This is a genomic window from Aeromonas sp. sif0611 (genome assembly GCF_019218845.1).
Taxonomy (GTDB): domain Bacteria; phylum Pseudomonadota; class Gammaproteobacteria; order Enterobacterales; family Aeromonadaceae; genus Aeromonas; species Aeromonas media.
The window spans coordinates 284,294-340,211 of record NZ_JAHUWU010000005.1; the positions used below are offsets into that span (position 1 = coordinate 284,294).

A 55,918-nucleotide genomic window follows, 5' to 3' on the forward strand; every position below is an offset into this window, starting at 1 on the left:
GCCAGCCGAAGCGCGGTGGCGGCTTCCTGGGCGGTCAGTTCGGCAACTCTACTCTCAGCAGCCTTGATGTCAGCAGTACGCAGAATAACCGACTCCAGCAAGTCCTGTCGTTGATCGGCCATGTGCCTCGCCCCGTACAAAGCAGCAGCCTTCGACGCGGTCAGCAACTGTGCTTCGGTGTAGAGAGGTGCGCCCCGCCCCAATAACCCTGCACGATGCACCACCTCTTGCTGGGCAATGATCTGATTGATTTGTCCCATGGTCGGCCTCTGCGGCTTCTCTGCCCTGATGATCGTGGCGTGGGCAGACAAGGCGCGTTGCTCGGCGTACCACTCAGCCCTCGACAGTCGCCGCCGACGCGGGCCTATCCGAGCAAGACCAAAATCCGCAGACACAGAGTGAATCTCGTCCTGCCAAGTGCGCATGGCTTGATTGAATGCGGCACGTTGCAGGCCCTTTCTCTCCCCTCGTGCAGCTGATGCCCGTGCTGCTGCCACGCCAGGATGCACGGCACCAAACGATTCTCCTGGCAGCGGCACCAAGTAAAAATGGATGTGCCTATGTGGCTCATCGACGTGCTCGACTACGGATTTCAGTCTGTCGCCGTGCTGGGCTTTCAGATACCTGATCACGGCATTGCGGTATTCCGGCCAGAGCTCATTGGGCAGGTTCTCTGGGACACTGACCACACCCGCACCCAGACACAATCCATCGATCCTCACCTTCCGCCCCTTCGGATCAACCGCCTGCTCTGCCCACGCGGTGGCCATTTGTACCGCCTCCGATGGCGTGACCCCATACCGTTGGATCGGTGGCTCAGGCTTTTTCACATGCGGATGGGCACCAGGTTTCCGCTCAGCCTCATCTGCTATCTGTTGGGCTGATAACACCCGACCCGTCTTCGCCATACCGCCTTGTCGTGCATACCCGTCAATGTGTGCGAACTGATATCCCGCCATACCTGTTTCCCCCTGCCTGAACTCATACCACGCTACTGCAAATCTGAAATTTGGTGGTGGAAAATATACGCTAAGTGACCGACTTGGCTTATGCGTTCGAGTCCTTCGTTCTCTTCAGCATAAGCGTCGGCCCTGCGGGGTGAGAGAACGGCTGGTAACAGCAAAATGAGAGAAAATCGGTGACCCCTAATTGCCATGACTCGTCATCAACTCGTCATGACATCAACACAAGAAAAACCCGCTAAGTCATATGTTGTGCGGGTTTCAGAGGGCTTTCACTTGCTCGTCATCAAAAAACTTGTCTATGCAAAAATCTTGATGACGAGTAGATGAAAAGGTGGGAATTCATCATGATTTCTTCATAATTTCGTCATTTGAGCTATCCAGAATGATTAGCCTGATCATGCCATCAGATTCGGAAATTAGTCCCTCTTTCTCTAAGGTTTTTATGTCGCGGCCAAAATTACTGATGACAGGTTTCCTGCCATTTATCAGCATGCCTTTAAATACCTCCCGCACCTCGTCTCTGGTCGTCGAGCCATGCTTGCCAGCAGTCTTTTTGATTACCTGAAACAGAGCTTTAGGGTTCGGGCCCAGCCCGTCAGCTTCTGGGTCTTTCGGTTCACGACCTAGATCCACTAACACCAGACTCGTTATCTCATCGCCGTCATCATCCCAACAGACAATGCGGCCTCTCAGGTCATAAGCTCGCTTCGCTGGTTCTTGGCTGTCCTTCATCTTGGTGCAGGCCAAGATGAGTGCCTGAGCGTCGTTGGCTTCACGTTTAATAAGGAACTCGGCATCCATGGCGGCCCTGAATGCCGAACTACCCCGCGCACCATTTTCCTCATTTTTGCCGGTGTGGTGGATGAGCAGGATAGTGGCTTGGGTCATCGATTTGATCGTATCGCAGCCAGCAATGAATGCCCCCATGTCAGCGGCCCGGTTTTCGTCACCACCACCAAAGCAGCGGGCGACGGTATCGATAACAATCAACCTTACGGGCTCTCCGGTCAGGGCCCTCACACGGTCTACAGCAAACTTGAGGTCGAGGATCTGAGTCGGATCGGCCATGAATACCGGCATGTCGATACGGTAGAGATTCGAGACATCGGCTCCACCGTTGTACTGGTCTGCCCATGCCCGGATACGACGCGGTACACCGACACCACCTTCTCCCACGATGTAGAGCACCGCACCTTGGATGACTCGGCGGCCATCCCACGGCTTGCCGGTGGCAATATGGCAAGAGAGAGACACCGCAGCGAAAGACTTGAAGCTGCCGGAGGGCCCGAAAATGGAGCAGGTACTTTCGGCGGGCAACAACCCTTTCACCAGATATGAGCCGTGTTTATCAAACCCGGAATAACCCGAGATGATCGTGAATCGGCTGGGGCGATTATCTGCCTCCACCTTTGCTTTTTCTTTGAGGTAGCGAACCAAATCCTCCCATGGTTCGGCGTTCTGGCCTTCATGGCCACGGTAGATCTCGGCTTTGGGGGCCTGTTTCATCAGCTCCTGGACAAGACGCTCAATCTTTTCAAAGGGCAGTGTACCTTGAACATGAATAATGATCTTTCTAGTCGCGTCCTTGTCAGCCATCGGGTAGAGCTTGCCACCCTCATCCAGCTGGGAGGCTGATACATAGAGTGTTTTTTCAGGTTCAACCTCAAAATCAAGGACGTTATTTTCCATAATGGCGTGATTGTGGGCGCGTTGATAAATGCTACGTTTTTCGCCATCACGGCTAGCTCCAAGCCCTGTATGGATCACGATGGTTTTTTGATCTGGCAGGTCGGAAAACTTCACTAGTTCCGCGATATTATCCGACAAGCGGCAACGCTGGGCCGTCTGGCAAAATGGAGGCAGATCTTGGTCTTTGATAGTATGCATAGGCTTGGCTCCGATAGGGTCAGCGAGAAGTGAGATAGGGCCTAGTGGATGGGCCTTCTTTCATGGTTATTGGTCAGTGACTGGTTTACCGGTATGCAACATTTTTCGCGCGGCAAGAAACGCATCCAGATCGGCACGTTCATAGAGGGTACGGTTGCCTATTTTGTAATAGGGCAGTTCATAGCGGCCATTGCTGGCCCAGACCCCGAGGGTCTTTTCAGACAGACCAAGGTAGGCTGCCGCTTCTCGGCGAGTTAAACGGTTCGGTTTGGCTTGATTGGTTACGGTTATCATACAGGCATCCCCTATTTGGTTTGGATGCTATCGATATTCTACGAAGTGATAGAGGAATGGGAGGAAGAAAAAACGAGTAAATTTTCTTCCTTTCGTAGTCAGAAATTTATCTGCATCACCTCCTGAACTGACTGATCACTCATACCCAAATTGGTCAGTGTTTTCATCCAAGCGGTATAGCACTGCACGCTCCCGAAGGCACGCGCATTTCGTTTGTAGGTTTTACGAAAAGAGTCCGGCTGAATATCCAGATGAGGGTATATATGTGTGATGAGCTGCTCATCACTGATTACATTGGAGTAGATTCTATTGAAAATCATGCTATCCAGTAATAGAACATATTTATTATTAATAATTTTTTTTAAGTTTTTGCAACTAGCTTTTGATGGGGCTGGTTTGGATTTGACATTAGTTTCCTGACGCCAGCATTGAAGCAAAATACGTAGGTCATCCATAATTTCATCATCGGTGTAATCGGCTAAATTGATATTTAATGCAATCACTTGGCCTGCCGCTTCTTTGTATTTTTCGGAGAAGTTTTCAGTAATAGGATGAAAAATATAGTGGGCGCTAAAGTCGTCAGAACTTTGATAATTATTTTTGACAGAGATAGCAGACATGTAGTTTATCCATTCTACAGATAATGGTTGGATACTACTGCCAGATGAAAGCTTCTTAGGCACTTTGTTTGGTAGAAATTCAGTACATTCATCAGGGAGAATGCTCCACGCTAGCCAGTCACGCTGCGAGGCCTCATCTTCTGAAAACATACTGCCAACATCGTGCATTACTTTATTGGCGTTTGGTTCATGAATGATAATTGTGTCAGAGCTAAACATCTTAACCCATTGCTCAAAATAGTAATCAAGAGCTGGGTTTGGTTTGTCAATCATGTCGAGAATAATAGCTCTTAAGTTCAGTTGCTCAATCAATTTTAGAGTGGTCAGAGTAGTGATGTTTTCATATTTACCTAGTTTGGTAAAATATATAAACATATCTAGGTAGGCATTAGCATCAATCATAGCCTGAAATTCTTCAGATTGTGTCCATTCAATTTTAGACATTTGAACCACTTATTTAAGTTTTGGATGGATGTAAACTCAGCAATAACCGCCGCTGCTCTTCTTCTGGCAAGGTGGCAAAAATGGTCAACAGATTGCTGTTGGCATTATTGGCACTGTCCAAGCGGCCTGCATATTTTAGAATCTCCTGCTCAATCCGGGTGGCTGGTTTGCGCAGCTCGTCCGCCGTGAAATGGATATAACCCTGGGTCACATCAGCACTGCGTTGGGTTCGGTGATTCATCAGGCGCTTAATAGTGTATTGCCCGACCTCCGCCAGTTCGGCCACGGTGCCGAAGGTGCGGCGGGCATCGTGGCATGTGAACTCCAGCGGAGGCAGGTTGTTCGGGTTCGGGTTAGGCACAGTAGCCGCACAGATCCGGGCAATGACCCGGCGCGGCTCCTGAATGGGGCGATCGGGGTTACGGCCAGGGAACACAAACCGGCTCTGTTTGCGGTTTTCGGACTGGCGGCGACGGAAAATGGTGAGCAGGGTATCGGTGATCGGCAGCTCTAACAGGTCGCCGTTCTTGGTCTTATCGATCCAGAAGTAGCCCCCGGCCAAGTTGACCCGCTCCCAGGTCAGTTCGAATAGCTCGGTGCGGCGTAGCCCAGTAAACAGTGCGATGTCGATGGCATCGCAGACGGCTGCGGCAGTATCGTCCCGACAGTCGAGTGCTTGCTGTCTGATCCGTTCTACAGCATCCAACCAGCGTTTCAGCTCGTGGTTACGGATCCGGTCGTTCTTCCTAGGAGCGTCGTGCCAGAGTCGCTTGCTGCTTAGTACCTCGGTCGGTGGCTCGGGTAGCATTACCCTGTCTTCGGCATCCCGGTAGTGGTCACGAGCAAACTTCCATACCGCCCGCAGCGTGCGCGCCCAGCGGTCGGCCTGAGCGTTGCTCCCCTTGCCAGTACCACCCTTGCGAGACTCAAGGGGAGCACCGTGCCAGCCTTCTGGCAGACCTTCGGTAATGGCTTTGTGCCTTACCTCGACCCTTTCCCGGTTGAGTTTGATCAGCGAAGTCGCCATCCAGTCACCGCTGTAGTTGGTGAGATCGGCGCGGTAGTGTTTGGCTGTGTCGGATTTGATCTTATCCCTCCGGCTGGCTAGGTAGGCATCCACGGCTTCGCCTAAGGTGATGTTCAGCTTGGTCTGTTCGCGTCGGATCACGTTGGGGTTCTGGCCGGTCATGGTCACCTCGCCCAAGGTTTCCAGCGCCTTGGCCCTAGCCATATCGATCGTCATGGAGGGATAGCGCCCCAGAGTGGCTCGGATAAAGCGCCCTTCTTTCTTCTTGGCCACACAGAACGACTTGATCCCGCTGGCCCCGACCCGGAGTCTTAATCCTTGCACCACGGCATCATAGTAATCGACTTGTTTTCCAGCAGGGGCAAGAGGAAGCGCCTCGATCGCAGCCTTGGTGAATTTGAATGTTTTCATCGTGCTCCCAATACTGAACAGCCGCATTTTGCCAACCAAGCGATCCGGGGGTCTGAAAATCGAGTGGTCGAAGCTAGGATTCCTATAGGATACGGCAGAGGGAGAATTGGGGGGAATAGCAGGGGTCGTCATAAAACAAGATGTAAATATAAGTCATTGATTTAAATTAAGTAATATATGGTAATGGCATATGGTGAAATGTAATGTCTACACGCTCATAATCGATTGGTCGCCCGTTCAAGTCGGGCAGGGGCCACCACATTCAGACAAAGCCGCTCTTCGTGAGCGGCTTTGTCGTTTCTGGCGCTCACCAGCGCTGGTCCAGATCCTAGCCATAGGGCGCCATGTGCGCCGATAGGGGAGGCGCGTCTCGGGGGATGAAGACGCAGTATGCCTGCCCGTCGGCAAGTGGGGGCCCGCCATACGAAAAAGCCTCCCGCCGATATGGCAGGAGGCCTGTTTCAGTGTCCGAGAGTGTGAAAGCCTGGGGCTAGTGTTCAGGCTTACTGGGCGCTCAGGCTGTAGGTCAGAGTCTGGTCGTTGAAGCGCACCACATAGGCACCGATTACTGTCGTGGTGATGTCTGTCCCGGCCAGCTCGGCCACGCCGTCCTTGTTGGTGTCGCCGTAGTTCTGGGTCCAGTCACCCTTGACGTCGAACTTGAAGCGCTGGCCGCCGCTGGCATCACCGGTCCCGGTGAAATTGACGTTGGCCTGCCAGAGGTGATCCCCCACCAGCGTCATGGGGGTGGTGCCCCAGCCATTGGTGGTACCACGGATATTCAGGCTGACGATGTTCTTGGCATAGCCGATGCTGACCGGGTTCAGGCTGTATTGCAGGGTCTGGTCATTGAAGCGCACGCGATACTGGCCGCTGACTGTGGTCAGTATGTCGGCTCCCCCCTGTTCGGCCACGCCATCCTTGTTGGTGTCACCGTAGTTCTGGGTCCAGTCTCCCTTGACGTCGAACTTGAAGCGCTGGTTGGCCTGGCCGTCGAAGGTGAGTATTGCCTCCCACTGGTTGTCGGCAACCAGCGTCATGGCAAGGGAGCCCCAGGCATTGGGGGTGCCGCGCAGGTGCAGGGTGGGCAGCACGCTGTTGTAGGCACCGTTGCTGTCGGTGACTGTCACCGTGGCGTTGGCACTGGCGGTCAGCCCTTCGGCATCGGTGACCGTCAGGGTGACAACATGGGTGCCCGGGGTATCGAACTGGACGGTTTCAGTAGGGGCGCTGCCGCCGGTGGACCAGCTGTAGCTCACCACACCCTCATCGTCGTTGGAGGCGGAGCCATCGAACACCACGCTATCCCCCGTCTTGACGCTGAGAGTCTTGGGGGAGAGGACGGCGACCGGTGCCTGGTTGCTGCTCAAGGGGGTCACCGTATAGCGCAGGTCGCCTTCGCTCAGGGTGATGCGGTAGGTGCCCGCCCCGCTGACCAGGATATCCTTGCTGCTGCCCTTGTCGGCGATGCCATCCCCTTCGTTGTCGCCGTAGTTCTCGGCCCAGTTGCCGAAGACGTCGAACTTGAAGCGTTGGGCACCGGTTGTGTCACCGTTGCCGGTCAGGGTGAGGGTGGTGGACCAGACACGGTTGGCATCGACTGTCATGGGGGTGTTGCCCCAGGCGTTGGGGGTGCCGCGCAGGTTCATGCTGCTGAACTTGTTGCCCGGCAGTGCAGAACCACCGCAGGGGCTGGCCTTGGTGCAACCGGCAATGATGGCGGCCGCCTTCATGCCGGGCACGTTCAGGCTGGCCTTGCCGCTGCCATCGACGGTGACATAGCCGCCGCTGCAGTAGTCATTGCCGCCGAGGAGGTTGCAGTACTCGCCCGCTGGCAGGCCGGTCTGCACCGAGGCTATCAGGCTGCCGCTCTCGTTGTTGATGGCGACAAAGCCCTTGTCTCCCCGACCGAAGGCTATCTGGTTGTTGCCGTTATCCCACCAGTTGCTGACTGGCTGGCCTTCGGTCCTGTTGTGGAACAGGGCCATGTTCATGATGGTCGGGCGACGTTGTTCGCAGTTCCATTGGCCATCGGTGCAGGGCGTACTGCCCGGTGCCCCCTTGTCGGTTTCATAGGTGCCCATGTTTTCGAAGCGGTAGCCCGACATCACCTGCTTCCAGCCATAGGGCCAGGCCATCATGAAGGTGTTGGCCAGATCGTAGCGGGCGCCGCTCATGAAGGTGAGCATGCCGCCGCCACCGTGGCCACGTTCGCGGTCGTGGTTGACCACGAAGACGAAGGCCTTGTTGGAGGGGAGCAGACCCCAGCTCTCGCCGAGCGTCTTGAGGTTCTTGAGCTGGCTGTTGAAGTTGGCGGCCAGATCCGTGCCGTATTTGAAGTCGGTGACGGTGTCGATATAGGTGTAGCGGCCCGGTTGGATGTCGGGGGACTCCCCGCCTGCGCCGATCACCTCCAGGTAGGCCTTGGGGCTGCCTGCCTTGTCGAGGATGGCCTTCACCTCGCTCGGGGCCATGTGTTTGGCCGCATCGATACGAAAGCCCGCCACGCCCCAGCCAAGCAGGGTCTTCATGTAGGTGGCGATCTGATCCTGCACGTAGGGCGAGCCGGTGTTGAGATCCGGCATGCCGTAGAGGGCGCCGTTCCAGACGTTGTTGCTGTCGCCGTAGTTGGTGATGTCGCCGCTGTGGTGGAAGTCGTTGTAGCCGAACTGGGGATACTGATATTGCCCCGAGTTGTAGCTGCCGCCGCCGGTGGCGGTTCCGGTGCCCGAGGCCAGCTGGTTGAAGACGGCATCGGCGTAGACCTTGACCCCGACGGCGTTGCAGCGGGCGATCATGCTCCTGAGTTCCGCCTCACTGCCGCCGAAGCTGTTGAAGTTCTTGAAGCTGACGGGCTGATAGACGGTCCACCAGACCTGACTGCCCTGCTTGTGTTCGGCGGGGGGGGTGATCTGGACACCGCCGAACCCCTTGGGACCGAGCACGGTCTCGCACTCGGTGGCGATGTCGTTGAATTTCCATTGGAACAGATGGACCATGACCCCTTCGGCGGCGGCTGTGTGGCTGAAAGAGCCCAGCACCGCGGCGAGCATGGCGGTTCGAAACACTGTGTTGTGCATGACGATTTTCCCTTCGATCTTGTAATTGACGTGTCACTGTCTTTATTTCGAACGGACCACAAACAACCTCGTTCGGCTCTGTAGCATTCATGAAATCGAGGCGATTGAAAATCGAACAGCGGAGATTAGTTAAGAATTGTGAATGAAAATGCTTTCATGGCAGCGGAGGGCAAGAGGGGAAGCGTCGTGGCCGATGAGGGGCTAAAGCAACTGTGGCCACCGGAAAGGGGCGGTCTGCAGACGGATGAGCGGGTAAGGAAAGACGGGCACAATGATGCCCGTCTGGTTCAGAAATGGGGCTCCTGCTGGTGCTGCGATACCTGGCGCCGACGGCGGGGCAGCATGCGGGTCACCAGGTTGCTGCGCTGGCGCCAGGAGGTGTAGATGATGGCGCACAGGTGCAGGGCTATCATGGCCTGCAGGGCCCAGGTGCACCACTCGTGCCAGTCATCCGCCCCCAGCTCGAAGCCGGTCTCTGTGTTCTGGAACCAGCCGCTACCGGCGGTGGCCAGCACGAGCAGCCAGAGTACCCAGACCGCCAGCTTGCCGCTGCCGTGATGGCCGGGCGCCGCAGGGGCGCGCTCGCGTAGCGCCACCGCCTGCTGGCGGAAATCGTCCCGGCTCGGGATGAGGGCGCGCAGGCGGGCATGGCCTCGAGCCAGGGTAAGCCCCCACAGCAGGCGCAACCCGATCAGGGCCATGGCGCCATAGCCCAGCCATTCATGCCACTCTTCACCCGCCTCGTTGAGCCAGAGGTTGCCGATGCAGACTGCCGCCACCCCCCAATGGGTGAGGCGGACCAGACCATCCCAGTGGAAGGGGTCAGCCTTTCTGCTTGGCATATTGGTGGTACTCCTTCTTCAGGTCATTGACCTTGGCCAGGTGTGCCTGGGCTTTGTCCTGATCACCGGCCTGCAGGGCCGCCAGGCTGGCATCCAGCTCGCTCTGCACCTTGTTCATGCCCTCGAGGAACTTCTCCTTCTTGGCGGTCGGCATGTTTCTTTCCTTGGCCACATCGAGCTGAGCCTTCATCTCCTTGATGTGCTTCTCCATGGTGGCCGCATCATCTGCCTTGACGGCCTGCTTGTAGTTGAAGCCGATCTTCTTCATCGGCTGCTCCAGATCGCCAGCCATGGCGGGCAGGGTCATCAGACCAAACATCAGGGGCAGCAGCAGGGGACGCACAGTTTTCAACATGGGATTTCCTTATGAGACGACGAGATTGCAGGTTCTTATGGCACTCATTTGAGTGCGGTATCATACAGCATGATGCCATGAAAGCGGGGCAATTGTATGGGGAAAGTGCGACCAATTGTGACGAAATGTGTGCATTGTGCTGTGCATATATAGTCAGAAGGGGATGAGCCAGGGGCGGATACAGGGCGGCAACCCGGGGCCGTGGGCTCGAGGCGGCGAGAGGTGCGAAGGGGATGGATGCTGCCTGCCACTACCAAGCCGGGCTTGGGGGGAAGTCTTGGGCCGGCAGGGCGGTTCCCGGTGGCCCGGGCAGCAAAAAGGGCCCGCAGGCCCTTGTGTTCGGAGTGGAGAGGCGGCCTTTACTTGGCCTGCTCGCGCTCGATGGCGCGCCAGCCGATGTCCTTGCGGTAGAAGACACCGTCCCACTGAATGCGACCCGCCAGCTGGTAGGCGCGTTGCTGCGCCTCGGCGACGGTGTGGCCCAGCGCGGTGGCGCACAGCACGCGGCCACCGGCGGTGACTATGGTGTCTCCTGCCAGCTGGGAGCCGGCATGGAATACTTTCTCGCCGCTCGCCTCTTCCACCGGCAGGCCGCTGATGGGCTTGCCCTGCTGGTAGTCACCGGGGTAACCACCCGCCGCCAGCACCACGCCGATGGCGACGCGGGGATCATAGATGGCTTCGACCTGATCCAGCTTACCGGCACAGGCGGCCAGGCACAGCTCCACCAGATCGGAGCGCATGCGCAGCATGATGGGCTGGGTCTCGGGGTCGCCGAAGCGGCAGTTGAACTCGATCACCTTGGGGTTGCCCTGGGTATCGATCATCAGGCCGGCGTAGAGGAAGCCGGTGTAGACGTTGCCCTCGGCCGCCATGCCGCGCACTGTCGGCATGATCACCTGCTCCATCACTTTTTGATGCACCGCATCTGTCACTACGGGCGCCGGGGAGTAGGCCCCCATGCCGCCGGTGTTGAGGCCGGTGTCGCCGTCGCCGACCCGCTTGTGATCCTGGCTGGTGGCCATGGGCAGCACGTGCTCGCCGTCCACCATGACGATGAAGCTCGCCTCTTCCCCGTCCAGGAACTCCTCGATCACCACACGGGCACCGGCGTCACCGAAGGCATTGCCGGAGAGCATGTCGCGCACTGCCGCTTCCGCCTCTTCGAGCTCCATGGCGACGATGACGCCCTTGCCTGCCGCCAGACCGTCAGCCTTGATGACGATGGGGGCACCCTTCTCGCGCAGGTAGGCCAAAGCGGGCTCCACCTCGGTGAAGTTCTGGTACTCGGCGGTGGGGATGGCGTGGCGCGCCAGGAAGTCCTTCGCGAAGGCCTTGGAGCCCTCCAGTTGGGCGGCGGCGGCGGTTGGGCCGAAGATGGCGAGCCCTTCGGCACGGAACGCATCCACCACCCCTTTCACCAGGGGCGCTTCCGGCCCGACGATGGTGAGACCGATCTGCTGGGCCTTGGCGAAGGCCAGCAGGGCCTGGATGTCGGTCGCCTTGATGGCGACGTTCTCTATGCTGCCCTCGTGGGCGGTGCCGGCATTGCCGGGGGCGACGAACACCCGGGTCACCATGGGGGATTGCTTGGCCTTCCAGGCCAGGGCGTGCTCACGGCCGCCGTTGCCAATGATCAGTACTTTCATCGTATCGCTCGCTTCTATTTGTGATAACCGCCTGGGGCTGCGGTTGAAAATAGTCAGTTGAAAAGAGACAACAAAAGGGCCGCCAGTGGCGGCCCTGACTCATCAGTGACGGAAATGGCGCATGTTGGTGAACACCATGCACATGCCGTGCTCGTTGGCGGCCTCGATCACCTCGTTGTCACGCATGGAGCCACCTGGCTGGATGACGCAGGAGATGCCTGCGGCAGCGGCGGCATCGATACCGTCGCGGAACGGGAAGAAGGCGTCGGAGGCCATGACGGAGCCCGCGACGGTCAGCCCTTCATCCTCGGCCTTGATGCCAGCGATCTTGGCGGAGTAGACCCGGCTCATCTGGCCGGCACCCACGCCTATGGTCTGGCCGTCTTTGGCGTAGACGATGGCGTTGGACTTGACGAACTTGGCGACCTTCCAGCAGAACAGCAGGTCCTTGAGTTCGGCCTCGGTCGGCTGACGCTGGCTGACCACGGTCAGATCCCCCAGGGTGACCATGCCGTGATCCCGCTCCTGCACCAGCAGGCCGCCGTTGACGCGCTTGAGGTCAAAGCCCTGGGCCGGGGCAGTCCACTGGCCGCATTCCAGCAGACGCAGGTTCTGCTTGGCTGCCACCGCCTCGCGGGCCGCCTGGCTGATGCTGGGGGCGATGATCACCTCGACGAACTGGCGGGCGACGATGGCCGCCGCGGTGGCACCATCCAGCTCGCGGTTGAAGGCGATGATGCCGCCAAAGGCGGAGGTGGGGTCGGTCTGGTAGGCGCGATCGTAGGCACCCAGCAGGTCGTCACCTATGGCGACGCCACAGGGGTTGGCGTGCTTGACGATGACGCAGGCCGGCTCGGCGAACTCCTTCACGCACTCCAGCGCCGCGTCTGTGTCGGCGATGTTGTTGTAGGAGAGTGCCTTGCCCTGCAGCTGGATGGCGCTTGCCACCGAGCCGGGTGCTGCCTGCTCTTCGGCGTAGAAGGCGGCAGCCTGGTGGCTGTTCTCGCCGTAGCGCATGTCCTGCTTCTTGATGAACTGGGCGTTGAAGGTGCGCGGGAAGCGGGACTCCTCGTCACCCTCCTTGTTGTCACCGTAGGAGGGGACCAGGGTGCCGAAGTAGTTGGCGATCATGCCGTCGTAGGCGGCGGTGTGCTCGAAGGCCGCGATGGCCAGATCGAAGCGGGTAGCCAGGGTCAGGCTGTTACCGTTGCCATCCATCTCGGCGATCACCCGGCCGTAATCGGCCGCCTTGACGACGATGGTGACGTCCTTGTGGTTCTTGGCGGCGGAACGAACCATGGTCGGGCCGCCGATGTCGATGTTCTCGACGGCGTCTTCCAGGGTGCAACCTGGCTTGGCCACGGTGGCGGCGAAGGGATAGAGGTTGACGACGACCATGTCGATGGGGGAGATAGCGTGCTGGGCCATGATGGCGTCATCCCGGTCGCGGCGGCCGAGGATGCCACCGTGTACCTTGGGATGCAGGGTCTTGACCCGGCCATCCATCATCTCGGGGAAGCCGGTGTAGTCGGAGACCTCGGTCACCGGCAGGCCCGCGTCGGCCAGCAGCTTGGCGGTACCACCGGTGGAGAGCAGGGCCACGCCACGCTCGTTGAGTGCCTTGGCAAATTCCAGGATGCCAGTCTTGTCAGACACACTCAGCAGCGCACGGCGAATGGGTCGAGCTTGTTCCATCACACTATCGTCCTCAGCATAACGGGGACCGTTCCATGGGAGGCGAGGCTCAACACAGAGAGTCCCCAAATAAATGGAAGTGGGGGATTTCGCAAACCACTCTCGCCCGGCGAGCCGGCAAAAGCGTTTTAGGAAATGCCCGCTTGACGCGACGCTCTCTTGTGGGCGCGTATTCTACACAAAAAATGTGAGCTGTGGTGGATTTTTTAAAGAGACAAAGCCTTGCGTGGTGCGGTGTTAAACGTTTTCTGGTGGATTTTTGCGAAACGTTTGTCTTTTCAGTGTTTTGAGGGTAAAGGGTCGGGATGGCCCGGGTTGTCTACTGCTTTCCTGCCTTTGGCTGGCAATCGCCGGGCAAAGGGGCGATAGTGGAAGCCGGTTTATATTGAGTACCATGTCTGGCGGGAGAGGAAGGATGTATCGGATCGGGGAACTGGCCAAGGCGTGCGGGGTGAAGGCGGACACCCTGCGCTTTTACGAGAAGAACGGACTCATCTCGCCGGGGATCCGCAACGAGTCGGGCTATCGCCTCTACGGCGAGCAGGACAGGCGGCGGCTGGAGTTCATCATCCGCGCCAAGTCAGTGGGCTTCTCCCTGGCGGATATCGGTGAACTGCTCTCGCTCGACACCAACAAGGCGCGGGTGACCTGTCAGGAGGTGAAGGCGGTGGCCGATGCCAAGCTTGAACAGGTGGAGCAGAAGATAGTGGAGCTGACCCGTTTTCGCGAGAACCTGAAGTCGCTCTCCGACATCTGCTGCGGCGGCCCGCGCTCGGCGGAGCACTGCGCCATCCTGGAAACCCTGGAATCCGGCGCCCCTTCCCGTCACGAGCATCACGACCATGAGCACTGAACATCATCGCCCCCGGATCTCTGCCTTCCTTGCCCTCTCCCTCGACGGCTTTATCGCGGGGGAGGGGAACGATCTTGCCTGGCTGGATCCCTATAACGGCGACTCCCAGGAGGAGACCGGCTACAGCGCCCTGATGGCCAGCACCGATCTGCTGCTGATGGGGCGTAACAGCTATGACATAGTGCGTACCTTCCCTGAGTGGCCCTACGGCGACAAACCCGTGGTGGTGTTGACCCACAGGCCAGCCGAGCCTCGGCCTCACGTCTCCTTTCGGCAGGGGGCGCTGGCGCAGGTGCTCGGGGAGTTGTGGCAGGAGGGGGCGCGCCACATCTATCTGGATGGTGGTGAGGTCGTGAGGCAGGGCTTGCAGGCCGGGCTGGTGGACGAGCTGACCCTGTTCTGGGTGCCAGTCACCCTGGGACGCGGCGTTTCCCTGTTTGCCGGCACCCTGCCCAGGCGGCTCACACCGGTGTCCAGCGTCGTGCTGCCGAGCGGCCTGGTACGGGTGGTCTATCACCCGGCCTGAGCCCTTGCAGGCGGGCGGCAAGAGGCGCACAATCGGTGCGTTTTTTCGCCGTCCTGAGCTGCCGCCCCGGCCTCTCGTTCGGCAAAGTGCCATTCATCACCATCACTGCAAAGGAGCCAGCATGGCCAAGAAGAAGGTGGCCTTCGCCACCACTGAACCCGTCCACGATCATCAGCGCGGGGTCATCCAGGACAACCACCTCAAGGCATTGGTGACCTCATCCCTGTTTCAGGCCAGGGTCGAGCCAAGCAAGAAGGGCAAGGGCAGCTACCAGCGCAAGGCCAAGCACGGCAAGCGGTGGGAGCCCGGTCAACAGCAGATGATGCGCGTCTGCTGCTGAGCGGGTTTCTGCCGCGAGGCATGACTGAAACAGAGAGGGTGCCATGGGCACCCTCTCTGTTTTGGCGGTGAAGCCAGATGTTGATGCCCCGTCGGCTTATTCGTCCATAAAGAGCTCGAGTAGCACATTCAGGTAGCGATGGCCGAGGGACGTCAACTGCCAGCTGTCGCCGAGATCCTCGATAAGCTCCTTGGTCTGGGCAATCGCCAGCATAGTCTCCACCCGCTCCAGCGGCAGCCCGGTATAGGCCTCGAACTCCGCCTTGGGGGCCGGTTCAAACAATCTGAACCGGTTCATAAAGTACTCCAGCGGCAGATCGTCCTCGGTCACCGTCCACTGGCTGTCCAGATAGGGGCGGGCAGGGTCCAGATACCCCTTGGGGTGCTTCACCTTGGCGGTGCGCAGGATTTGCTGGTTCGCGAGATCCGTCACCTTGCCGTGGGCGCCGCAGCCTATGCCCAGATAGTCGCCAAAGCGCCAGTAGTTGAGGTTGTGGCGGCACTGATAGCCCGCCTTGGCGTAGGCCGAGATCTCGTACTGCTGATAACCCCGGGCGGTGAGCATGGCGTGACCCTGTTCGTAGATGTCCCACAGGGTGTCGTCCTCCGGCAGCTTGGGGGGCTTGGAGGCGAACGCCGTGTTCGGCTCTATGGTGAGCTGATACCAGGAGAGGTGCGGCGGCGCGCAGTCGATGGCCTGCTGCAGATCATAGAGGGCGTCCTCCAGGCTCTGATCCGGCAGGCCGTGCATCAGATCCAGGTTGAAGGTGGGCAACTCGATGGCGTGGGCCAACTCGGCGGCCTTGCGTGCCTCTTCCGGGCCGTGGATGCGGCCGAGGCGGGCCAATTTTTCCTGCTGGAAGCTCTGCACCCCGATGGAGATGCGGTTGATGCCTGCCCGCTGGAAGCCGGCGAACTTGTCCGCCTCCACCGTGCCCGGGTTGGCCTCCATGGTGATCTCGCAATCCGGGGTCAGGGCGATGCGTGCGCGCACCCCGTCCAGCAGCGCCTGCATGGCTTCCACGGAGAGCAGACTCGGCGTACCACCGCCGATGAAGATGGAGGAGAGGGGACGCCCCTGGGCCCAGTGCAGATCCTGATCCAGATCCTCCAGCAGGGCGGCCACGTACTCGAGGTGGGGCAGCTCCCCCTTCTGGGCGTGAGAGTTGAAGTCGCAGTAGGGGCACTTCTGGACGCACCAGGGCACGTGGATATAGAGGGAGAGGGGCGGCAGTTGCAGCATGGTGTTTCCAGTATTCAAAAAATCAAAATGGGGGCAGGTCGGGCTGGCCCCCATTGTAGATGAAATGCGTGCCGGCGTATCCCGGCGCCCGGTCGGGTCTCAGTGCGCCGCGGCCAGCGCCGCCTTGAGCTTGACCAGAGCCTGGCCGCGATGGCTGAGCTGGTTCTTGAGCTCTGCCGGCATCTGGGCCGAGGTGCAGTCGTGATCCGGCACGAAGAACACGGGATCATAGCCAAAGCCATGCTGGCCGCGGGGTTCGTCGATGATCATCCCCTCCCAGCTCGCCTGGCAGATGATGGGGGTGGGATCGTCGGCGTGGCGCATGTAGACCAGCACGCACCAGAAGCGGGCGCTCTTGAGGTAGTCGGGGGCGCCTTGCAGCTCGGCCAGCAGCTTGTCGATGTTCTCCTTGTCGCTGGCACCGGCACCGGCAAAACGGGCGGAGTAGACACCGGGGCGACCGTGCAGTAGATCTACTTCGAGGCCGGAGTCATCGGCCACGGCGGGCAGGCCTGTGACGCGGGCGGCATGGCGGGCCTTGATGATGGCATTCTCGACGAAGGTGGTGCCGGTCTCGTCGGCATCGGAGACTGCAAACTCGCTCTGCGGGATCACCTGGATCTTCATATCGGCCAGCATGGCGGCCAATTCCTTCACCTTTTTCTGGTTCCCTGTTGCCAGGACAAGCTTGTTCATCACACACCTCCGCAAAAATAATCTGCGCATTCTATGCGGGGCAGGGGTTTAGGAAAAGCGCCAATTGCCCGGGATCCGGTGCCGACGGACGATCCGGGTTCCACCCCCTGAGAGGTAGAATGGATACATGTTTCCAGGGGGGAATAACCAAAGTGATTAAATACCATTTCAATTCATTACTGTGAGTCAGTAGACTCGCGCCCCAATCGATTTTCCCCCTAGGCCTTGAGGTGACTGATGCCATTGATTCTTCTGCTTGTACTCCTGGTGCTGTTCAGCCCGCTGGCCATCGACATCTATCTGCCTGCCATCCCGCAGATGGCCGAGCAGCTGGGAGCCGAGGTGACCCTGATGCAGGGCACCATCACCTGGTTCCTGTTCAGCATGGGGTTGGGCCAACTGCTGGTGGGGCCGCTCGCCGACCGCTATGGCCGCAAACCCATCGCGTTGGGGGGCGTGCTGCTCTACGGGCTGAGCGCCCTGGCAGCCGGCTTTGCCGCCAGCCTGGGTGAGCTGATGTTGGCGCGGGTGCTGCAGGGCTTCGGTGCCTGTGCCACCTCGGTCGCCGCCTTCTCGGTGGTGCGTGACAGCTATGGCCCTAAGAAGAGCGGCCAGATGATCTCCTACCTGAACGGCGCCATCTGCTTCATTCCCGCCCTGGCGCCCCTGCTCGGTGGCTGGCTCACCGCCAAGGCGGGCTGGTCGGCGAACTTCTGGTTTATGGCCGGTTATGCGGTCATCGTCGGCAGCTGGCTGCTGTGGCGGATGCCGGAGACCCGTCCAGAAGAGACCAGCAGCAGCGGCCCGCTCATCAGCTGGTCGCGCTACAGCCCTGTGCTGCGCTCCCCGAGCTTCCTGTTCAACGCGGCGCTCTGCATGCTGGCGATGGCGGTGATCCTGGCCTATGTCACGGCGGCGCCGGTGCAGCTGATGGTGAAGCTGGGTCTGGACATGAACGGGTTCAGCTACTGGTTCACCGCCAACGCGGCGCTCAACATCCTGGCCTGCTTCCTGGCGCCGCGCTTCATCGCCAGGGTGGGACCGAGACGTACCCTGCGCATCGGCCTGCTGGTATTGCTGCTGTCGGCCATCCTGCTGACGCTGACCATGCACCTGGCGCATCCGTTGGCGATGATGGGGCCCGTGTTCCTCTCCAGCATCGGCTTCGCCATGATACTGGGGGCCTCGGCCGGTATGGCGCTGGCCCCCTTCGGTCACTGCGCCGGTACCGCCGCCGCCCTGCTCGGCCTGTTCCAGATGAGCGGCTCCGGCGCCTTGGTGGGGATCACCGGATGGTTGATGCCGGATCCCCTGAGCCAGCTGGCGCTGCACATGTGGCTGCTGTTGCCCCCCTTGCTGATGCTGATGACACGGCAGGGACGCCGCTTGTGTTTGCAATAAATCCTGTGCTCTGATGAGCGCAAGCGGGGGCTTCTGGCCCCCTTGCTTTTTTGGGCGCGCAGTTGCCAGGTGCCTATCATATTGGACAGTTCAGCGGAGAATCCCATGAGTCAGACAATCAACGCCGCCCTGGTGGGCTATGGCTTTGCAGGCCAGACCTTCCACGCCCCCTTCCTGACCAGCACTCCCGGGCTTGCCTTGCGCTGGGTGGTGAGTCGGGATGCCGCCAAGGTACAGGCCGAGCTGCCCGGCTGCCGCGTCGGCTCGCTGGACGAGGTGCTGGCCGACAGCACGGTCGATCTGGTGGTGATAGCGACACCCAACGATACCCATGCCCCCATCGCTCGTCAGGCGCTGCTGGCCGGTAAACACGTGGTGATCGACAAGCCGTTCGCGCTGGATCTGGTCGAAGCCGAGGCGCTCGTCGAGTTGGCCGAGAAGCAGCAGCGGCTGCTCAGCATCTTCCACAACCGGCGCTGGGACGGCGACTTCCTCACGGTACGCCGCCTGCTGGCAGAAGGGGCACTGGGCAAGATCGCCCAGTTTGAATCTCATTTTGATCGCTATCGCCCCGAGGTGCGTCAACGCTGGCGCGAGGCGGGCGGCCCGGGTTCCGGGCTCTGGTTCGATCTCGGTCCCCACATCCTCGATCAGTCGCTGCAGCTGTTCGGTCAACCGGACTGGATCCAGGCTGATTTGGCTGCCCAGCGCCCCGGCGCCCTGAGCGATGACTACTTCCACGTGGTGCTGGGTTACGGCGAAATGAGGGTCGTGCTGCACGGCAGTTGCCTGGTCTCTGCCATCATGCCGCGCTTCGTCATCCACGGCAGCGAAGGATCCTTCATCAAGTTCGGCATGGATGTGCAGGAGGAGCAGCTCAAGCTCGGTCTGCGCCCGCCTGCGGCGAACTGGGGCCAGGATCCCGAACCCGGCCAGCTCAGCCGCATGGTGGAGGGGCAGTCCCGGGTGCAGGCGGTGAGCGGGGAGGCCGGGGATTATGGCGCCTACTACCGCGGTGTCTGCGCCGCCATCAGGGGGGAAGCCGGCAATCCGGTGCCTGCGGTGGAGGCCCTGGCGGTGATGGCGCTGCTGGATCTGGCCAGAGAGAGCGATAGCCAGGGGCGGCGGCTGAGCTGTCAGAAGCTGTCTGACTGAGGACTCTTTCCCGTCACGGGTGACGACAGCCAAAATGGCAACGATTGACTGACATCCGTCCTCTTGTTGGTGTTTAATTGTGCTGTCTTGCGTCAATAAAGGCGTATTGTATTAATATTTGTCGTTGCAGTAGTTCTTTTTATCTAGCCAACGAGAAAATATCATTGTGATACGCGTTTTCATTGGCCGCATATGGGGATATATTTCGCGCGCCTCCTGACTCCCGGTGGCTGGTTTTTTTTACCGGGGGCGAAGACGCACAGTGATGGTCATTGACACCATCTCTCCATCTTTTTTTGAGGGTATGCACATGAACAAAGTACTGGTAGCCGGTATCCTGGGTCTGATGTTGACCGCCTGTGGTCAGAAAGAAGAAGCCGCCGCTCCGGCCGCTACTCCGGCCGCCGACGTTGCTGCAACTGTTAGCGAAGCTGCCTCTACCGTAGAGAAGGCCGCTTCCGAAGCGTCTGCTACCGTCGAGAAGGCTGCTGCTGACGTGGCCACCAAGGCAGAAGCTGCAGTGAGCGATGCCAAGGCCAACTAAGCCTGCACCTCATAAAAAAAACGGGCCCGGCGGCAACGCCGGGCCCGTTTTTTTTATGGCCACTGAAGGCGCAGATGCCCCGGTCAGGGCAGTGGCTCCACCAGCAGGATATGGGAGTCATATCCCGTCACTCGGACTTTGCTGCCCGCCGGCAGCGGCTGGTTGCAGCGCACCGTCCAGACGGTGTCATCCAGATGCACCAGGCTGGTCCCCTGGTTCACCTCATCCAGCAGGGTCAGCTCCCGGCCCAGATAGCTCTGCATCCGCTCGTTGATGGGGGCGGCCGCATCGCGGCTCGAGCGGTCGCGCTTGTGCTGCCAGCGCCACCAGGCCCAGGTGGTCACCAGGGACTGAGCCGCGAACAGCAACAACTGGGCCTGCCAGCCGAAGGGCCAGATCAGCAGCAAGATCCCCACCTCCAGCGCGGCGATGCCGGTCCAGAGCAGAAACCCCACCGACCCCAGCACCTCGATGGCCAGCAGCACGAAGCCGAGCCCCAGCCAGTGCCAGTGGGTCAGCCCCTCGAACAGGGCTGTCATGACTTGCCGACCTTGCCATCTTTGTTGAACAGCTCGGCCATACCCGCCACCGAGCCAATCAGGCTACCTGCCTCCAGCGGCATCATGATGATCTTGCTGTTGGGGCCTTCCCCGATGCGGGCCAGGGCCTCGGTGTATTTCTGGGCCACGAAGTAGTTGATGGCCTGCATATCTCCTTCCGCTATGGCTTTTGAGACCATATGGGTCGCCTTGGCTTCCGCCTCGGCGGCCCGCTCCCGCGCCTCGGCGGCGAGGAAGGCGGCCTGGCGTTCCCCCTCGGCTTTCAGGATCTGGGACTGCTTCTCCCCTTCGGCTTTCAGGATCTTGGACTGGCGCACCCCTTCGGCCTCCAGCACTTCGGCCCGTTTCTGCCGCTCGGCCTTCATCTGGGCGTTCATGGCTTCCACCAGGGCGAGCGGCGGGCGCACATCCTTGATCTCGATCCGGGTCACCTTGATGCCCCAGGGGGCGGTGGCGGCATCCATGGTGCGCAGCAGCTTCTCGTTGATGGTATCGCGCTGGGAGAGCATCTCGTCCAGCTCCATGGCGCCGAGCACGGTCCGCATGTTGGTCATGGTGAGATTGCGGATGGCACTGGTGAGATCGTTGACCTCATAGGCCCCTTTGCGGGCATCCACCACCTGCACGAAGCTGATGGCGTCTATGGTGACGTTGGCGTTGTCCCGGGAGATCACCTCCTGGGCCGGGATGTCGAGCACCTGCTCCATCATGATGATCTTGTGGCCGACCCTGTCCACGTAGGGGATCAGCAGGTTGAGACCCGGGGAGAGGGTACGGGTGTAGCGGCCGAAGCGCTCCACGGTCCAGTTGAAACCCTGGGGCACTATCTTGATGCCCGCACTCAGGGTGGCCAGTACCAGGAACACGAAGATCCCCAGCACAATCAATGACTCATTCATGATAAAGCTCCTTATGAAACACTTTCACTAGCCTAGAGTCTGGTGCGAACCACCACAAGGACATTCGCTCCCCTTTGCCACGACATGGTTTTGCTAATTACTAAAACGCATTAAAGAGCATTTTTTATTATTTTGAGGGATAAGGACTCCTGCCTATAGTCGCCCCAGATGTCGTCGTATGCCGAGGAGTGGGCCTGATGGATTATTTACCTATGTTTGCCAAGTTGGAAGGCCGTCCGGTATTGCTGGTGGGCGGGGGCGAGGTCGCCCTGCGCAAGGCGCGCCTTTTGCTGGCAGCAGGTGCCCGGCTGACCCTGGTCTCTCCCGAGCTCGAGCCCGAATTCCATGAGTTTGCCGGTCGCTTCACCCATGTGGCGGAGCGCTTCGATCCGGCCCATCTGGCTGGCCAGATCCTGGTGGTGGCGGCGACCGACGATCTCGAGGTCAATGCCCTCGTTTATCAGAGCGCCAACCAGCTCGGTCTGTTCGTCAATGTGGTGGACGATCCCGAGCGCTCCAGCTTTATCTTCCCCTCCATCATCGACCGTTCGCCCCTGATGGTGGCCGTTTCCAGCGGTGGCAAGGCGCCCGTGCTGGTGCGCCTGTTGCGCGAACGGCTCGAAAGCCTGCTGCCCCGCCATCTCGGCGGCCTGGCCGAGCTCTCGGGCCGGGTGAGGGTCAAGGCCAAGCGGGTGCTCGCCTCTCTCTCCGATCGCCGCCGCTTCTGGGAGCGCGCCTTTGCCTCCAACACCCTTGCCGGTCTGATCGAGAAAGCCGATTGGCAGGGGGCCGAGGACTGGCTCAATGAGGGGCTGGACAAGGCCCAAACCGAAGTGGGGGAAGTGGTGCTGGTAGGGGCTGGCCCAGGGGATCCTGGCCTGCTGACCCTCAAGGCGCTGCAACAGATCCAGCAAGCCGAAGTGGTGCTCTATGACCAGCTGGTCTCCCCGGAGATCCTGGACCTGGTACGCCGCGATGCCACCCTGGTGTCGGTCGGCAAGAAGGCCGGTGCCCACAGCGTGCCCCAGGAGGAGACCAATCGTCTGCTGGTGGAGCATGCCCGCGCAGGCAACCGGGTGGTGCGCCTCAAGGGAGGGGATCCCTTCATGTTCGGCCGCGGTGGCGAGGAGCTGGAAGTGCTGGCAGAGGAGGGGATCCCCTTCTCCGTGGTGCCCGGCATCACGGCTGCCGCCGGTGCCACCGCCTATGCGGGCATTCCGCTCACTCACCGTGACCATGCCCAGAGCGCCGTCTTCATCACCGGCCACTGCCAGAAGGAGGGCAAGGAGCCCGATTGGCAGCAGCTCGCGGCCACCAACCAGACCCTGGTCATCTACATGGGGCTGATGCGCTCTGAGCACATCCAGCAGCAGCTGGTGAGCCATGGCAGAAGCAGTGCCACCCCCATCGCCATCATCGAGCGGGGCACCACGGCGCGGCAGCGGGTACTGACCGGCACCCTGGACGAGCTGGCCGAACTGGCCCAGCAGGCGGTGAGCCCGTCCCTTATCGTCATCGGCGAGGTGGTGGCCTTGCGCAAGCAACTCGCCTGGTTTGGCGAGCAGGGTGGCGAACAGGCCGAGACAGAGGCGAGCCGCCACGAACTCAAGCTGGTGAGCCTGGCCTGAGGGCTGTGACCCGAACCGATTTGACGGTGTGGCCAAGGCGGCACCGAACTGAACCAGAACCGCGCCCCGAGCAGGCGCGATAGCAATGAACCGAGGACCCAGACATGGACCGTGAAAGACTTACCCACTTGCAACAGCTGGAAGCCGAGAGCATCCACATCATCCGCGAGGTGGCCGCCGAGTTCGAGAACCCGGTGATGATGTACTCCATCGGCAAGGACTCCTCCGTCATGCTGCACCTGGCCCGCAAGGCCTTCTATCCGGGCAAGATCCCCTTCCCGCTGCTGCACGTGGACACCAACTGGAAGTTCAAGGAGATGATCAAGTTCCGGGACGAGACCGCCAAGAAGTACGGGCTGGATCTCATCGTCCACAAGAACCCGGACGGCCTGGCCATGGACATCAACCCCTTCGTGCACGGCAGTGGCAAGCACACCGACATCATGAAGACGGAGGGGCTCAAGCAGGCGCTCAACAAATACGGCTTCGATGCCGCTTTTGGCGGCGCCCGCCGTGACGAGGAGAAGTCCCGTGCCAAGGAGCGGGTCTACTCCTTCCGTGACAAGTCTCACCGCTGGGATCCGAAGAACCAGCGCCCGGAACTGTGGCGCGTCTACAACAGCCAGGTCAACAAGGGGGAGAGCATCCGGGTGTTCCCGCTCTCCAACTGGACCGAGCTGGACATCTGGCAATACATCTATCTCGAGAATATCGACATAGTGCCGCTCTACTTTGCGGCCCATCGCCCCGTCGTTGAGCGCAATGGCATCAAGATCATGGTGGATGACGAGCGCATGCCCATAGGCCCGGAAGACGAGGTGAAGCAGGAGCTGGTGCGCTTCCGCACCCTGGGTTGCTACCCGCTGACCGGTGCCATCGACTCCAATGCCACCACCCTGCCGGAGATCATCGAAGAGATGCTGATCACCACCTCGAGCGAGCGGCAAGGGCGGCTCATCGACCACGATCAGGCCGGCTCCATGGAGCAGAAGAAGCGTCAGGGATATTTCTAAGGAATCGCAACATGAACAACCACATTCAGACCGCCATCAGCGAACAGGGCATTGAAGCCTACCTGCACGCCCAGCAGCACAAGAGCCTGCTGCGCTTTCTCACCTGCGGCAGCGTGGACGACGGCAAGAGCACCCTCATCGGCCGCCTGCTGCACGACTCCCAGCAGATCTATGAAGATCAGTTGAAAGCGCTGGAGTCCGACAGCCAGAAGCTCGGCACCACCGGCGAGAAACTGGACCTGGCACTGCTGGTGGACGGCCTGCAGGCGGAGCGCGAGCAGGGCATCACCATAGACGTGGCCTACCGCTATTTCTCCACCGCGAAACGCAAGTTCATCATCTCGGATACCCCGGGCCACGAGCAGTACACCCGCAACATGGCCACCGGCGCCTCCACCTGCGATCTCGCCATCATATTGATCGATGCCCGCAAGGGGGTGCTGGATCAGACCCGTCGCCACAGCTTTATCGCCAGCCTGCTCGGCATCAAGCAGTTCGTGGTGGCGGTCAACAAGATGGACCTGGTGGAGTTCAGCCAGGAGGTGTTCGATCGCATCAGTGCCGAATACCGCGAGTTCGCCAGGAAGCTCAGCGTCGACACCATCCACATAGTGCCGGTCTCGGCGCTGGACGGTGACAACGTGGTGAACCCGAGCGACAAGCTGGCCTGGTACGAAGGCGAGACCCTGCTCTCATTGCTGGAGAGCGCCGAGGTGGAGCGCGAGCTGGAGCGTCACCCGGTGCGCCTGCCGGTGCAGTACGTGAACCGCCCCAACCTCGATTTTCGCGGCTTCGCGGGCACGCTCGCCTCCGGCATCCTGCGGGTCGGCGACAAGCTTGCGGTGCTGCCGTCCGGCAAGGAGAGCACCGTGACCCGCATCGTCACCTTCGACGGGGATCTGGAATATGCCCTGCCGGGTCAGGCCATCACGGTCACCTTCGCGGACGAGATCGACATCAGCCGGGGCGACCTGCTGGTGGATGCGGCGAAAAAGCCCCAGGTGACCCAGAACGTGCAGGCTCACATCGTCTGGATGGGGGAGGAGTCCCTGCAACCGGGCCGGGTCTATGACGTCAAGCTGGCCACCAAGAAGAGCCGTGGCCAGGTGGAGGCGATCCGCCACCGCATCGAGATCAACAAGCTGGACGAGCTGCCCGCCTCCGAGCTCAAGCTCAACGAGATCGGCCTGTGCGAATTCAGCCTGACCGACCCGGTGGCGTTCGACCCCTACAAAGAGATCCGCGATACCGGCAGCTTCATCCTGATCGATCGGCTGACCAACGTCACCGTCGGTGCGGGCATGATAGTGGAAGGGCTGGCTGCCAAGGCAGTGAAAGGGCAATACAGCGAGTTCGAAGTGGAGCTCAACGCCCTGGTGCGCAAGCACTTCCCCCACTGGCAGGCGCTGACCATCAGCAACGATTCCGGCAAGGAGTAAGCCCATGACCTGGCAACAATCCCTGGTGCTGGGTCTGCTGGCTGCCCTCGTCGCCCTGCTGATCCAGGGCAAACTCAGGCCGGCGCTGCTCTTCTCGGGCGCCGTGCTCATCACCTATCTGAGCGGCCTGGCGGACATCAACGCCGTGGTGGCGGGTTACACCAACAGCGCCCTGCTGACCCTGGTGTTGCTGCTGCTGGTGTCGCTCGCGGTGGAGAAGACCCGGGTCATGAGCTGGTTCGCCAACCTGGTGGGCACCGGCTCCTTCAACAAGGTGCTGGTGAAGGTGTGGTTCTCCACCGCCTTCCTGTCGGCCTTCGTCAACAACACCGCCGTGGTGGCCTCTATGCTGGGGGCGGTCAAACGCAACCCCAACCATGCGCCCTCCCGGCTGCTGCTGCCCATGTGCTTCGCGGCAACCTTTGGCGGCGTGCTGACCCTGATCGGCACCTCCACCAATCTCATCGTCAACAGCTTCCTCATCAAGATGGGGGCGCCGCCGCTCGGTATGTTCGACTTCTTTATGGTGGGAGCGGGGACATTGCTGACCGGCCTTGTTGCCGTGCTGCTGTTTGCCCGCCACCTGCCGGAGCAGGACACCGAGATGAGCCGGGAATCCGGCTACTTTCTCGAGGCCAAGGTGGGCCCCGGTTCCCCCATGGCCGGGCGCAGCGTGAAGGAGAACGGCCTGCGCAGTCTGAAAAGCCTCTATCTCGCCGAGATCATCCGGGGCGATCAGGTGATCTGCCCGGTGCAGCCGGAGCACGAGCTGCACGAAGGGGACATGCTGCTGTTTTGCGGCGACGTGGAGAGTGTCGGCGTGTTGCAGGAGCTCAAGGGGCTGGATCTCTACGGTCAGCACCGCCTCAACGGCCAGCACCTGGTGGAGGTGATCGTCAGCCACAGCTCGCGCCTGGTGGGTCAGACCATCAAGGATGCGGAGTTTCGCACCCACTTCGATGCGGTGGTGCTGGCGGTGCGCCGGGGTGAAACCCAGCTCACCGGCGGCCTAGGCCAGATTGAACTGCACGCAGGGGATACTCTGCTGCTGGCCCCCGGCCCCAAGTTTGCGGGCAACAAGTCCCTCTCTCGGGAGTTCGTGGTGGTGAGCGGGCTGGAGGCCTCCACCCGCCTCGATGGCAAGCGCAGCGCCGCCGTGGTGCTGGGTTTTCTCGGGGTGCTGGCGCTCTCGGTGTTCGATCTGGTGCCGCTGTTCAAGGGGCTGCTGGTGATGCTGGTGGTGCTGCTATTCTCCCGCATCCTGACCCTGGACGAGATCCGCCGCCGCTTTCCGCTCGACATCTGGCTGGTGGTGGGCGGGGCGCTGGCCATCGCCGATCAGCTGGAGAAGAGCGGGCTGGCCAGGTTGATTGCCGACTGGCTGATGGGGGAGTTCAACGGTTCCAGCCCCATCATCGCCTTCATCGGCATCTACCTGTTCACTCTGGTGCTGACCGAGCTGATGAGCAACAACGCCGCCGCGGCCCTGGCCTTCCCCATGGGTTACCAGCTGGCGCTCAGCATGGATGTCTCCACCATGCCGTTCATCCTGGCGGTGCTGTTCGGGGCCAGCTCCAGCTTTATACTGCCCTACGGCTACCAGACCAACCTGATGGTCTATGCGGCGGGCAACTACAAGATGCCGGACTACCTCAAGCTGGCGGTGCCTGTCTCCCTGGCCTACAGCATCGGGGTGATCGTCATGGTGCCCCTGCTGTTTCCGTTTTAAGGCACAACCCTCTTCGTTTTGGGGCCCTGATGCCTCGCAAGGAGTTTGAATGAGCAATATCGTGTGGCATGCCCATGCCGTGGACAAACAGAGCCGGGCCGAGCAGAAGGGGCAAAAGCCGCTGGTGATCTGGTTCACCGGGCTCTCCGGGGCAGGTAAATCCACCCTGGCGGGGGCCCTGGAGCAGGCGCTGGCCGCGCAAGGCAAGCACACCTATCTGCTGGATGGGGACAACGTGCGCCACGGCCTGTGCGGGGATCTGGGCTTTGATGACGCCGCCCGCCAAGAGAATATCCGCCGGGTTGGCGAGGTGGCAAAACTCATGGTGGATGCGGGACTTATCGTGCTCACCGCCTTTATCTCGCCGTTTCGTGCCGAGCGGGAGCTGGTGCGCAATCTTGTGGGTGAAGGGGAGTTTGTCGAAGTCTTTGTCGATGCGCCGCTTGCCGTCTGCGAAGAGCGCGACCCGAAAGGGCTCTACAAGAAGGCGCGGGCGGGCGAGATCCGCAACTTTACCGGTATCGACTCCGCCTACGAGGCGCCCGAACAGCCGGAGATCCACCTGCTTAATGCCGGCAAGCCGGTGGAAGCGCTGGTGGATGAGCTGCTGACTGCCCTGCGGCAAAGAGGGGCTATCGATTAAGGTCGATTGTCCATAATGAATGTTGGTAATAAGGGAGGGCTTTACCCTCCCTTATTATGTCCTTTTTCCCGCGACGGTATTTTTACGATTATAGCTATTTATACTCCGAGTATTTTTTGGTGAATAGGAGGTAAGTAATAATTACAGTGAATAGCATCTTACGTTGAAAGTAACTGAACATTAGAGTACCGCTGTTTAGTCACGTGGTTCGGTATTCAGCTAGTTATCATTGCTCTTGCATAATCTCGACATAATTTGGTAGTTTTCTTTCGAGATATTGTTGTAGTTGAGAACCACTAGTATCTTTTAGCGCTGTAAACTCGCAGGCGATAGCACTTCGACGTATAGCCTCATTAATATCTGCATCTGTATCAGATGTGCTTAATGAAAGCTCACATTTGCGATAAGGCTCCGGGGCATAGTCTGGCAAGTAACTCATGAATCCCGGTTTTGATGTGCTGTATTGAGGGAGAATAGTTCGTAGTTCGGATTCGTATTGCCCTGACCTAACTTGGCCCAGAGACCAAAATGTAGCGTTATTGCTACTACCTAAGCTAGCTAAGGTGGCTATATCGTTTCCGATACTCTGCTTGTGCGACGTGATTGTCGCGGTATGAGTGCCTGGGCCATGATATACAAGAGCTGCATCAATGAGTTTTTTTACAAGAGTTTGCTGAGTGCCGGATAGTAGGACTGAAACAAATTGGTTACCGACGAGTACTATTCTTAAATTCCATTCTGATTGAAGGAGCTTTCGTTGGCGCTCATCACAAAAATTTAAGGAACATGTCCAATTATCAGAATAAGTAACTATATCAAGGTAGGGGGTAGGATTAACATTTCGGGAATGGGTCCCTAAATTCAAAGCGTCGATAATTCCTCCCACGTCATCCTTATCAATGAGCACGAAGAATGTTAGTAGGCATTTTTTTGGAGGTCTTCCGATACGAGAGGGAGTGGCACGTTGAATTGCTTGGTCAACAGCTTCAAATGCTGCCTTGTAACCGCCCAGAGTAGTGGGAGATGAAGAGGCGGTTAAAGTTCGGTAAGTATTTTTCTTTTCGTCTATGCCTGCTCTGTCTAGGCAATACCAATACGAGAAAGGATTTAATCGATTGGTATTTACTCGAATCACAGTCTCTTTGTCACGAGGGGAAGGCATTGGCATTGACGTAGTTTCGACCAACCCTTGATGTTGCGAATTTACTGCTGATTCGAAATCATGTGCGAACTGAGTATCATTGGTGAACATTAGGAGCATTGCACCTTTAAGTTCCCCCCGGCAGAGAGCAACAAATCTTTGTGCTGCGGATCTTATTAGGCTGGGCGTTCTTCCTATTTGAAGAAATTGGATGTCGTTAAGACCAAGCAGTCCTTGAATGAAATAATCTCTCTCACAGTTATCTGCTACGACGAGTGCGGTTCGCCCGGTGTTGCTACCACAGAACTGTTTAGCCTTTGATATCCATTCTGAATCGTCTTCAATATGAAGTAGCGCTGTGGCTCTTGTATTATCAGAAACAAGTTCGAGGTTCCGCCCGAAGCCTGATACTGTTCTGTGCCACATATTTGACTCGTCATAAATAAGTGGTACACCTGATTGCAATAAAGCTGCTGTCGATTGAAGGTCCTGACTCAGTTTATTGGCGAGCAAAGTTTTGCCAGTGCTTTGTGCTCCGTGGACAATCAGGGTCTTACTAACTCGCCGCAAATGAGCTTCTTCAAAATTACTTTTTATTTTTTCAGTTAGTGCATCCCAGTGAGAAAGAAATACTTTGTACGAGCGAAACTTCTGCTCTGATAGATATTCGGCACGCTCAGGGTAGATAATCCGGGTGTATTCCATAAAAAGTGAACCTCTCTGTATAGTTGTGATGTTGAAAATTTGAGTTCAGTGGTGCCTAGTTTTCTCGTGTGTTGGGCTAAAAATCGTAGGTTGGTGCTGAACGAAGTAAAGCCCAACGTTTACCGCGAAACGTATCTGCATATTTTTACCCCTCGACACAATCCATCTTTATCCCGCTCTGGTTGAGGTGATCATGCTCATCTGTTGGGTTTCGCTACGCTCTGCGCCAATCTACAAAAACCACGCTACCGCCCCTGATTCCAGCCTCCAGTTTGCTGCTCTTTCCCTGTGGTGTGGCTCTGGTCTGGCTCATGGCTGACTCCGACAAGAGGGGTCTGATGGTCATGTTACCGAACGGAGCTGATGAGGGAAGGGGGAGAGGGTAATTTCTCAAGCAGGATCAATAAATTGAGCTGCGATGGGGTTGTGGTTTGGCGTGACTACAGGGTTCAATCTTGTTGAACCGGCGTATCTGCTGGTCGATGCAGTGTACGGCATGCTGGCTACCCTGGCTCGATATCGACCAGGGTCGTGATGCTGAGCATGTTGGGGTCGATCTCTTCCACGACGTGAAATTGTTCCCGTACCGCCTGAGCTGTTTGGCTGCTGCCGGCGGTAATCGAGTTTAAAAAACTCATAGTGAAAATCTTACGCGCAGTGCATTGCTCTCGGACATTGTTATATACGTGCAACCTGCTTTGCCAAGGCTGCCAATACATCAACGTTTAACGGTTCTTTATACATTTTCTCAAATAGATTGAAAGTGGGCTGGTCATGCTGCTGTAAATAATGGAAGCTTTTCTTTGAGCCTAGATACCACAAGTCGCGCATGTCAAAATATATCTCCAGAAGGTCATGTTGAAGCCAGGTACGACGATAATGACTATCTATGTCTTCATCATGCGCACGCTCCAGCATTTTCCTCACCCACTGTTGAAGGTGTGCCTTATCCATCTCCGACGTTGCCGGTTTGCCATCTGCTAGTTTCTGCTTAACGCGAGCCAGGTAACTGCTCCCTAAACCTTGTGTATCATAAATGACTTTTCCGTCACCGAAGCGAAGGGCTTCTTTTGGAATTGAACTTAGATAATCGGTTGGGTAAACCCATACATCAAGATAGATGCCATGAAATAACCTCGCATCTCTTTGTTCGCTCGTGTGATCACAGAAACAGGCTATGTCGATATCACTGGTTTCGGTTGCCTCATTGCGGGCATAAGAACCATAAAGAATGATTGTATGAGGTGCATATTTTCCTTTGAGATCTTCCATGGCCAAATCTAGAATCTTTTCCATTTCTACTCCGGGCATATAACACCTGTCAATTTGTCTCTGACAACACAGCAATCCTTGCCACATCTCTACTCGGAAAGTCAGGGTCAACATACACATACATGCGGCTTATCAGTGAGCCTGTAAATTCGAATACACTACAAAAACGGCCCATAGAGATATTATTGTCAGGCCAAGAGGTGCCATCACTCATTACTCCCCCTTCTTGCCCCTCGACAATCACGGTGTTGCCAGCAGTCGTTATCTTAAAGCCATCTATGTCGTGCCAGATGCTGGTGAGCGAGCTACCAATTCTATTGCCAAACTCAACCAATGCATCCTTTCCTTTAGCTTGACCAAATTTGGGGAAGAAAAAATCAACATTATCCGAGAAAAGATCAAGATAACTGGGATCACCTGCATCTACTTTCTTGAAATACTCAATCGCTATCTCAACTAAACTTTCCTGTTCCATTACCATTCCTATATCTCTATTAGTTGTTCGCATAACCATGATTGGAAGGAGGGGGGTTACTTTATGACTGCACTCCATCCTGATAGTCGTTATAAAAAGCTTTACATCAATGCATTGTCAGCAGGTCTAAATCAGTGGGGATTGAACTTCTTCGGGTCGCCTAGCTTGGACTGTAACCATAAATTCATATCGCCGATGACTTCTTTGCGAAGGCTTGTCCCGTCACTGTTTTTCAACCCATGATCCAGTGCTTCGTAACGCCGATATTCGATATTGTTCTTCCCGAGCTCTTTAAGGCGTTGCATCAACTCATCTGTTTTTTGCGGTGATACCGAAGTATCCATTCCACTCTGAATGATCAGCAAAGGAGATTTTATGTTTTGCAGGGTATCAAGTTGATCGAGGGAGAGCATCTGCTGCCACCAATGATAGCCGTGTCCGCTCACATCAAGTTCAAATGGTTTGCTGTTAAGAACATGTACGGCAAACCCTTTAAAACCATCGATCTCTTTTCTCGCCTCTTCTGGGTTGTTATGCTTTGCCGCGATGCTGTGTGAGACGTCATCGATAAACCAGCGGCCACCGCCATTAAAGGCGATAGTGGCATCGATATAGTCAACCTCTACGGTCACCAGGTTGGCGATAACGGCCCCTTCACTGCCGCCCAAGAGAATTAATGTCTTGTATTGCCCATTTTTTCGAACAGTATCGAGCACAGCCTTGATATCCGCGACCCGCTGTGCAGGGCTGTCCTTTTCAAGATACTGAGCAGGACAATCCTTGCGTGCCGGATCAGTGCTGTATGTTAACCCTTTATCAATGCCATACTTTTCGACTAGTAATATATCTGATTCTGGCCAAACATTTTTATAGTCGGTGAGTATTGAATCTATTTTCAAGACACTATTGCAATCAGATCCTTGAAGAATCAATAACAGCGTATCTGCGTCATAGGAATGTTGAACCAAATAATACGAGATATGAGAGCTATCGTCTCTACTCGCTGTACGAGTCATGATATCTTTCGCGCTCACTGAGCATGTCAAAAGGAGCAAAAGCAAAGATATTACCCGGATTCGCATTTTCTTGACCTAATAGTGATGAGGAAATGGTGAGTGTCCCAATAGCTACCGAAGTATTCATTTTCCAGGAATGATATAAATAGCCACCAGTGACCGCATCAAATATATAACGCATCGCCTCGATTTTACCCTGAAAGCCTAACGTTTCAGTTATGCTGGAAGACCTTGTGCACGTTTTCATGAAAAAATAATCAATTTAATTTTTTCGGGAAGAAATTAGTTCCCGATAGGAATTGATTTTTCATTTACATAAAGTGATTTAACATCGTTTTTGATAACATACCTGACGGTTGAACCAGAAGGAGCCTTCGCGAAAGATTTGCCATTGATAAAAACCATCTCGTCTTTTAATACGAGTTCATCCTCACCAATGAAGGCATGCCCGCTCTCACCTGATAGCGTGATTTCCCTCTCCGAAGATGATGACGTGGATGAGCTGGAAGAGGCATGTTCTCCAGTTGATGTGGTGACAGACATGTCGTCACATGCGATTATAAAAAGTAAAGAAAGCATAAGGGTGAAAATATGTTTCATAATCTATTCCTAACGCCAGGCTTTGGGGCGGCTGAAGCGCAGTGTAAATCGCCCCAGCCTGGCTGCTGTTGACAATATCATCTTGCTATAAGCGATTAACCACCAAATTCACGGCTAATAATTTGTGTAGGGACAACATTCTCTGGTAAGTCACTCGACATTTTTTGAGCAAGTTCACCAGCCAAACCAAATGCGTTGTCAACGGGATCTACCTTCATTCCGCTTTCGACAGCCAACTCCAAAAGCTTCTTGCCAATCTCATTGCAAGCATCCACCCAGTTTTTGGGCAGCTCCCCCATGGTGAGCTTGGGTTGACAGACCAGTTGAAATGTATTCTTGCCTTCTTGTATTTGAAATGCCACCTCAACAAATTCACTTTTATATGGGTTGGCTAACGCACTTGAACTAAGTAAAAAAATGGCTCCAATATATGATTTTTTCATGACACGTCCTTGTAATTTGTAACCCCCACCAGGGGGCTGATAACATACGGCTGCTAAACTAAGCGGCAACAAAAATAACCATGTCGGTCAATGGGGTTGGAAACGCCGCGCGATGACAGTCTCTCTTGAGGCGTTTGTTAGCTGAATTGCCCAAGATGTAATTCGAGCTGATTACGCAACCCCTGATTTTCCTGCTGAATCCAGTATTCAACAATTTTGTTTCCGCTAACTCGATATACCGCACTGCCTACTGTCGAGAGCGTTAAACCCGTGGGTTCATAACCCAGGATATTCCCTAGATGCCGACCTTCTTGACGCCAACGCACATATACTTTTTCACCTTGGACTAAAAACTCGTCAATGAAAAGCTCATATTCGCCATAAGCCTCGAGAAACTCCTCTACATGTAGACGATAATTTTCCGGGGTTCGCTCTATTGCTTCCGAAACGCCAGACACAATTTGATGAGATACGACAACCGGGGCTAGATATTGAACGGCCAACTCTGGTTTTTTCCCTGACCGAACGTGATCGATAAAACCTCTTACCACTTCTTCCACTGACATAAACGCTTCCCTCCATATGACACTGCTCCGCCCTGATAACCGCCATAAACAAGCCAATGTTAAATCAGCCTATTGCCAGCCAGGCTTGGGGGAGGCATTTGTTTGACTTCTTCTTTATCGCGACACTATTGCAGCTGGATAAAAAACAGCCATGGGGCCAGTCATGGAAAGCATCGGCAAGGCTACCGCCCCTGAATTTCAGCCTCCAGCTTGCTGCGCTTTCCCTGCGATATGGCTCTGGTCTGGCTCATGGCTGACTCCGACAAGAGGCGATCCTGATGGCTATGTTACCGAACGGAGCCGGTGAGGGAAGGGGGATCGGGTGATTTCTCGGGCAAGATCAATAAATTGAGTGGCCATGGGGTTGTGGTCTGGAGTGGATGGTGGATGAGAAGGATCTCCAGGCGCTGCTCTTTTTCACGCTCAACGCTCACGGCGTATGGGGGCGGGAGTGAACCAGGATTCAGCTCTGCTGAGCGCCATGCTGCGTCGCCGATATGGTCGCACGGCAAGGCAAGCTGGTGGCTGCGCGGGCGGATTCGCGACGGACTATCTTGCCCGGGCGCTGACTCAAGTGGGGGCAGCCCGGTCAGACTCGTATTCCCACCAGAGATAATTGGGCCCGCTGCCGGTGACGACAGGGGCCCATGTTTTTTTGTATTAGCGCACGGTCTTTATATGGGGATTGATTACCTCCGTGAAGGCTTAGCGGGCCAGCAGGGGCTGGCCGCTGATCAGGGCCGAGCTGGTTGGCTGGGCGGCGGGATGCTGCTGGAACTGGCGCACCAGCCGCTCCAGTTCGCCAAGTTGGCGCACCAGCTGAATGATGCCCTGCACGGCGTGGCGGCTGCCCTGGCTGGAGTCGTCGGCCAGGGTCTTGATGCTGAGCACGCTGCGGTCGATGTCGGCGGTGACCTGGGACTGCTCCTGCACCGCCTGGGCTATCTGGCTGCTGCCGGAGGCCACCTGCAGCAGGCGATCGCTTATCTGTTGCAGCACGTCCCCGGTGGCGGCGGCCTTGAGCCGGCAGATGGCGGAGCGCTGCTCTCCCTTCTCCATCGCCTGTTCCGCATCCCCGGCGCTGCCCTGCAGCAGGGTGATCATCTTCTGGATCTCGCCGGTGGAGGATTGAGTCTTGATGGCCAGGGTGCGGATCTCGTCCGCCACCACCGAGAAGCCGCGACCCGCCTCGCCGGCCCGGGCGGCCTCGATGGCGGCGTTGAGGGCCAGCAGGTTGGTCTGGTTGGCGATGTTGTTGATGACGTCCAGGATGCCGTCGATGGCCCGGCACTGGGTGGCGAGCGTGGTGATCACCCCCTTGGAGGCGATCAGCTCGCTGTGCATCCCCCCCACCTCGACCAGTGTCTCCTGCACGCTGCGGTTGCCCTCCCTGAACAGATCGGCGGTCTCGTCCAGCCGATCGGAGGCGGCGGTCGAGCTGTGGGAGACCTCGCGGATGGACTCCGCCATCTGGGTGATGGCGGTCGCCACCTGGTTGGTCTGGGCCTGCTGTTGCTGCAGGTTGTCGGTGATGGTCTCGGCGTTGTGCAGATCCGTCTGGGCGGATGTCAGGATCTGCTGGCAGGTCTGCTGGGTGCGGGCCAGCACCGCATTGAACTCGGCCTGATTCATCTGCATGGCGAGCTCGATGGCGGCGAGGCGATCGACCCGGCCGGTGTAGAGCAACTGCATCAAGGGGTTGTCGAAGCGGTCGCGGGCCAGGGTATCCAGCCGCGCGAGGCGGCGAGAGAGGGTCTGGTTGATGGCGAGCGCCAGCATCAGGGAGAGGGCGCCGAGGAGAAGGGGCCAGTCAGTGCCGTGCTGATAGCCCAGAGCCACCAGGGCCGCCAGGCAAGGCAGCAGGCAGAGAGTGAGCGCAAGCGTGTGGGAGAAGGGGGGAAGGCGCAGGGCCCGCGGGGTCTTGCCGCTGCGTATCCCCTCATAGACTCGCTCCGCCCGCTGCTTGACTGCGTCATCTGGCGCCGTGCGCACCGACTGGTACTCCACCACCTTGCCGCTCGCATCCTGGATGGGGGTCACGAAGGCGCTGACCCAGTAGTGATCCCCGTTCTTGCAGCGGTTCTTGACCGGGCCCATCCAGCTCTTGCCTTCCCGCAGATGGCGCCACATGTCGGCGAAGGCCTGGGGCGGCATGTCGGGGTGGCGGACCAGGTTGTGGGGCGCGCCCTGCAGCTCCTCCAGGGTGAAGCCGGCGATCTGGCAGAACTCGTCGTTGGCATAGGTGATGCGGCTCTCCAGATCCGTGGTGGAGATGAGGTTCTGGTGCGCTGGATAGAGGCGTTCACGCTGGGTAACGGGTTGATTGACTCTCATGGCGGCGTCCGACTGTGGCGGGATGATGAGTCCCGACAATTTGGGACTAGTAGTCCCATTGCAAGCCGTGCACCAGAGTGCCAGAACACGCTTAAATTGCGTGCAAAATGCATCTTGTCTGCCCAAAACCCGGGAATCGACGAAAACGAGCCGGGCCTGCGTCTCCGCCTGCTGAATCGTTTCGCTTTTTGGGAGCCGTTTTGGCAACGGCGGGACGGGTTTCGCAATTTGGCAAGGCGGGGCCGGGGGCGCCCGCCGGGTTCAGCTGGGGAGATCAGGCTCGCCGGCCGGGGCCAGCATCAGGGTCTCTATCTGCAGGTTGGTCGAGAGTAGTGTCTTCAGGTCCTGCAGGTACTCCTCCAGGGGCGGCTCTTCCAGCAGCAGGGCAAGCTCGTTGCCGATGGGGGTGAGGCGGTAATAGAGCAGGGTGAGGTTGCTCTGGCGCTGGCGCAGGCGCCAGCGCTGATTGCCGAAGGCCAGCTCGACCCCGTCCGCAGGCAGGGGACCGGATTCCAATTCGCCGCGGTGCAGCAGGCCGAGATCGCACAGCAGCAGCAGGGCGCTGTAGGGGACCCGGTATTTACCCAGCCCCATGCGGGTGACCCTGGCGCGGCTGAGCAGGCCAGCCCCCTTGTGCATGCCCAGCAGCAGGCGCTGCTCGTCGCTGCCCTCGTAGTGGCAGGAGAGGGCGCAGATGCGCTGGAACAGCTGGGCTTCGCGCTGGGTCATCTCCTTGAGGGTGTTGAGGGCCCGGATGGAGAAGCGGCCCGGGGTCGCGACCTCCAGGGCGAAGATCCGCCCCCACAGCTGCTGCATGGGCACCATGCTGATGTCTTCGGCCAGTTGCAGGAAGCGGGTCAGCCAGTCGCTGTCCATCTCGCCGCCAGCCGCCGTCTCTTCACAGTGGCGGGCGGCCATCACCATGATGGCCTCCAGATTGCGCTGGCGGGCAGCCTGATCCGCCAGATGGCGGAAGGTGGCGCGCTGTTCGAAGGTGCTGTCGCTGTTGCGGGTCAGCATGCCGTCTATGCCACGGCTGCGGGCCAGGCGCAGGGTCTGCTCCTGGCTGCTCAGGATGGCACTCTCTTTCTTGGGGGGCAGGTCGGCCATGCTGGCTCCGTGATCGCAGGGTCTGGTGTTGAATGTTACTCCAACCGGGCCCATGAACAATCCCTCAGGCGGGCACGGCGTCATGGGGTTCAGGAGATGGGTTCAGGATAAAAAAATGGCCTCCCGCAGGAGGCCATCGGCATGGCTTACTCTTCGTAGACGCTGACCTCGACCGCCTCCATGGAGTAGGAGGCGGTGGCCATCTCGTGACTGGAGCTGACGGTGTGCATCTTGCCCTTGACCCAGATGGCGTCCCAGAGATCGTCCACCGGTGCTCCCTTGGGGTAGCTCACGTAGATCACCTGGTTGGTGGGGGGCGGCGGCACGTGGATGCAGGCGCCGAAGTAGGGCACCAGCAGGAAGGCTGTGATGGTCTTGGCATCCCCCTCCAGCGGCACCACGAAGCCGGGGATCCGCACCTCCTGATTGTCCAGCTTCTTGTTGACGCCCCCCACCGGCTGTGGCACCGAGGAAAGGTCGCCGTCGTGGCTCACCTGGGGCGGGGGCAGCAGCTTCTCACCTTCGGGAATGAGCACATCCCAGTCGATGGTCTTGTAATCGGCGGCCATGGCAGGCAGCACCAGCAGGCTGGCCAGCAGCGCCACTATCTTCCACTTCATCATCTGTCCTTCTCTCAATTTTTTATGCGGGCATGTCGCTAGATGCGAATGCTCATGCCATCACTCAGGCTGTAACGATAAGCGCGGGCGGCGGGGAGCAGGCCGATCACCATGCCTGCCAGCCACACCAGCCCCAGCAACTGCCACTCATAGGCGTTCGGCAGCCCCAGGCTTAATTGCAGGCCATAGTGGCTGAGCAGCCAGGGGGTGGCAAGCCCTTGGCCGAGATAGAGCACGGCTACCCCGAGGGCGATGCCGAGGGTGGTCAGCGCCATCGCCTCCAGCGCCAGCAGCAGGAACAGGTGGGCCGGGCCCGCGCCGAGGGATCTCAATATGGCGAGCTCGCGGCGCCGCTCGTTGAGCCCCGCCAGCAAGGTCGTCAGCATGCCGATGAGGCCCGCCACCACCACGAAGCCCGCGATGACCGACAGCGCCGTCTCCGCCACGCTCATCAGGCTCCACAGTTCCTGCAAGGCGGCCCCGGGCAGGATGGCCATCAGCGGCTCCCTGGGGTAGGTGTTGATGCCCCGCTGCAGCTGGAACGCCAGAATGCGGTTGCTCAGGCCCACCATAAAGGCGGTGATGGTTTTCGGGGTGAGATCCAGTGCCAGCGCCTGCTCCGGGGTGACGTTCTTGCTGTGACGGCCGGTGTCCCAGCCAAGGTGGATAGCCTCTATCCCCGCCAGCGGCACATGGATGGTGCGATCGATGGGCGTGCCGGTCGGTGCCAGTATCCCCACCACCTTGAACGGCAGGTTGTCGTGCTGGCTGAACGAGGTGTTGCCGGCGCCGTGGGCGATGACGATGGGCTGGTCCAGTTTGTAGCCCAGCTTCTGTGCCACCTGGGCGCCGAGCACCGCCTCGAACGGCGTCTCGAACGGGCGTCCCTCGCGCAGTTGCAGGGACTGCTGCTGGCCGTACTTCAGATGGGTGAAGTAGTCGCCGTTGGTGCCGAGCACCCTGAACCCCTTGTGGGAGTCACCGAGTGACAAGGGGATGGTCCAGGCGACGCCAGGCTTTGTCTTGATGGCCTGGTAGGAGTCCCAACCCACGTTGTTGGTGGGGTTGCCGATGCGAAACACCGAGTAGAGCAGCAGGTTCACCTGACCGGAGCGGGCGCCGACGATGAGATCGGTACCCGAAACGGTATTGGAGAAGCTCTCGCGTGCCTGGCTGCGCACCCGCTCCACCCCGAGCAGCAGGGTGACGCTGATGGCGACGGCCAGCAGGGTAAGTCCGGCGGTGAGGCGACGGGCCCAGAGGCTTTGCAGGGCGAGTTTCAGCATATGCACCTCCAGCCCAGGGGGAAGAGGAGGTCATGGCATCCCGGCATGGTCGGGCAGAGGCTCTTATCTGCGGTGTTCATCATGCGGCCCTCCGGTTGAGCTGTTGCAGGTTCTCTACCCGTGGGAAGAGGGGCTCCAGATAGGGGTCGTGGCTGACGAAGATCAGGGTCGAGCCCTGCTTGTCGCACTCCTCGAAGAGCAGCTTGATGAAGGCGGCTCTGTTGTCGGTATCCAGGGCCGAGGTGGGTTCGTCGGCGATCACCAGCGGCGGCGAGCCGATCAGCGCCCGGGCGGCGGCGACCCGCTGTTGCTGGCCGATGCTGAGGGCGTGAACGGGGCGATGCAGTGCCTCGTCCGGCAGTTGCAGCTCAGCCAGCAGGCGGCGCGCCTCCTGTTCCGGGCTTCCTTTCAGGCGGGCCCGCTTGGCGGGCGAGAAGGTGAGGGCAGCGGTGACGTTGTCCTGCACCGATAGAAACGGTAGCAGATTGAACTGCTGGAAGATGTACCCCAGATTGGCCGCCCGGAACTGGTCACGGGCGCGGCCGGAAAGCCGGGCCAATGGTTGGCCCAGCACCTCCAGGGTGCCGTGGTTGGCGGTCTGGATCCCGGCAAGCAAGCCGAGCAGGGTGGATTTGCCACAGCCCGACGGGCCCTTGATAAACACCCGTTCCCCCTCGCGGATGCGCAGGGCGGGCAGATCGAGTACAGCGTCGCCACCTGGCCAGGCAAAGGCCAGATCGCAGATCTCAACCACGGCGTTTTTCATGGCGTTACCAGCTCAGCTTGTTGGCGGACGGGGTCAGCTCGGCCGCAGTCTGGCCGGTGGGCAGGATCCCCTGCACGCTCAGCTTCTCCAGGCTCGGATAGACGGCAAACAGGGTGGCTTCAAGACCATTGAGTTTGGCCGGGGTGGCGCAGGTGTAGGTATACATGGCCCCCAGGTCCGCATGGCCCGCCTCATCGTGGTGCTCATCATGCTCGCTGGCAGCCTTGTCATGGTCATGGTCATGGTCATGGTCGTGATCCTCTTTGGCGGCTTGCAACTCCTGCTGGGTCAGCTTGCAGCCGGCGGCCGGGTCGAGGCGAAACAGGGTGTCGGGTTGCTGGAGGCGGGCCACGGCCCTGGCGTGTTGTGCCTTATCTTCATCGCTCCTGGCGGTGTGTTCGAAGCCCACCAGGTCGGCTGCGGGGGCCTGCAGCTCGATCATCAGCTGGTTGCCATCCACCACCAGATTGAGGTGGCCATGGCCGTGCTCGTGGGCACCATGGCTGTGGTTCTCGTGTTCGTCGTGATTTGCCTGGGCGCCGAAGGCGGCTGCGGCCAGCAACAGGATGACTGCTTTCATCGTTAATCCTTTTGAAAAATTGATAAGAAACTGATTCAACGGAAGGAACAATGAAGGTATGGCGGGGCTCTGATGCGGCTATGGCCTGACGTCGTGGTGGTGACGGTTGGCAAGGTGGTGCCGATAAACAGGTCGATGACAGAGGGCTGGGTCGGGACAAGGGGGGTCGGGGTGAGTGCCAGCTTGCCATCCAGATGCAGGGCGCAGAGGGTGCAGGCATGGTTATGTTCGGGCAGGTCGGCTTCAAGCGGATGCTGTGCCAGCGCCGGTTGCATCCACAACCAGCCCAGCAGCAACATCCAGATTGTCAACGTGGTACGACCCATAGACCCTTATGGAAAGGGCGCCATCAGCGCCCTTCTCTCTGATTCAGAGATGGGACTGAATGAGCCCCATCACCTTGGTTATCTCGGTGGCAGCGAGCTGGCCATCTTTGGCAAACAGCACCTTGCCCTCTTTATCCAGCACTATGATGGCCGAACTTTCCGGCGCCAGATCCCAGGCGTTGCGGGCCATGCCCTTGGCATCCAGCACCATGGCGGACCAGGGGAACTCTTTCTTGCTGTCTTCGGCGCTGCTCTTCACAAAGCCGGAGGTGCCCCAGATGGCGTCATTACTGTTGATGATGGTGACCGTCTGGTACTTGTCATGGGGCAGTTTGGCCGCCTTGATCGCCTCGATCATGGGGGCGTTCAGCTCCTTGGCACTGGAGCGACCTGCGATATGCTGTATCAGAAAGACTTTGCCGGTCAGTACCTTGCTTTGCCAGGGCTGATAGCTGACCTCTTTATCCTTCAGCACCAGCTCACCCTTGTCGCCGATGTTGACCAGAGGCACCTGGGCCGATTCCTTGATGTTGTGGGCCAGAACCAGAGTTGGCAGCAGCGCCAGGGTAAGTACGAGATGTTTCATCCGTATGACACTCCTTTGTGATGTTATAACGATTTTGGGATCGAGGGAATGGGACCCTGAACATCCTAAACTGATCGGATCTGTTTAAAAAGTGTTAAATAAACGCGAGGATTTATCTGGTCGCAGAATCAATCTGCCTTGAACCTGCGAATGACGGCGGCAAGGATGTCATGAGGCCGATAAAAATCAACTGATTGCCCTTGTGCTGAGGCAGTGGACTCAATAGAGCGGTTCGCTGATCAGGGGGATCTGGGCCATGGTCATCTGCTGAGCCAGCAGGGGGGAGCCGGTCAGCAGCACGTGGCGCTGGTTGCCGATCACCAGGGTATCCCCTTCCAGCCCGCTGTCGGCCGTGATGGCGAGCCAGGCTGGCGAGACGCTGCCGATGCTGATGTCCGGATAGATGATGCTGAGGTTGTATTGCGGTGCCAACTCGGCCAGGAGGCTCGCCATCAGCAGCGCCTTCTCGTCACTGTCAGCCTTGTTTTCTTGCAGGGCCTGCAGGGGAGGAGCGAAGTGATCCATCTGCTCGGACGGGGTGGGGATTCCGCTCAACCACTCCTGCAGCAGATTGACGCTGGTGGCCAGATCCTTGGCCGAAAATTGCCTGGCCAGGGGTTTGAGATCCCCCTTGAACTGGTAGAACAGCTGGGAGTAGTTGGGCCTCACGCAGGGCAGCTTGCGATTGGCCGGGTGTACGCAGGGCAAGACTCGCATCTCGTAGAAGGCATCCTCCTGGTATTGCTGGTAGGCTTGCCAGAACTGGATGGACTCGAGGCTGCTGTCGTGCAGGGTAAAGGCCTGCTCCAGGTCACGAAACTTGGTGGCTGTCTCGGGGCTGTAGTGGTTGATCTGGTTGATGCTGTTGTAGAGCCGGGGGCTGATGTAGGAGTAGAGGGTCTCCAGCGGGTAGTTGAGTGCGGTGTCGAGCTGCGTCATCTCGTGGCGGCTGGCAGAGAGGACCCGCTCGTCCGTGGTCAGTTGCAGGTGCTTGCGCTGGCCGTCGGCGGATTGCCACTGCCAGCTCATGTTGACCTCATTGGCCACTGCCGCAGAGCCGAAGAGTAGACTCCACAGCAGGCATTGTGCCAGTTTCATGGTGTGCATCCTGCCTGGGTGATACTAAACAACTAGGTGAGCCGACGGGATTTGGATTGGTTTAGTGATGACGATATTGGTAATTATCTGATTCAGCGGTAAATTTAGTCAGGGAAATAAGTCATGTCGGAAATAACCATGAAGCCTGTTTCATTGTTTTTGCTGATGCTGCTCTCGTTGCCGACACTGGCGGGTCAGGTGATCGTCAATCAGGGCATGTCCACGGCGGATACCTTTGCCCTGCGGGATCAACTGGCGCGAGAACATGAATGGCAGGAGTGGCTGCGGTTCCAGCAGGCCATCAAGTGGCTGGAGGTACTGCCGGTCAACTGCGATCTGGTGGGGAGCGCCGGGCAGGAATATCGCTGTGGGGACAACTATTACCGCCCCTATCGACAGAACGGGCGCGACCTCTATATCCAGGGGGATCCGCCAGGGCTGTCCCCGCAACGGCCAATAAAAAAGGCGCCATAAGGCGCCTTTTTTTGCGAGAGAGACGCTTACTTGGCAGCGTAACGCTCGGCAGAAGTCAGGATTTCGGCTTCGGCAGCGGCCTTGTCGCCCCACCCTTCCACCTTGACCCACTTGCCAGCTTCCAGCTCTTTGTAACGCTCGAAGAAGTGCTGGATCTGGGCTTTCAGCAGCTCGGGCAGATCGTTCACATCCTGGATGTGATCGTACTGCTTGGTCAGCTTGGAGTGGGGAACGGCCACGATCTTGGCATCTTCGCCAGATTCGTCGGTCATCTTCAGCACGCCAACCGGACGGCAGCGAATGACGGAGCCGGCCAGCAGCGGGTAGGGAGTCGGCACCAGCACGTCGACGGGGTCACCGTCCAGGGACAGGGTGGCGTTCACGTAACCGTAGTTGCACGGGTAGAACATCGGGGTGGACATGAAGCGATCAACGAAGATGGCACCGCTGTCCTTGTCGACTTCGTATTTGATCGGGTCGGCATTCTGCGGGATTTCGATGATGACGTAGATGTCGTCAGGCAGGCTCTTGCCAGCCGGTACCAGGTTCAGGCTCATGACGTTTCCTTTGCGTGTTGGAGTCAAGTTTGCAGGCCGACATTATAGCGATGTCCCGTCAAATGACCATATTTCGCGGGCAGGGGAGTGTGCTGGCGGATGCCGTGCCACCTGGTGCCGTCCGATTTCTGTCGCCTTGCCGGACTCGACAGCGCTCTTGCCATGGTCGCGGCTTGTGCCACCGGGTCAACAGACCCTAGAATGCGCACTTCCCTTTACTGCGAAAGGAAGCGGTATGCATATTCACATTCTCGGGATCTGCGGCACCTTTATGGGTGGTCTGGCGGTGTTGGCAAAACAGCTGGGTTATCGAGTCACCGGCTCCGATGCCAACGTCTATCCCCCCATGAGCACCCAGCTCGAGCAGCAAGACATCGAGTTGACCGAGGGCTATGATCCGTCCCAGCTCGATCCGGCGCCGGATCTGGTGGTGATCGGCAATGCCATGAGCCGTGGCAACCCTTGTGTGGAGTATGTCCTGGATCGCAACCTGCCCTATATCTCTGGCCCCCAGTGGCTGCTGGAACACGTGTTGCAGGATCGCTGGGTACTGGCCGTCGCGGGCACCCATGGCAAGACCACCACCGCCAGCATGCTGGCCTGGGTACTGGAATATGCCAAACTCGAGCCCGGTTTCCTCATCGGTGGTGTGCCCGGCAACTTCCCGGTTTCTGCTCGCCTCGGCTCCGCCCCCTTCTTCGTCATCGAGGCGGACGAGTATGATTGCGCCTTCTTCGACAAGCGCTCCAAGTTCGTCCACTACCACCCACGCACCCTGGTGATGAACAATCTGGAGTTCGACCACGCGGACATCTTCCCGGATCTCGCCGCCATCCAGCGCCAGTTCCATCACCTGATGCGTACCGTGCCGAGCAACGGCCGGGTGCTGTTCCCCCAGGCCGATGACAACCTCACCGCCGTGCGCAAGATGGGCTGCTGGAGCGAGGTGGAGCTGGTGGGTCAGGACGACGCCAAGTGGAAGGCGGTCAAGCTGACCGACGACGGCTCCGCCTTCGAGGTGTGGCTGGATGGCGAAAAACAGGGCGAGGTGCACTGGGAGTGCATCGGCGAGCACAACGTCAACAACGGTCTGATGGCCATCGCTGCCGCCCGCCATGCCGGTGTCATGGTGGAGCACGGCATCGCGGCGCTCTGCCAGTTCAAATCCCCCAAGCGACGGATGGAGCTCAAGGGCGAGGTGGCAGGCATCAGCGTCTATGACGACTTTGCCCACCACCCCACCGCCATCGAGACCACCCTCGGCGGCCTGCGCGCCAGGGTTGATGCCGCAGGAGGGCAGGCCCGCATCCTGGCGGTGCTGGAGCCCCGCTCCAACACCATGAAGCTGGGGGTGCACAAGGAGGAGCTGGCTGGCTGCTTCGACGGCGCCGACGAGGTGTTCTTCTTCCAGCCTGCGAACATCGGCTGGGATCTCGGCGAGGTGACCGCCCACATGAGCCGTCCGGCGCAGGTGTTTGACGATCTGGAGCTCCTGATCGGCGCACTGGTGGCCGAGAGCCGCGCGGGGGATCATATTCTGATCATGAGCAACGGCGGCTTCGGCGGCATTCACGACAAGCTGATCGCCCGCCTCAAGCAAGGCACATCATGAACAAGCAGATCACCCTGGCGCTGACCGGCGCCTCCGGTGCCCCCTACGCCCTGCGCCTGCTGCAGTGTCTGGTGCAGGCGGACTACAGAGTCTACCTGCTCGCCTCCTCGGCCGCCCGGGTGGTGCTCAAGACCGAGCAGCAGCAGGAGTGGCCTGGTTCGCCGAAAGAGCTCTCCGCCCATCTCTGTCGCCAGTACGGCGCCATGGAGGGGCAGATCGTCGCCTGCGGCAAGGAGGAGTGGTTCTCGCCGGTGGCCTCCGGCTCGGCGGCGCCCAAGCAGATGGTGGTCTGCCCCTGCTCAATGGGCACCGTCTCGGCCATTGCCAACGGCACCTCCGACAACCTGCTGGAACGGGCGGCGGATGTGGTGATCAAGGAGCGTGGCCAATTGATCCTGGTGCCCCGCGAGAGCCCCTTCTCAGCGATCCATCTGGAGAACATGCTGAAACTGGCGCGGCTCGGGGTGACCATCATGCCCGCCGCGCCGGGGTTCTACCATGAGCCGAAGAGCATCGAGGATCTGGTGGACTTCATGGTGGCGCGGATCCTGGATCATCTGGGCGTCGAACACGAGCTGACCCGCCGCTGGGGCTATGCCAAGCACTGAGTCAGCGAGGTGGAAGACAGACAAAAAAACGGCGCCGACCTGAACAGTCGGCGCCGTTTTTATTGGCAAGAGGATCAGGCCACCTGAAGGGGGGCCGTCACGTACTTGAACAGGAAATCGGTCACTTCTTCCCGGCTTGGGCGCTGTGGCTGATTGATCATCTGCATCATGACGTAGCCAAATCCGGTCAGGGAGCGGGCCAGATCCTGCGCCGACAGCACGCTCTGGATCTCGCCGCTGTCCATAGCCGCTTGCAGGTGGGGGGCGATGCGCTCCAACGCCTTGTCCAGCAGGCGGGTGTAACGGGGCCAGACCTCTTCCCGTACCGATGAGCTCCATTCCAGCCAGATACTGGCGTGGTCCGGTTTGTCGTAGGCGGCGTCAACGAACAGCTTCACATGGCGGTGGATGCTGTCCCTGACCGAGCCCTGCCCGTTATAAGCCTGCTCGAGGATCTGCTGTACAAAGCCTTCAATTTCGGTCAGCACTTCATCGACCAGATCTTCACGGGTGTTGAAATAATTGAAGACGGTGGCAACCGAGACTTTGGCCTGCTCGGCAATTTCGGCATGTCCCGCGCGGCCAATGCCACGACGGGAAAATACCTCGATGGCACATTCCATCAATTGATCACGACGAGCCTCCGGCGACAGCCGGGTCCGACGTCTTATTTCTGCGCGTGGTTCCATAGTTTTTTCATCTAATAGTTATTGATTATGGTGTTTATAGTATTGTCACCGATAATGCCCGAAGGCTTGCTAACTCTATCAATTAAAATAAGCCGATAAAAGCATCACGTATGCCTGACGCCTTCCGGTTGGAGTGGTAGAATCATCGGTTTTGATGTTAATGAACGGCCAATAACCCTTTGGCCATTATTGGAGTATGTGATGAAACACAACGTCGAGGTGATGATCTCCGAGGCCGAGGTTGCCGCCCGGATCGCCAAACTGGGTGAAGAGATCACCGCCCGTTACCAAGGCTCCGATGAAGTCGTGATGATTGGCCTCTTGCGCGGTTCCTGCGTCTTCCTGGCCGATCTATGCCGTCAGTGCCAGCTGCCCATCACCCTGGATTTTATGACTGCCTCCAGCTATGGCTCCGGCATGCACAGCACCCGTGACGTGCGCATCCTCAAGGATCTGGATGACGACATCAAAGGCAAGGATGTGGTGATCGTCGAGGACATCATCGACACCGGCTACACCCTCAACAAGGTGCGCGAGATCCTCTCCCTGCGCGAACCTAAGTCCCTGGCCATCTGCACCCTGCTGGACAAGCCGTCCCGCCGTGAGGTCCAGGTGCCGGTAGACTGGATTGGCTTCGCCATCCCGGACGAGTTCGTGGTGGGCTGTGGCATCGACTACGCCCAGAAGTACCGTAATCTGCCCTTCATCGGCAAGGTAGTTCCGCAAGAGTAAGCAAGGCTCGGACGTGGCAGGGCAGCTTGGCCGCCCGTCATCGACTGTCTTCAGGCGGCGCTAAAGCCGCCTTTTCTGTCTCGAGATGGGCTCATCCATCACAGGGGTTGCAATGAACGCATTGGAAATCAGCGGTCTGAAGAAGACCTATCAGGGGGGCGTCGAAGCCCTCAAGGGCATAGATCTCACCGTCAAGCAGGGAGATTTCTTCGCCCTGCTCGGCCCGAACGGGGCGGGCAAGTCCACCACCATCGGCGTGATCAGCTCGCTGGTGAACAAGAGTGCCGGCAAGGTCAAGGTGTTCGGTCATGACATCGATACCGATCTGGAGCTGGCCAAGGCCCAGCTCGGCCTGGTGCCCCAGGAGTTCAACTTCAGCATGTTCGAGAAGGTGAGCCAGATAGTGACTCACCAGGCCGGTTTCTACGGCGTGCCAAGGGCCGAGGCCAAGGTGCGCGCCGAGAAATACCTGCGTCAGCTCGATCTGTGGGACAAGCGCGACATGGCGGCTCGCACCCTCTCCGGCGGCATGAAGCGCCGGTTGATGATAGCCCGCGCCCTGATGCACGAGCCCAGGCTGCTGATCCTGGATGAGCCGACCGCCGGGGTGGACATCGAGATCCGTCGCTCCATGTGGAGTTTCCTCAAGGATCTGAACGAGCAGGGCGTCACCATCATACTCACCACCCACTACCTGGAAGAGGCGGAGATGCTGTGCCGCAACATCGGCATCATCGACAAGGGGCGCCTCATCGAGAACACCAGCATGAAGAGCCTGCTCGGCAAGCTGGGGCGGGAGACCTTCCTGCTGGATCTGGTGCCAGGCTCTGCCGTGCCGAGCCTGCCCGAATTCAACGGCCGCATGCAGGATGAGCACACCCTGGAGGTGGAGCTGGACAAGAGCCAGTCCCTCAACAGCCTGTTCGAGCAGCTCTCCGCCCAGGGGGTGAAGGTGCTGAGCATGCGCAACAAGGCAAACCGGCTGGAAGAGCTGTTCGTCAACCTGGTAGAGGAGGGTCGCAAAGCATGAATCCCATGACCTATTACATCGCCTTCAAGAGCATACTGGCCAAGGAAGTGAGCCGCTTTACCCGCATCTGGATCCAGACCCTGGTGCCGCCGGCCATCACCATGAGCCTCTACTTCGTCATCTTCGGCAACCTCATAGGGTCACGCATCGGTGAGATGGGGGGCTTCAGCTACATGGAGTTCATCGTGCCCGGTCTCATCATGATGTCGGTCATCACCAACTCCTACTCCAACGTCGCCTCCTCCTTCTACAGCGCCAAGTTCCAACGCAACGTGGAGGAGCTGCTGGTGGCGCCGGTACCGAACTACATCATCATCGCCGGTTATGTAGGCGGCGGCGTGGCCCGGGGCCTCTGTGTCGGCCTCATCGTCACCCTGGTCTCCCTGTTCTTCGTGCCGCTGCAGATCCACCACCTGTTCAGCGTCTGCTTCACCGTGCTGCTGACCTCGATCCTGTTCTCCCTGGGGGGGCTGATCAACGCCGTGTTCGCGAAGTCGTTCGATGACATCAGCATCATTCCAACCTTCATCCTGACGCCGCTCACCTATCTGGGGGGGGTCTTCTACTCCATCAGCCTGCTGCCGCCGTTCTGGCAGGGGGTCTCCCAGGTGAACCCCATCATCTACATGGTGAATGCGTTCCGCTACGGCTTCCTCGGCATCTCCGACGTGCCGCTCGGCACCGCCTATCTCATCATCATCGGCTTCATCGTCGCCCTCTACGGGCTGGCCTGGTGGCTCATCTCCCGCGGCACCGGGCTGCGCCACTGAGGTTTCACCCATGGAAAAGGCGCCGAAAGGCGCCTTTTTTTGTTCCAGGTTTGCCTCAGAGGGCAGGGGCGTCATAGTCCGCCGGCTCGTCGCTGTAGACGCAGACGTTCCACTTGGCCGCCAGGCCGTCCTCGGCGAGGCAGTAACGCTCGAAGAAGGCCTTGATCTCCGCGCGCTGGCAGTGCGCCTCGAAGCTGGCCATGTCTTGCCAGATCTCGTTGAAGACGATGGGGAAGCTCTCCCCCTCGGCAAACGGGCTGGCAATGTGGCGGGTGACTCTGTACTGCAGACAGCCATCTTCGCGCAGAGTGTTGGGCTCCAGCCCCTGCAACACCTGGAACAGGGCCTGCTCCTTGCCCGGCTTGGGCTGGAACTGGGCGATGCAATAAACCTTCTTGGACATCTTTGTCTCCTTGCCGTGTCTCAACCCTGCAGGGTGACGACACTATTGTCGATAAGGCGGGCCTTGCCCAGATACGCGGCCATCAGGATCACCAGCCGCTTGCTGGCGGCACTGGCCGATTCGAGGGTGTCGGCGTCGACGATGTCGATGGCGTCCGTTCTGAATCCGGCGTTGTCGAGACGCTGGCTGGCCTGGGCCACCAGGGAGGGGAGGTGGTGGTTCCCCGCCTCTATCTGCTCGGCTATCCAGTTCATGGTGCGCGCGAGCTCGGGAGCCAGGGCGCGCTCGGCGGCGGTCAGGTAGCCGTTGCGCGAGGAGAGGGCCAGCCCGTCTTCGGCCCGCACCGTGGGCACGCCGACGATCTCGACCGGCATGGCCATGTCGGCCACCATCTTGCGAATGAGCGCCAGCTGCTGGTAATCCTTCTGGCCGAAGCAGGCCACGTCGGGCTGCACCAGGTTGAACAGCTTGGTGACGACAGTGCTGACACCGCGGAAGTGCCCCGGGCGCAGCGCCCCTTCCAGCAGGCCGGAGAGACCCGGCACCTCGACGAAGGTCTGGCTGGCCAGCCCGTGGGGATACATCAGCTCCGGGGTCGGGGTGAACACCAGATCCACGCCGGCGGCCTCGAGGGCGGCGCAGTCCTGCTCCAGGGTGCGAGGATAGTTGGCGAGATCCTCGGCCTTGTCGAACTGCAAGGGGTTGACGAAGATGCTGACGACCACCTTCTCGCCGTGGCTGCGGGCCTCATCGACCAGGGTGAGATGGCCCTGGTGCAGATTGCCCATGGTGGGCACGAATGCGATGGCGCGCCCTTCGCGGCGCCATTGGCCGATCTGTTCACGCAGAGCGGCAGGATTGTTCACAACCAACATCAACAGTTCACCTTCGGATAGGTCAAGGAAACAGGGATTGAAAGGACCCGAGTGGATGGCACGGGATAGTTCACGAGCAACATCACCAACAGTTCACCTTCGGATAGGTCAAGGAAACAGGGATTGAAAGGACCCGCGTGGATGGCACGGGATAGTTCACGAGCAACATCATCAGCGGTTCACCTTCGAATGGGTCAAAGAAACAGGGATTGCATGGGCCAGAGAGGAATGCGAAACGGGGGCCGAGCCCCCGTTGCCGTTCATGAGGCCAGTAATCAGTTGAAGCAGTGCTCGGGACCGGGGAAGGTGCCCTCGCTTACCTGCTGCACATAGAGGCGAATGGCGGTGCGCATGTCACCGGTCTCGGCCAGGAAGTTCTTGGTGAACCTGGGCACATAGCCGGAGGTGATGCCAAAGGCGTCGTGCATCACCAGGATCTGGCCATCGGTGGCCGGGCCCGCACCTATGCCGATGACCGGGATGCGCAGCGCCTTGCTGATGCGCTCGGCCAGGGCGACCGGCACGCATTCGAGCACCAGCAGCTGGATGCCAGCGGCCTGCAGCTCGAGGGCCTGGCGGTAGATCTCCTGGGCGTGGAACTCGTCGCGCCCCTGCACCTTGAAGCCGCCAAACACGTGGACGGATTGCGGGGTGAGGCCCAGGTGACCACAGACTGGCACGCCGTTGCGGGTCAGGTGGCGAATGCTCTCGCAGAGCCAGTCGCCCCCTTCCATCTTCACCATGCGGGCGCCAGCGGCCATCAGCCGGGCGGCGTTCTGGTAGGTCTGCTCGGGAGTGGCATAGCTCATGAACGGCATGTCGGTCACCACCAGCGCCTTGCTGGCGCCGCGCACCACGCAGCGGGTGTGATAGACCATCTCATCCATGCTGACGGCCAGGGTGTCGTCCCCTCCTTGCAGCACCATGCCGAGGGAATCACCGATGAGCAGCACATGGGCACCTTCGTCGTCGAACAGCTTGGCGAAGGTGGCGTCATAGGCGGTGATGGCGGTGATTTTTTGTCCGTCCTGCTTCATCTTCTGCAGGTCGGTGATGGTGATCTTGCTCATTACGTTGCTCCTACTCGTCTACTCACCCGTGGCATCGGCAAGGATCTCGAGACCATTGCGCGGGCAGCGGGCAACCAGTTCGGTGAGCGGGGTGCCGCAGGGCAGCACCAGGGCGGGGGCGATTTCGGCAAGTGGCAGCAGGACGAACTCCCGCTCCTTCATGCCGTAGTGGGGAACGATCAGGCGTTCATGCTGGATGACTTGCTCGCCGTACAGCAGCAGATCCAGATCCAGGGTTCTTGGACCCCAACGCTCGTCCTTGCGCACACGTCCCTGTTCCCGCTCGATTTTCTGCAGTTGGTCCAGCAAAGCCAGGGGGCTGAGCCGGGTATGAAGCCGCACCACGGCATTGACGTAGTCGGGCTGATCCGCAGGGCCCATGGGGCGGCTGCCGTAAAGCTGCGAGACCTGTTGCAATGCGGATTCCGGCAGCCTGTCCAGGGCGGCGACGGCCTGTCTGGCCTGGGCAACGGGATTGCCCAGGTTGGATCCGATGGCAACGAAGACCTCGATCATCGGGTGGCCTTTATTCTGCCGCTTTCGGCTTGCGACGACGGGGGCGACGGCGGTTGCGGCTGTTGCTGCCACGTTTCTCACCGTCTCCGCGCGGCTCGGCCGCCGGGGCAAGTTCACCGCTCGCCGGGCGGCGGGTTGCTTCCCGTTGCAGTTGCGGACGCACATCCGGGTTGGAGGCCACATAGCGCTCCCACCAGCTGGCCAGCTCGCCGAGGCCACGCTCGACCCGGTTGCGCAGCAGCAGGAAGTCAAAGGCAGCGCGGAACTTCGGATGCTCCATGGCGCGCTCGGGGTGACGGCCCTGGCGGCGGGTCAGGCGCTGTTGCAGGGCCCAGATGTCGCGCACGTCCGTGGTGAAGCGGCGCGGCACGGCGATGATCCGCACCTGGGCATCCAGCACCTCGTTGATGGCCAGCATGAAGGCGTCATGCCAGGGCAGGCCGCTCTCGTTTTCCAGCACTCGGGCACGGGCCTCGACGGCGCCCCACAGCAGGGTGGCATAGAGGAAGGCCGGGGTGACGCGTTTGTCTTCACGGACCCGGGTATCTGTGTCCATCAGCGCCAGCTCGATGAACTGCTCGTAGGGCGAGTTGCCGTTGGGCGTAAACAGGGCGGCGACCTGGGGGAACAGGGGCTGGAACAGCCCGTATTCCCGCAGCAGCTTGTAGGTGGCGAGACCGTCGCCGGCCAGGAACAGCTTGAGGGTCTCCTCGAACAGACGGGCGGCCGGAATGTCCTGCAGCAGCGGTGCCAGTTCCCGGATGGGGGCGGCGGTGCGCGGGCTGATGGTCATCTCCAGCTTGGCGGCGAAGCGCACGGCGCGCAGCATGCGCACCGGATCTTCCCGGTAGCGGGTCTCGGGGTCACCGATCAGCTCCAGCTTGCGCTCGGCGAGATCCTCGATGCCACCCTCGAAGTCATGCAGGGTGAAATCCTTGGCGCTGTAATAGAGGGCGTTGACGGTAAAGTCGCGACGCTCGGCATCTTCTTCGATGGTGCCGTAGACGTTGTCGCGCAGCAGCATGCCTTCATCCGACTGGGCCGACACGTGCTTGCTGGTATTGACCTGATGGTGGTGACCACGGAAGGTAGCCACTTCGATCACGTCACGACCAAAGACGATGTGGGCCAGGCGGAAACGACGGCCGATCAGGCGGCAGTTGCTGAACAAGGCCTTGATCTGCTCCGGCGTCGCATCGGTGGCGATGTCGAAATCCTTTGGCGTCTTCCCGAGCAGAATATCCCGGACGCCGCCACCCACCAGGTAGGCTTCGTAGCCACCCTTGTTCAGGCGGTAGAGCACCTTGAGCGCATTCTCGCTGATCTCTTTGCGCGAGATGGGGTGCTGGTCACGGCTCAAGGTTCGGCGTTGACCTGCGACACGGGCTGGAATGGGAGACTCTATCGACTGCTCGCCGTCTTCCTTGCCGAGCACCTTGCGGCAAAAGTTTGCGATCTGGGAAAAAATGGTACACCTCTTCATGACTTCAAATTGACGGGAGGCCAAAAAATAGCGGCCTATCATAGCTCAGGCCCGACCAAATGAGAAACGCTGCGGTCTGCTTCCCCGATTCGGGCCCGGTGACATAAATGACGCGGCGGCCTGCGTTTGCTCTGCGTGCCGGTTTACCTGGCCCCCAGCACTATCTTCTGCTGGCGGGGAACCCGGGCCAACTGCCAGTGGGCAATGCCCCAGGCGATGATCTCGTCGACGGTATTCTCTCTCAGGCAAGGCGGCGGGCACTGGCCGAGGAAAGTGAGGGCCTGCCACAGGGCGGGCCTGACATCATCCTGTGCCAGCGCCGGTGCGTGGTTCTGTTTCGACAGCTTGTTGCCATCCGCCAGCACCGCCAGCGGCAGGTGCACCCAGGCGGGGACGTCCGCACCCAGGGTCTGGTAGAGGGCAATCTGGCGCACCGTGGGCTCCAGCAGATCGGCGCCGCGCACTATCTCCGTGATGCCGCTGTCCATGTCATCCACCACCACCGCCAGGTTGTAGGCGTAGAGCCCGTCCCGGCGACGCACGATGAAGTCCTCCTCGGCGAGCGCCGCAGGCACCGCAATATGGCCCTGCAGCTGATCCTCGAAGTGGTAGACCGGATGGTGCTGGCGCAGGCGGGCGGCGCAGCCCTCTGCGGTCAGCCCCAGTGTGCGGCAATGGCCGTTGTAGAAGCCGCCCGCCGCCATGATCTCGCGCCGGGTGCAGCGGCACCAGTAGAGATCTCCGGCCCGGTAGAGCCCCTCGATGATCTCGTCGTAGCGCCCATGGCGCCGGCTCTGGTACATCACCTCTCCATCCCAGCCGAGGCCATGGGCCTCCAGAGTCTGGAGGATGAGCTCGCTGGCCCCGGCCATCTCCCGCGGTGGATCTATGTCTTCGATGCGCACCAGCCAGCGCCCCTGCTGCGATCTCGCCTGCAAGAAGCTGCCAAGGGCGGCGACCAAGGAGCCGAAGTGGAGCGGACCGGACGGGGAGGGGGCGAAGCGACCCACATGGGGGCGGAGAGGGGAGGAGGGAGTCATGGCCATGGGAATTCGGGTAGACGATGCATTGAGGCTGCATTCTGGGATGGTCGTGGGAAAAGCTCAATAAAAAAGGGAGCCTGCGAGCTCCCTTTTTTTGTCCATGTCGATGGGCGGCATCAGCCAGCCATCTGTTTTTCCTTGATTTCAGCCAGCGTCTTGCAGTCGACACAGAGGTCGGCAGTCGGACGGGCTTCCAGACGACGAATGCCGATTTCGATACCGCAATGTTCGCAGTAACCAAAGTCGTCTTCTTCGAGCAGCAGCAAGGTCTTCTCGATCTTCTTGATCAGCTTGCGTTCACGGTCGCGGGTGCGCAGTTCGAGTGCGAACTCTTCTTCCTGCGCGGCGCGATCGACCGGATCCGGGAAGTTTGCAGCCTCATCCTTCATGTGGTCGACGGTGCGGTCAACTTCCTGCATCAGTTGGTTGCGCCAGGCTCCCAGGATCTTGCGAAAATGTACCTTTTGTTGGTCATTCATGTACTCCTCACCGGCTTTCACCTGATAAGGCTCTACACCCGCAATGGCCAGGGGGCCCAGAGATTTCCTGTTTTCGCCTGTTGGCATGCCCTGTCTCCTAATTCAGCACGCTACCCGTGCCATCCATAAATTGAGGGCGGTATCTATAGCAGAAGGGTCAACGGGAGGCAAACAAGCCTTGTCAATATTGTTACCCACTTCAGCATTTATTCTCAGCCCTCGGGTAGCAGGTGACCAGATTCAAATGGAATAAAATCTTGAGCCACCATGCCCTGCACCCCAACATGGGGGCGATAGCATAAAATTTCAACCCCTGCCGTAATTGCTTGCTCAACAAGCTGACTATAGTGCGGATCGATATGGGCTGCAGGGCGCACTCTCGCGATGCCGGAGTGCAACACCATGAACAGCAGCACGGCTCTGTGTCCGGCCGCCTTCATGGTCATCAATTCACGCAAGTGCTTCGCGCCACGGGTGGTGACCGCATCGGGAAAGTAGCCCATGCCCGCTTGTTCCCGCTCGTCGAGCAGGGTGACGGATTTCACCTCGATGTAACAACTTGGCCTGTGATCATCCTCCAGCAGCAGGTCGATGCGGCTGTTCTCCTCCCCGTATTTCACCTCGGTGCGCAGCCTGGCATAACCCGCCAGCGGGGCCAGCGCCTCTTGCTCGATGAGCTCCCGGGCGACCTGGTTGGCGCGGGCCGTGTTGACGCA

Annotated in this window: 57 protein-coding genes (2 of these 57 cut by a window edge); 17 read left to right on the forward strand and 40 right to left on the reverse strand. The window is 59.1% G+C overall.

Annotated features, from left to right (window positions below; all coding sequences use genetic code 11):
* The 10 genes from KW824_RS14360 to purH form a co-directional block, all read right to left on the reverse strand.
* Positions 1-770: the 5' portion of a plasmid recombination protein gene (locus tag KW824_RS14360; protein WP_256351383.1), read on the reverse strand. It extends 364 nt beyond the left edge of the window; the window shows 770 of its 1,134 coding nt (coding positions 1-770); the start codon lies at positions 768-770; its stop codon lies beyond the left edge, outside the window.
* 537 nt (positions 771-1,307) lie between these two features.
* A complete protein-coding gene (locus KW824_RS14365; RefSeq protein ID WP_218410128.1) occupies positions 1,308-2,852 on the reverse strand; it encodes a helicase RepA family protein in 1,545 nt (514 codons plus the stop codon).
* A gap of 66 nt (positions 2,853-2,918) precedes the next feature.
* Entirely contained in the window at positions 2,919-3,146 is a 228-nt protein-coding gene (locus KW824_RS14370; protein ID WP_218410129.1) for a helix-turn-helix domain-containing protein, read from the reverse strand.
* Positions 3,147-3,244: 98 nt separating this feature from the next.
* Entirely contained in the window at positions 3,245-4,210 is a 966-nt protein-coding gene (locus tag KW824_RS14375; protein ID WP_218410130.1) for a DUF6387 family protein, read from the reverse strand.
* A gap of 13 nt (positions 4,211-4,223) precedes the next feature.
* Positions 4,224-5,648 (reverse strand): site-specific integrase, encoded by a 1,425-nt coding sequence (locus KW824_RS14380; protein ID WP_218410131.1) that lies wholly within the window; start codon positions 5,646-5,648, stop codon positions 4,224-4,226.
* 503 nt (positions 5,649-6,151) lie between these two features.
* The gene (locus KW824_RS14385; RefSeq protein WP_218410132.1) at positions 6,152-8,728 is read right to left on the reverse strand and encodes an alpha amylase C-terminal domain-containing protein; all 2,577 of its coding nucleotides are present in this window, start codon (positions 8,726-8,728) and stop codon (positions 6,152-6,154) included.
* Between the two features lie 287 nt (positions 8,729-9,015).
* A complete protein-coding gene (locus KW824_RS14390) occupies positions 9,016-9,570 on the reverse strand; it encodes a cytochrome b/b6 domain-containing protein (protein WP_218410133.1) in 555 nt (184 codons plus the stop codon).
* The gene (locus KW824_RS14395) at positions 9,551-9,925 is read right to left on the reverse strand and encodes a cytochrome b562 (protein WP_218410134.1); all 375 of its coding nucleotides are present in this window, start codon (positions 9,923-9,925) and stop codon (positions 9,551-9,553) included. The genes KW824_RS14390 and KW824_RS14395 overlap by 20 nt, the downstream gene beginning before the upstream one ends.
* A 359-nt stretch (positions 9,926-10,284) precedes the next feature.
* Complete coding sequence (gene purD / locus KW824_RS14400) at positions 10,285-11,574, reverse strand: phosphoribosylamine--glycine ligase (RefSeq protein ID WP_218410135.1); 1,290 nt, start codon at positions 11,572-11,574, stop codon at positions 10,285-10,287.
* A 102-nt stretch (positions 11,575-11,676) separates the two neighbouring features.
* A complete protein-coding gene (gene purH / locus KW824_RS14405; protein ID WP_218410136.1) occupies positions 11,677-13,269 on the reverse strand; it encodes a bifunctional phosphoribosylaminoimidazolecarboxamide formyltransferase/IMP cyclohydrolase in 1,593 nt (530 codons plus the stop codon).
* 415 nt (positions 13,270-13,684) lie between these two features.
* Here purH and zntR point away from each other — a divergent pair, with 415 nt between their 5' ends.
* The 3 genes from zntR to KW824_RS14420 all read left to right on the forward strand — a co-directional run bounded on the left by zntR (position 13,685) and on the right by KW824_RS14420 (position 14,988).
* A complete protein-coding gene (gene zntR, locus KW824_RS14410; RefSeq protein ID WP_005331131.1) occupies positions 13,685-14,122 on the forward strand; it encodes a Zn(2+)-responsive transcriptional regulator in 438 nt (145 codons plus the stop codon).
* On the forward strand, positions 14,112-14,648 hold the full coding sequence (locus KW824_RS14415) for a dihydrofolate reductase family protein (protein WP_218410137.1): 537 nt from the start codon (positions 14,112-14,114) through the stop codon (positions 14,646-14,648). Before zntR ends, KW824_RS14415 begins: the two co-directional genes overlap by 11 nt.
* Before the next feature lie 121 nt (positions 14,649-14,769).
* Entirely contained in the window at positions 14,770-14,988 is a 219-nt protein-coding gene (locus KW824_RS14420) for an alternative ribosome-rescue factor A (RefSeq protein WP_182786408.1), read from the forward strand.
* 96 nt (positions 14,989-15,084) lie between these two features.
* Here KW824_RS14420 and hemW read toward each other — a convergent pair whose 3' ends face one another.
* Both hemW and rdgB read right to left on the reverse strand, forming a co-directional pair.
* Positions 15,085-16,230: a radical SAM family heme chaperone HemW gene (hemW, locus tag KW824_RS14425; RefSeq protein WP_218410138.1), complete on the reverse strand. Its 1,146-nt coding sequence runs from the start codon at positions 16,228-16,230 to the stop codon at positions 15,085-15,087.
* A gap of 99 nt (positions 16,231-16,329) precedes the next feature.
* On the reverse strand, positions 16,330-16,926 hold the full coding sequence (gene rdgB / locus KW824_RS14430; protein ID WP_041205053.1) for an RdgB/HAM1 family non-canonical purine NTP pyrophosphatase: 597 nt from the start codon (positions 16,924-16,926) through the stop codon (positions 16,330-16,332).
* Between the two features lie 237 nt (positions 16,927-17,163).
* Between rdgB and KW824_RS14435 the strand changes: the two genes are divergently transcribed.
* From KW824_RS14435 to KW824_RS14445, 3 genes are all read left to right on the forward strand, one after another.
* Positions 17,164-18,327, forward strand: a complete 1,164-nt coding sequence (locus tag KW824_RS14435) for a multidrug effflux MFS transporter (RefSeq protein WP_041205054.1) — start codon at positions 17,164-17,166, stop codon at positions 18,325-18,327.
* 105 nt (positions 18,328-18,432) lie between these two features.
* On the forward strand, positions 18,433-19,482 hold the full coding sequence (locus KW824_RS14440) for an oxidoreductase (protein WP_218410139.1): 1,050 nt from the start codon (positions 18,433-18,435) through the stop codon (positions 19,480-19,482).
* Between the two features lie 310 nt (positions 19,483-19,792).
* Entirely contained in the window at positions 19,793-20,026 is a 234-nt protein-coding gene (locus KW824_RS14445) for a hypothetical protein (protein ID WP_025328222.1), read from the forward strand.
* Between the two features lie 83 nt (positions 20,027-20,109).
* Here the strand turns inward: KW824_RS14445 and KW824_RS14450 are convergent, their stop codons facing one another.
* Complete coding sequence (locus KW824_RS14450) at positions 20,110-20,565, reverse strand: NfeD family protein (RefSeq protein ID WP_218410140.1); 456 nt, start codon at positions 20,563-20,565, stop codon at positions 20,110-20,112.
* On the reverse strand, positions 20,562-21,485 hold the full coding sequence (locus KW824_RS14455) for an SPFH domain-containing protein (protein WP_025328220.1): 924 nt from the start codon (positions 21,483-21,485) through the stop codon (positions 20,562-20,564). Before KW824_RS14455 ends, KW824_RS14450 begins: the two co-directional genes overlap by 4 nt.
* A 197-nt stretch (positions 21,486-21,682) precedes the next feature.
* Here KW824_RS14455 and cysG point away from each other — a divergent pair, with 197 nt between their 5' ends.
* The 5 genes from cysG to cysC all read left to right on the forward strand — a co-directional run bounded on the left by cysG (position 21,683) and on the right by cysC (position 27,937).
* Positions 21,683-23,113, forward strand: coding sequence for a siroheme synthase CysG (gene cysG / locus KW824_RS14460; protein WP_218410141.1), 1,431 nt, complete (start codon positions 21,683-21,685; stop codon positions 23,111-23,113).
* 104 nt (positions 23,114-23,217) lie between these two features.
* On the forward strand, positions 23,218-24,126 hold the full coding sequence (gene cysD / locus KW824_RS14465) for a sulfate adenylyltransferase subunit CysD (RefSeq protein WP_005327673.1): 909 nt from the start codon (positions 23,218-23,220) through the stop codon (positions 24,124-24,126).
* 11 nt (positions 24,127-24,137) lie between these two features.
* A complete protein-coding gene (gene cysN / locus KW824_RS14470) occupies positions 24,138-25,565 on the forward strand; it encodes a sulfate adenylyltransferase subunit CysN (RefSeq protein ID WP_218410142.1) in 1,428 nt (475 codons plus the stop codon).
* Between the two features lie 4 nt (positions 25,566-25,569).
* On the forward strand, positions 25,570-27,294 hold the full coding sequence (locus tag KW824_RS14475; RefSeq protein WP_171273244.1) for an SLC13 family permease: 1,725 nt from the start codon (positions 25,570-25,572) through the stop codon (positions 27,292-27,294).
* Between the two features lie 49 nt (positions 27,295-27,343).
* Positions 27,344-27,937: an adenylyl-sulfate kinase gene (gene cysC, locus KW824_RS14480; protein WP_218410143.1), complete on the forward strand. Its 594-nt coding sequence runs from the start codon at positions 27,344-27,346 to the stop codon at positions 27,935-27,937.
* A gap of 226 nt (positions 27,938-28,163) precedes the next feature.
* Here cysC and KW824_RS14485 read toward each other — a convergent pair whose 3' ends face one another.
* The 16 genes from KW824_RS14485 to KW824_RS14560 form a co-directional block, all read right to left on the reverse strand.
* Positions 28,164-29,783 (reverse strand): hypothetical protein, encoded by a 1,620-nt coding sequence (locus KW824_RS14485; RefSeq protein WP_218410144.1) that lies wholly within the window; start codon positions 29,781-29,783, stop codon positions 28,164-28,166.
* Positions 29,784-30,461: 678 nt separating this feature from the next.
* Positions 30,462-31,079: a nucleotidyltransferase domain-containing protein gene (locus KW824_RS14490; RefSeq protein ID WP_218410145.1), complete on the reverse strand. Its 618-nt coding sequence runs from the start codon at positions 31,077-31,079 to the stop codon at positions 30,462-30,464.
* A gap of 25 nt (positions 31,080-31,104) precedes the next feature.
* Complete coding sequence (locus KW824_RS14495; protein WP_256351384.1) at positions 31,105-31,530, reverse strand: nuclear transport factor 2 family protein; 426 nt, start codon at positions 31,528-31,530, stop codon at positions 31,105-31,107.
* 131 nt (positions 31,531-31,661) lie between these two features.
* Positions 31,662-32,546: a S9 family peptidase gene (locus KW824_RS14500; RefSeq protein ID WP_256351385.1), complete on the reverse strand. Its 885-nt coding sequence runs from the start codon at positions 32,544-32,546 to the stop codon at positions 31,662-31,664.
* Between the two features lie 282 nt (positions 32,547-32,828).
* Positions 32,829-33,146, reverse strand: coding sequence for a hypothetical protein (locus tag KW824_RS14505; RefSeq protein WP_218410148.1), 318 nt, complete (start codon positions 33,144-33,146; stop codon positions 32,829-32,831).
* 95 nt (positions 33,147-33,241) lie between these two features.
* Entirely contained in the window at positions 33,242-33,589 is a 348-nt protein-coding gene (locus KW824_RS14510; RefSeq protein WP_218410149.1) for a hypothetical protein, read from the reverse strand.
* A gap of 137 nt (positions 33,590-33,726) precedes the next feature.
* Complete coding sequence (locus KW824_RS14515) at positions 33,727-34,155, reverse strand: ester cyclase (protein ID WP_218410150.1); 429 nt, start codon at positions 34,153-34,155, stop codon at positions 33,727-33,729.
* A 705-nt stretch (positions 34,156-34,860) separates the two neighbouring features.
* The gene (locus KW824_RS14520; protein ID WP_218410151.1) at positions 34,861-36,489 is read right to left on the reverse strand and encodes a PAS domain-containing methyl-accepting chemotaxis protein; all 1,629 of its coding nucleotides are present in this window, start codon (positions 36,487-36,489) and stop codon (positions 34,861-34,863) included.
* Positions 36,490-36,750: 261 nt separating this feature from the next.
* Complete coding sequence (locus KW824_RS14525) at positions 36,751-37,599, reverse strand: TIGR03899 family protein (RefSeq protein WP_218410152.1); 849 nt, start codon at positions 37,597-37,599, stop codon at positions 36,751-36,753.
* A gap of 146 nt (positions 37,600-37,745) precedes the next feature.
* Positions 37,746-38,222 carry a DUF3299 domain-containing protein gene (locus tag KW824_RS14530; RefSeq protein WP_043129686.1) on the reverse strand — a complete coding sequence of 159 codons (477 nt, stop codon included), beginning with the start codon at positions 38,220-38,222 and terminating at the stop codon, positions 37,746-37,748.
* A 35-nt stretch (positions 38,223-38,257) separates the two neighbouring features.
* Complete coding sequence (locus tag KW824_RS14535; RefSeq protein WP_043129685.1) at positions 38,258-39,505, reverse strand: ABC transporter permease; 1,248 nt, start codon at positions 39,503-39,505, stop codon at positions 38,258-38,260.
* A gap of 79 nt (positions 39,506-39,584) precedes the next feature.
* Entirely contained in the window at positions 39,585-40,271 is a 687-nt protein-coding gene (locus tag KW824_RS14540) for an ABC transporter ATP-binding protein (protein ID WP_218410153.1), read from the reverse strand.
* Between the two features lie 4 nt (positions 40,272-40,275).
* Positions 40,276-40,851, reverse strand: coding sequence for a DUF2796 domain-containing protein (locus tag KW824_RS14545; protein ID WP_218410154.1), 576 nt, complete (start codon positions 40,849-40,851; stop codon positions 40,276-40,278).
* 35 nt (positions 40,852-40,886) lie between these two features.
* Positions 40,887-41,177: a hypothetical protein gene (locus tag KW824_RS14550; protein ID WP_041205059.1), complete on the reverse strand. Its 291-nt coding sequence runs from the start codon at positions 41,175-41,177 to the stop codon at positions 40,887-40,889.
* Between the two features lie 43 nt (positions 41,178-41,220).
* Positions 41,221-41,763 (reverse strand): YtfJ family protein, encoded by a 543-nt coding sequence (locus tag KW824_RS14555; RefSeq protein ID WP_043129681.1) that lies wholly within the window; start codon positions 41,761-41,763, stop codon positions 41,221-41,223.
* 219 nt (positions 41,764-41,982) lie between these two features.
* A complete protein-coding gene (locus tag KW824_RS14560) occupies positions 41,983-42,861 on the reverse strand; it encodes a hypothetical protein (RefSeq protein ID WP_041205060.1) in 879 nt (292 codons plus the stop codon).
* Between the two features lie 123 nt (positions 42,862-42,984).
* Between KW824_RS14560 and KW824_RS14565 the strand changes: the two genes are divergently transcribed.
* Positions 42,985-43,335 (forward strand): hypothetical protein, encoded by a 351-nt coding sequence (locus tag KW824_RS14565; protein WP_218410155.1) that lies wholly within the window; start codon positions 42,985-42,987, stop codon positions 43,333-43,335.
* 26 nt (positions 43,336-43,361) lie between these two features.
* On the opposite strand, the gene ppa is transcribed toward KW824_RS14565, so the two are convergent.
* Positions 43,362-43,892, reverse strand: coding sequence for an inorganic diphosphatase (gene ppa, locus KW824_RS14570; RefSeq protein WP_005329022.1), 531 nt, complete (start codon positions 43,890-43,892; stop codon positions 43,362-43,364).
* A 235-nt stretch (positions 43,893-44,127) separates the two neighbouring features.
* Here ppa and mpl point away from each other — a divergent pair, with 235 nt between their 5' ends.
* The gene (gene mpl, locus KW824_RS14575; protein WP_218410156.1) at positions 44,128-45,504 is read left to right on the forward strand and encodes a UDP-N-acetylmuramate:L-alanyl-gamma-D-glutamyl-meso-diaminopimelate ligase; all 1,377 of its coding nucleotides are present in this window, start codon (positions 44,128-44,130) and stop codon (positions 45,502-45,504) included.
* Positions 45,501-46,112: a flavin prenyltransferase UbiX gene (locus KW824_RS14580; protein ID WP_218410157.1), complete on the forward strand. Its 612-nt coding sequence runs from the start codon at positions 45,501-45,503 to the stop codon at positions 46,110-46,112. The genes mpl and KW824_RS14580 overlap by 4 nt, the downstream gene beginning before the upstream one ends.
* Positions 46,113-46,186: 74 nt before the next feature.
* Here KW824_RS14580 and KW824_RS14585 read toward each other — a convergent pair whose 3' ends face one another.
* A complete protein-coding gene (locus KW824_RS14585; protein ID WP_042648901.1) occupies positions 46,187-46,801 on the reverse strand; it encodes a TetR/AcrR family transcriptional regulator in 615 nt (204 codons plus the stop codon).
* Between the two features lie 201 nt (positions 46,802-47,002).
* Between KW824_RS14585 and hpt the strand changes: the two genes are divergently transcribed.
* From hpt to KW824_RS14600, 3 genes are all read left to right on the forward strand, one after another.
* Positions 47,003-47,533 (forward strand): hypoxanthine phosphoribosyltransferase, encoded by a 531-nt coding sequence (hpt, locus tag KW824_RS14590; protein ID WP_041205063.1) that lies wholly within the window; start codon positions 47,003-47,005, stop codon positions 47,531-47,533.
* Between the two features lie 112 nt (positions 47,534-47,645).
* A complete protein-coding gene (locus KW824_RS14595; RefSeq protein WP_042648902.1) occupies positions 47,646-48,563 on the forward strand; it encodes an ABC transporter ATP-binding protein in 918 nt (305 codons plus the stop codon).
* A complete protein-coding gene (locus KW824_RS14600; protein ID WP_041205064.1) occupies positions 48,560-49,333 on the forward strand; it encodes an ABC transporter permease in 774 nt (257 codons plus the stop codon). Before KW824_RS14595 ends, KW824_RS14600 begins: the two co-directional genes overlap by 4 nt.
* A 55-nt stretch (positions 49,334-49,388) precedes the next feature.
* Here the strand turns inward: KW824_RS14600 and KW824_RS14605 are convergent, their stop codons facing one another.
* From KW824_RS14605 to sfsA, 8 genes are all read right to left on the reverse strand, one after another.
* The gene (locus tag KW824_RS14605) at positions 49,389-49,736 is read right to left on the reverse strand and encodes a putative quinol monooxygenase (protein ID WP_005329036.1); all 348 of its coding nucleotides are present in this window, start codon (positions 49,734-49,736) and stop codon (positions 49,389-49,391) included.
* Positions 49,737-49,756: 20 nt separating this feature from the next.
* A complete protein-coding gene (panC, locus tag KW824_RS14610; RefSeq protein ID WP_182786361.1) occupies positions 49,757-50,611 on the reverse strand; it encodes a pantoate--beta-alanine ligase in 855 nt (284 codons plus the stop codon).
* A gap of 275 nt (positions 50,612-50,886) precedes the next feature.
* On the reverse strand, positions 50,887-51,681 hold the full coding sequence (gene panB / locus KW824_RS14615) for a 3-methyl-2-oxobutanoate hydroxymethyltransferase (RefSeq protein WP_218410158.1): 795 nt from the start codon (positions 51,679-51,681) through the stop codon (positions 50,887-50,889).
* A gap of 18 nt (positions 51,682-51,699) precedes the next feature.
* Complete coding sequence (gene folK, locus KW824_RS14620) at positions 51,700-52,197, reverse strand: 2-amino-4-hydroxy-6-hydroxymethyldihydropteridine diphosphokinase (RefSeq protein ID WP_005329042.1); 498 nt, start codon at positions 52,195-52,197, stop codon at positions 51,700-51,702.
* A gap of 10 nt (positions 52,198-52,207) precedes the next feature.
* A complete protein-coding gene (gene pcnB / locus KW824_RS14625; RefSeq protein WP_218410159.1) occupies positions 52,208-53,680 on the reverse strand; it encodes a polynucleotide adenylyltransferase PcnB in 1,473 nt (490 codons plus the stop codon).
* A 143-nt stretch (positions 53,681-53,823) separates the two neighbouring features.
* Positions 53,824-54,726 (reverse strand): tRNA glutamyl-Q(34) synthetase GluQRS, encoded by a 903-nt coding sequence (gene gluQRS / locus KW824_RS14630; RefSeq protein WP_041206812.1) that lies wholly within the window; start codon positions 54,724-54,726, stop codon positions 53,824-53,826.
* Positions 54,727-54,839: 113 nt separating this feature from the next.
* Complete coding sequence (gene dksA, locus KW824_RS14635; RefSeq protein ID WP_005329052.1) at positions 54,840-55,289, reverse strand: RNA polymerase-binding protein DksA; 450 nt, start codon at positions 55,287-55,289, stop codon at positions 54,840-54,842.
* 125 nt (positions 55,290-55,414) lie between these two features.
* A protein-coding gene (gene sfsA, locus KW824_RS14640) for a DNA/RNA nuclease SfsA (protein ID WP_218410160.1) crosses the window boundary here: on the reverse strand, positions 55,415-55,918 show its 3' portion. Its footprint extends 234 nt past the window's final position; only the last 504 of its 738 coding nucleotides appear in the window; its start codon lies beyond the right edge, outside the window — the gene reads right to left on this strand; its stop codon occupies positions 55,415-55,417.

Coding starts and splice junctions, on each gene's coding strand:
- KW824_RS14385 (WP_218410132.1), bottom strand. CDS start 8,728: ATGCACAACACAGTGTTTCGAACCGCCATGCTCGCCGCGGTGCTGGGC.
- pcnB (WP_218410159.1), bottom strand. CDS start 53,680: ATGAAGAGGTGTACCATTTTTTCCCAGATCGCAAACTTTTGCCGCAAG.
- KW824_RS14525 (WP_218410152.1), bottom strand. CDS start 37,599: ATGGCCGACCTGCCCCCCAAGAAAGAGAGTGCCATCCTGAGCAGCCAG.
- cysD (WP_005327673.1), top strand. CDS start 23,218: ATGGACCGTGAAAGACTTACCCACTTGCAACAGCTGGAAGCCGAGAGC.
- KW824_RS14560 (WP_041205060.1), bottom strand. CDS start 42,861: ATGAAACTGGCACAATGCCTGCTGTGGAGTCTACTCTTCGGCTCTGCG.
- KW824_RS14595 (WP_042648902.1), top strand. CDS start 47,646: ATGAACGCATTGGAAATCAGCGGTCTGAAGAAGACCTATCAGGGGGGC.
- hemW (WP_218410138.1), bottom strand. CDS start 16,230: ATGCTGCAACTGCCGCCCCTCTCCCTCTATATCCACGTGCCCTGGTGC.
- KW824_RS14505 (WP_218410148.1), bottom strand. CDS start 33,146: ATGAAACATATTTTCACCCTTATGCTTTCTTTACTTTTTATAATCGCA.
- KW824_RS14370 (WP_218410129.1), bottom strand. CDS start 3,146: ATGATAACCGTAACCAATCAAGCCAAACCGAACCGTTTAACTCGCCGA.
- KW824_RS14495 (WP_256351384.1), bottom strand. CDS start 31,530: ATGGAACAGGAAAGTTTAGTTGAGATAGCGATTGAGTATTTCAAGAAA.
- KW824_RS14475 (WP_171273244.1), top strand. CDS start 25,570: ATGACCTGGCAACAATCCCTGGTGCTGGGTCTGCTGGCTGCCCTCGTC.
- purD (WP_218410135.1), bottom strand. CDS start 11,574: ATGAAAGTACTGATCATTGGCAACGGCGGCCGTGAGCACGCCCTGGCC.
- dksA (WP_005329052.1), bottom strand. CDS start 55,289: ATGCCAACAGGCGAAAACAGGAAATCTCTGGGCCCCCTGGCCATTGCG.
- KW824_RS14585 (WP_042648901.1), bottom strand. CDS start 46,801: ATGGAACCACGCGCAGAAATAAGACGTCGGACCCGGCTGTCGCCGGAG.
- cysC (WP_218410143.1), top strand. CDS start 27,344: ATGAGCAATATCGTGTGGCATGCCCATGCCGTGGACAAACAGAGCCGG.
- KW824_RS14440 (WP_218410139.1), top strand. CDS start 18,433: ATGAGTCAGACAATCAACGCCGCCCTGGTGGGCTATGGCTTTGCAGGC.
- gluQRS (WP_041206812.1), bottom strand. CDS start 54,726: ATGGCCATGACTCCCTCCTCCCCTCTCCGCCCCCATGTGGGTCGCTTC.
- KW824_RS14435 (WP_041205054.1), top strand. CDS start 17,164: ATGCCATTGATTCTTCTGCTTGTACTCCTGGTGCTGTTCAGCCCGCTG.
- folK (WP_005329042.1), bottom strand. CDS start 52,197: ATGATCGAGGTCTTCGTTGCCATCGGATCCAACCTGGGCAATCCCGTT.
- KW824_RS14450 (WP_218410140.1), bottom strand. CDS start 20,565: ATGACAGCCCTGTTCGAGGGGCTGACCCACTGGCACTGGCTGGGGCTC.
- KW824_RS14395 (WP_218410134.1), bottom strand. CDS start 9,925: ATGTTGAAAACTGTGCGTCCCCTGCTGCTGCCCCTGATGTTTGGTCTG.
- KW824_RS14605 (WP_005329036.1), bottom strand. CDS start 49,736: ATGTCCAAGAAGGTTTATTGCATCGCCCAGTTCCAGCCCAAGCCGGGC.
- KW824_RS14375 (WP_218410130.1), bottom strand. CDS start 4,210: ATGTCTAAAATTGAATGGACACAATCTGAAGAATTTCAGGCTATGATT.
- KW824_RS14535 (WP_043129685.1), bottom strand. CDS start 39,505: ATGCTGAAACTCGCCCTGCAAAGCCTCTGGGCCCGTCGCCTCACCGCC.
- ppa (WP_005329022.1), bottom strand. CDS start 43,892: ATGAGCCTGAACCTGGTACCGGCTGGCAAGAGCCTGCCTGACGACATC.
- KW824_RS14455 (WP_025328220.1), bottom strand. CDS start 21,485: ATGAATGAGTCATTGATTGTGCTGGGGATCTTCGTGTTCCTGGTACTG.
- KW824_RS14540 (WP_218410153.1), bottom strand. CDS start 40,271: ATGAAAAACGCCGTGGTTGAGATCTGCGATCTGGCCTTTGCCTGGCCA.
- KW824_RS14485 (WP_218410144.1), bottom strand. CDS start 29,783: ATGGAATACACCCGGATTATCTACCCTGAGCGTGCCGAATATCTATCA.
- KW824_RS14565 (WP_218410155.1), top strand. CDS start 42,985: ATGTCGGAAATAACCATGAAGCCTGTTTCATTGTTTTTGCTGATGCTG.
- KW824_RS14365 (WP_218410128.1), bottom strand. CDS start 2,852: ATGCATACTATCAAAGACCAAGATCTGCCTCCATTTTGCCAGACGGCC.
- KW824_RS14555 (WP_043129681.1), bottom strand. CDS start 41,763: ATGAAACATCTCGTACTTACCCTGGCGCTGCTGCCAACTCTGGTTCTG.
- KW824_RS14520 (WP_218410151.1), bottom strand. CDS start 36,489: ATGAGAGTCAATCAACCCGTTACCCAGCGTGAACGCCTCTATCCAGCG.
- cysG (WP_218410141.1), top strand. CDS start 21,683: ATGGATTATTTACCTATGTTTGCCAAGTTGGAAGGCCGTCCGGTATTG.
- KW824_RS14580 (WP_218410157.1), top strand. CDS start 45,501: ATGAACAAGCAGATCACCCTGGCGCTGACCGGCGCCTCCGGTGCCCCC.
- KW824_RS14420 (WP_182786408.1), top strand. CDS start 14,770: ATGGCCAAGAAGAAGGTGGCCTTCGCCACCACTGAACCCGTCCACGAT.
- KW824_RS14545 (WP_218410154.1), bottom strand. CDS start 40,851: ATGAAAGCAGTCATCCTGTTGCTGGCCGCAGCCGCCTTCGGCGCCCAG.
- KW824_RS14490 (WP_218410145.1), bottom strand. CDS start 31,079: ATGGAAAAGATTCTAGATTTGGCCATGGAAGATCTCAAAGGAAAATAT.
- KW824_RS14550 (WP_041205059.1), bottom strand. CDS start 41,177: ATGGGTCGTACCACGTTGACAATCTGGATGTTGCTGCTGGGCTGGTTG.
- KW824_RS14530 (WP_043129686.1), bottom strand. CDS start 38,222: ATGATGAAGTGGAAGATAGTGGCGCTGCTGGCCAGCCTGCTGGTGCTG.
- KW824_RS14510 (WP_218410149.1), bottom strand. CDS start 33,589: ATGAAAAAATCATATATTGGAGCCATTTTTTTACTTAGTTCAAGTGCG.
- panB (WP_218410158.1), bottom strand. CDS start 51,681: ATGAGCAAGATCACCATCACCGACCTGCAGAAGATGAAGCAGGACGGA.
- KW824_RS14515 (WP_218410150.1), bottom strand. CDS start 34,155: ATGTCAGTGGAAGAAGTGGTAAGAGGTTTTATCGATCACGTTCGGTCA.
- mpl (WP_218410156.1), top strand. CDS start 44,128: ATGCATATTCACATTCTCGGGATCTGCGGCACCTTTATGGGTGGTCTG.
- KW824_RS14380 (WP_218410131.1), bottom strand. CDS start 5,648: ATGAAAACATTCAAATTCACCAAGGCTGCGATCGAGGCGCTTCCTCTT.
- rdgB (WP_041205053.1), bottom strand. CDS start 16,926: ATGAACAAGCTTGTCCTGGCAACAGGGAACCAGAAAAAGGTGAAGGAA.
- KW824_RS14500 (WP_256351385.1), bottom strand. CDS start 32,546: ATGACTCGTACAGCGAGTAGAGACGATAGCTCTCATATCTCGTATTAT.
- KW824_RS14390 (WP_218410133.1), bottom strand. CDS start 9,570: ATGCCAAGCAGAAAGGCTGACCCCTTCCACTGGGATGGTCTGGTCCGC.
- KW824_RS14445 (WP_025328222.1), top strand. CDS start 19,793: ATGAACAAAGTACTGGTAGCCGGTATCCTGGGTCTGATGTTGACCGCC.
- hpt (WP_041205063.1), top strand. CDS start 47,003: ATGAAACACAACGTCGAGGTGATGATCTCCGAGGCCGAGGTTGCCGCC.
- KW824_RS14600 (WP_041205064.1), top strand. CDS start 48,560: ATGAATCCCATGACCTATTACATCGCCTTCAAGAGCATACTGGCCAAG.
- KW824_RS14415 (WP_218410137.1), top strand. CDS start 14,112: ATGAGCACTGAACATCATCGCCCCCGGATCTCTGCCTTCCTTGCCCTC.
- cysN (WP_218410142.1), top strand. CDS start 24,138: ATGAACAACCACATTCAGACCGCCATCAGCGAACAGGGCATTGAAGCC.
- panC (WP_182786361.1), bottom strand. CDS start 50,611: ATGTTGGTTGTGAACAATCCTGCCGCTCTGCGTGAACAGATCGGCCAA.
- zntR (WP_005331131.1), top strand. CDS start 13,685: ATGTATCGGATCGGGGAACTGGCCAAGGCGTGCGGGGTGAAGGCGGAC.
- purH (WP_218410136.1), bottom strand. CDS start 13,269: ATGGAACAAGCTCGACCCATTCGCCGTGCGCTGCTGAGTGTGTCTGAC.